56 protein-coding genes and 1 tRNA gene (2 of these 57 cut by a window edge) are annotated in these 57,671 nt (G+C 48.5%); 24 read left to right on the top strand and 33 right to left on the bottom strand.

What is annotated here, in order from left to right; all coding sequences use genetic code 11:
- The 16 genes from H8792_RS04975 to H8792_RS04900 all read right to left on the bottom strand — a co-directional run.
- Nucleotides 1–202: part of a hypothetical protein coding region (locus H8792_RS04975; RefSeq protein WP_228766952.1), annotated on the bottom strand (this coding region is incomplete at its 3' end). The annotated region extends 15 nt beyond the left edge of the window; the window shows 202 of its 217 annotated nt.
- Between the two features lie 63 nt (nucleotides 203–265).
- Nucleotides 266–928, bottom strand: coding sequence for a hypothetical protein (locus H8792_RS04970; RefSeq protein WP_185977822.1), 663 nt, complete (start codon nucleotides 926–928; stop codon nucleotides 266–268).
- A gap of 78 nt (nucleotides 929–1,006) precedes the next feature.
- A complete protein-coding gene (gene hypE, locus H8792_RS04965; protein WP_185977821.1) occupies nucleotides 1,007–2,062 on the bottom strand; it encodes a hydrogenase expression/formation protein HypE in 1,056 nt (351 codons plus the stop codon).
- Nucleotides 2,059–3,198 (bottom strand): hydrogenase formation protein HypD, encoded by a 1,140-nt coding sequence (gene hypD, locus H8792_RS04960; protein WP_185977820.1) that lies wholly within the window; start codon nucleotides 3,196–3,198, stop codon nucleotides 2,059–2,061. Before hypD ends, hypE begins: the two co-directional genes overlap by 4 nt.
- A gap of 1 nt (nucleotide 3,199) precedes the next feature.
- Nucleotides 3,200–3,931, bottom strand: a complete 732-nt coding sequence (locus H8792_RS04955; protein ID WP_228766951.1) for a D-sedoheptulose-7-phosphate isomerase — start codon at nucleotides 3,929–3,931, stop codon at nucleotides 3,200–3,202.
- The gene (locus H8792_RS04950) at nucleotides 3,921–4,241 is read right to left on the bottom strand and encodes a HypC/HybG/HupF family hydrogenase formation chaperone (RefSeq protein ID WP_185977819.1); all 321 of its coding nucleotides are present in this window, start codon (nucleotides 4,239–4,241) and stop codon (nucleotides 3,921–3,923) included. Before H8792_RS04950 ends, H8792_RS04955 begins: the two co-directional genes overlap by 11 nt.
- 75 nt (nucleotides 4,242–4,316) lie before the next feature.
- Nucleotides 4,317–5,798: a sigma-54-dependent transcriptional regulator gene (locus H8792_RS04945; RefSeq protein WP_185977818.1), complete on the bottom strand. Its 1,482-nt coding sequence runs from the start codon at nucleotides 5,796–5,798 to the stop codon at nucleotides 4,317–4,319.
- Nucleotides 5,795–6,697: a hydrogenase nickel incorporation protein HypB gene (gene hypB, locus H8792_RS04940; protein ID WP_185977817.1), complete on the bottom strand. Its 903-nt coding sequence runs from the start codon at nucleotides 6,695–6,697 to the stop codon at nucleotides 5,795–5,797. The genes H8792_RS04945 and hypB overlap by 4 nt, the downstream gene beginning before the upstream one ends.
- Nucleotides 6,698–6,699: 2 nt before the next feature.
- On the bottom strand, nucleotides 6,700–7,032 hold the full coding sequence (hypA, locus tag H8792_RS04935; protein WP_185977835.1) for a hydrogenase maturation nickel metallochaperone HypA: 333 nt from the start codon (nucleotides 7,030–7,032) through the stop codon (nucleotides 6,700–6,702).
- 42 nt (nucleotides 7,033–7,074) lie between these two features.
- Complete coding sequence (locus tag H8792_RS04930) at nucleotides 7,075–8,124, bottom strand: hypothetical protein (RefSeq protein WP_185977816.1); 1,050 nt, start codon at nucleotides 8,122–8,124, stop codon at nucleotides 7,075–7,077.
- Nucleotides 8,124–8,762, bottom strand: a complete 639-nt coding sequence (gene hybE, locus H8792_RS04925) for a [NiFe]-hydrogenase assembly chaperone HybE (protein ID WP_185977815.1) — start codon at nucleotides 8,760–8,762, stop codon at nucleotides 8,124–8,126. Before hybE ends, H8792_RS04930 begins: the two co-directional genes overlap by 1 nt.
- Nucleotides 8,763–8,764: 2 nt before the next feature.
- The gene (locus tag H8792_RS04920; RefSeq protein WP_319558457.1) at nucleotides 8,765–9,004 is read right to left on the bottom strand and encodes a rubredoxin; all 240 of its coding nucleotides are present in this window, start codon (nucleotides 9,002–9,004) and stop codon (nucleotides 8,765–8,767) included.
- A complete protein-coding gene (locus H8792_RS04915; RefSeq protein ID WP_185977813.1) occupies nucleotides 8,991–9,860 on the bottom strand; it encodes a hydrogenase expression/formation protein in 870 nt (289 codons plus the stop codon). Before H8792_RS04915 ends, H8792_RS04920 begins: the two co-directional genes overlap by 14 nt.
- A 1-nt stretch (nucleotide 9,861) precedes the next feature.
- Complete coding sequence (locus H8792_RS04910; RefSeq protein WP_185977812.1) at nucleotides 9,862–10,272, bottom strand: thioredoxin domain-containing protein; 411 nt, start codon at nucleotides 10,270–10,272, stop codon at nucleotides 9,862–9,864.
- Nucleotides 10,253–10,585, bottom strand: coding sequence for a HypC/HybG/HupF family hydrogenase formation chaperone (locus tag H8792_RS04905; protein ID WP_185977811.1), 333 nt, complete (start codon nucleotides 10,583–10,585; stop codon nucleotides 10,253–10,255). Before H8792_RS04905 ends, H8792_RS04910 begins: the two co-directional genes overlap by 20 nt.
- Nucleotides 10,585–11,277: a HyaD/HybD family hydrogenase maturation endopeptidase gene (locus H8792_RS04900; RefSeq protein WP_185977810.1), complete on the bottom strand. Its 693-nt coding sequence runs from the start codon at nucleotides 11,275–11,277 to the stop codon at nucleotides 10,585–10,587. The genes H8792_RS04905 and H8792_RS04900 overlap by 1 nt, the downstream gene beginning before the upstream one ends.
- Before the next feature lie 360 nt (nucleotides 11,278–11,637).
- Here H8792_RS04900 and H8792_RS04895 point away from each other — a divergent pair, with 360 nt between their 5' ends.
- The 4 genes from H8792_RS04895 to H8792_RS04880 all read left to right on the top strand — a co-directional run bounded on the left by H8792_RS04895 (nucleotide 11,638) and on the right by H8792_RS04880 (nucleotide 16,252).
- A complete protein-coding gene (locus H8792_RS04895; protein ID WP_185977809.1) occupies nucleotides 11,638–12,723 on the top strand; it encodes a hydrogenase small subunit in 1,086 nt (361 codons plus the stop codon).
- Between the two features lie 2 nt (nucleotides 12,724–12,725).
- Nucleotides 12,726–14,561, top strand: coding sequence for a nickel-dependent hydrogenase large subunit (locus tag H8792_RS04890; protein ID WP_185977808.1), 1,836 nt, complete (start codon nucleotides 12,726–12,728; stop codon nucleotides 14,559–14,561).
- A 69-nt stretch (nucleotides 14,562–14,630) separates the two neighbouring features.
- The gene (cybH, locus tag H8792_RS04885) at nucleotides 14,631–15,317 is read left to right on the top strand and encodes a Ni/Fe-hydrogenase, b-type cytochrome subunit (protein WP_185977807.1); all 687 of its coding nucleotides are present in this window, start codon (nucleotides 14,631–14,633) and stop codon (nucleotides 15,315–15,317) included.
- A 170-nt stretch (nucleotides 15,318–15,487) separates the two neighbouring features.
- On the top strand, nucleotides 15,488–16,252 hold the full coding sequence (locus H8792_RS04880) for an elongation factor-1 alpha (RefSeq protein ID WP_185977806.1): 765 nt from the start codon (nucleotides 15,488–15,490) through the stop codon (nucleotides 16,250–16,252).
- A gap of 287 nt (nucleotides 16,253–16,539) precedes the next feature.
- Here the strand turns inward: H8792_RS04880 and H8792_RS04875 are convergent, their stop codons facing one another.
- Complete coding sequence (locus H8792_RS04875) at nucleotides 16,540–17,751, bottom strand: YeeE/YedE thiosulfate transporter family protein (protein ID WP_185977805.1); 1,212 nt, start codon at nucleotides 17,749–17,751, stop codon at nucleotides 16,540–16,542.
- Between the two features lie 99 nt (nucleotides 17,752–17,850).
- On the opposite strand from H8792_RS04875, the gene H8792_RS04870 reads away from it, so the two are divergent.
- On the top strand, nucleotides 17,851–18,738 hold the full coding sequence (locus H8792_RS04870; protein WP_185977804.1) for a LysR substrate-binding domain-containing protein: 888 nt from the start codon (nucleotides 17,851–17,853) through the stop codon (nucleotides 18,736–18,738).
- A 179-nt stretch (nucleotides 18,739–18,917) separates the two neighbouring features.
- Here H8792_RS04870 and H8792_RS04865 read toward each other — a convergent pair.
- The 4 genes from H8792_RS04865 to H8792_RS04850 form a co-directional block, all read right to left on the bottom strand.
- Nucleotides 18,918–18,994, bottom strand: a tRNA-Arg gene (locus H8792_RS04865).
- A 333-nt stretch (nucleotides 18,995–19,327) separates the two neighbouring features.
- Nucleotides 19,328–20,476 (bottom strand): osmoprotectant NAGGN system M42 family peptidase, encoded by a 1,149-nt coding sequence (locus H8792_RS04860; RefSeq protein ID WP_185977803.1) that lies wholly within the window; start codon nucleotides 20,474–20,476, stop codon nucleotides 19,328–19,330.
- 23 nt (nucleotides 20,477–20,499) lie between these two features.
- Complete coding sequence (gene ngg, locus H8792_RS04855) at nucleotides 20,500–22,227, bottom strand: N-acetylglutaminylglutamine synthetase (RefSeq protein WP_185977802.1); 1,728 nt, start codon at nucleotides 22,225–22,227, stop codon at nucleotides 20,500–20,502.
- Between the two features lie 12 nt (nucleotides 22,228–22,239).
- Nucleotides 22,240–23,985 carry an N-acetylglutaminylglutamine amidotransferase gene (locus H8792_RS04850; RefSeq protein WP_185977801.1) on the bottom strand — a complete coding sequence of 582 codons (1,746 nt, stop codon included), beginning with the start codon at nucleotides 23,983–23,985 and terminating at the stop codon, nucleotides 22,240–22,242.
- 394 nt (nucleotides 23,986–24,379) lie between these two features.
- Between H8792_RS04850 and H8792_RS04845 the strand changes: the two genes are divergently transcribed.
- The gene (locus tag H8792_RS04845; RefSeq protein ID WP_185977800.1) at nucleotides 24,380–25,762 is read left to right on the top strand and encodes an ethanolamine ammonia-lyase subunit EutB; all 1,383 of its coding nucleotides are present in this window, start codon (nucleotides 24,380–24,382) and stop codon (nucleotides 25,760–25,762) included.
- A gap of 12 nt (nucleotides 25,763–25,774) precedes the next feature.
- On the top strand, nucleotides 25,775–26,548 hold the full coding sequence (gene eutC / locus H8792_RS04840) for an ethanolamine ammonia-lyase subunit EutC (protein ID WP_185977799.1): 774 nt from the start codon (nucleotides 25,775–25,777) through the stop codon (nucleotides 26,546–26,548).
- 80 nt (nucleotides 26,549–26,628) lie between these two features.
- Here eutC and H8792_RS04835 read toward each other — a convergent pair whose 3' ends face one another.
- On the bottom strand, nucleotides 26,629–27,057 hold the full coding sequence (locus H8792_RS04835; protein WP_185977837.1) for a hypothetical protein: 429 nt from the start codon (nucleotides 27,055–27,057) through the stop codon (nucleotides 26,629–26,631).
- A gap of 210 nt (nucleotides 27,058–27,267) precedes the next feature.
- Here H8792_RS04835 and hemH point away from each other — a divergent pair, with 210 nt between their 5' ends.
- A complete protein-coding gene (hemH, locus tag H8792_RS04830) occupies nucleotides 27,268–28,371 on the top strand; it encodes a ferrochelatase (RefSeq protein ID WP_185977798.1) in 1,104 nt (367 codons plus the stop codon).
- Nucleotides 28,372–28,432: 61 nt separating this feature from the next.
- Here the strand turns inward: hemH and H8792_RS04825 are convergent, their stop codons facing one another.
- Nucleotides 28,433–29,413: a YbgA family protein gene (locus H8792_RS04825; RefSeq protein WP_324187595.1), complete on the bottom strand. Its 981-nt coding sequence runs from the start codon at nucleotides 29,411–29,413 to the stop codon at nucleotides 28,433–28,435.
- A gap of 26 nt (nucleotides 29,414–29,439) precedes the next feature.
- Nucleotides 29,440–30,156, bottom strand: a complete 717-nt coding sequence (folM, locus tag H8792_RS04820) for a dihydromonapterin reductase (protein WP_185977797.1) — start codon at nucleotides 30,154–30,156, stop codon at nucleotides 29,440–29,442.
- Between the two features lie 96 nt (nucleotides 30,157–30,252).
- Here folM and H8792_RS04815 point away from each other — a divergent pair, with 96 nt between their 5' ends.
- Nucleotides 30,253–31,296, top strand: coding sequence for a YeeE/YedE family protein (locus tag H8792_RS04815; RefSeq protein ID WP_185977796.1), 1,044 nt, complete (start codon nucleotides 30,253–30,255; stop codon nucleotides 31,294–31,296).
- Nucleotides 31,297–31,300: 4 nt separating this feature from the next.
- Here the strand turns inward: H8792_RS04815 and arsJ are convergent, their stop codons facing one another.
- From arsJ to H8792_RS04790, 4 genes are all read right to left on the bottom strand, one after another.
- Complete coding sequence (gene arsJ, locus H8792_RS04810) at nucleotides 31,301–32,485, bottom strand: organoarsenical effux MFS transporter ArsJ (protein ID WP_185977795.1); 1,185 nt, start codon at nucleotides 32,483–32,485, stop codon at nucleotides 31,301–31,303.
- Between the two features lie 27 nt (nucleotides 32,486–32,512).
- Nucleotides 32,513–33,529, bottom strand: a complete 1,017-nt coding sequence (locus tag H8792_RS04805) for an ArsJ-associated glyceraldehyde-3-phosphate dehydrogenase (protein WP_185977833.1) — start codon at nucleotides 33,527–33,529, stop codon at nucleotides 32,513–32,515.
- 118 nt (nucleotides 33,530–33,647) lie between these two features.
- Nucleotides 33,648–34,367, bottom strand: a complete 720-nt coding sequence (locus H8792_RS12570) for an MTH895/ArsE family thioredoxin-like protein (protein WP_228766950.1) — start codon at nucleotides 34,365–34,367, stop codon at nucleotides 33,648–33,650.
- Nucleotides 34,368–34,403: 36 nt separating this feature from the next.
- The gene (locus H8792_RS04790) at nucleotides 34,404–35,363 is read right to left on the bottom strand and encodes a permease (protein WP_185977794.1); all 960 of its coding nucleotides are present in this window, start codon (nucleotides 35,361–35,363) and stop codon (nucleotides 34,404–34,406) included.
- 229 nt (nucleotides 35,364–35,592) lie between these two features.
- Between H8792_RS04790 and H8792_RS04785 the strand changes: the two genes are divergently transcribed.
- The 5 genes from H8792_RS04785 to H8792_RS04765 all read left to right on the top strand — a co-directional run bounded on the left by H8792_RS04785 (nucleotide 35,593) and on the right by H8792_RS04765 (nucleotide 40,233).
- Complete coding sequence (locus tag H8792_RS04785) at nucleotides 35,593–35,961, top strand: ArsR/SmtB family transcription factor (RefSeq protein ID WP_185977793.1); 369 nt, start codon at nucleotides 35,593–35,595, stop codon at nucleotides 35,959–35,961.
- A gap of 114 nt (nucleotides 35,962–36,075) precedes the next feature.
- On the top strand, nucleotides 36,076–37,422 hold the full coding sequence (locus H8792_RS04780) for an FAD-dependent oxidoreductase (protein WP_185977792.1): 1,347 nt from the start codon (nucleotides 36,076–36,078) through the stop codon (nucleotides 37,420–37,422).
- A gap of 9 nt (nucleotides 37,423–37,431) precedes the next feature.
- Nucleotides 37,432–38,472: a CobW family GTP-binding protein gene (locus H8792_RS04775; protein ID WP_185977791.1), complete on the top strand. Its 1,041-nt coding sequence runs from the start codon at nucleotides 37,432–37,434 to the stop codon at nucleotides 38,470–38,472.
- Nucleotides 38,473–38,638: 166 nt separating this feature from the next.
- Nucleotides 38,639–39,592: a GTP cyclohydrolase FolE2 gene (folE2, locus tag H8792_RS04770; protein ID WP_185977790.1), complete on the top strand. Its 954-nt coding sequence runs from the start codon at nucleotides 38,639–38,641 to the stop codon at nucleotides 39,590–39,592.
- 176 nt (nucleotides 39,593–39,768) lie between these two features.
- Nucleotides 39,769–40,233: a hypothetical protein gene (locus H8792_RS04765; protein WP_185977789.1), complete on the top strand. Its 465-nt coding sequence runs from the start codon at nucleotides 39,769–39,771 to the stop codon at nucleotides 40,231–40,233.
- Nucleotides 40,234–40,594: 361 nt separating this feature from the next.
- Here the strand turns inward: H8792_RS04765 and H8792_RS04760 are convergent, their stop codons facing one another.
- Together H8792_RS04760 and H8792_RS04755 are read right to left on the bottom strand one after the other, a co-directional pair.
- Complete coding sequence (locus H8792_RS04760; RefSeq protein WP_185977788.1) at nucleotides 40,595–41,692, bottom strand: MBL fold metallo-hydrolase; 1,098 nt, start codon at nucleotides 41,690–41,692, stop codon at nucleotides 40,595–40,597.
- 111 nt (nucleotides 41,693–41,803) lie between these two features.
- Nucleotides 41,804–42,907, bottom strand: coding sequence for an AI-2E family transporter (locus H8792_RS04755; RefSeq protein WP_185977787.1), 1,104 nt, complete (start codon nucleotides 42,905–42,907; stop codon nucleotides 41,804–41,806).
- A 239-nt stretch (nucleotides 42,908–43,146) separates the two neighbouring features.
- On the opposite strand from H8792_RS04755, the gene ppnN reads away from it, so the two are divergent.
- The 7 genes from ppnN to H8792_RS04720 all read left to right on the top strand — a co-directional run bounded on the left by ppnN (nucleotide 43,147) and on the right by H8792_RS04720 (nucleotide 50,563).
- Nucleotides 43,147–44,529 carry a nucleotide 5'-monophosphate nucleosidase PpnN gene (gene ppnN / locus H8792_RS04750; RefSeq protein WP_185977786.1) on the top strand — a complete coding sequence of 461 codons (1,383 nt, stop codon included), beginning with the start codon at nucleotides 43,147–43,149 and terminating at the stop codon, nucleotides 44,527–44,529.
- A gap of 27 nt (nucleotides 44,530–44,556) precedes the next feature.
- A complete protein-coding gene (locus H8792_RS04745; RefSeq protein ID WP_185977785.1) occupies nucleotides 44,557–45,795 on the top strand; it encodes a DEAD/DEAH box helicase in 1,239 nt (412 codons plus the stop codon).
- 125 nt (nucleotides 45,796–45,920) lie between these two features.
- The gene (locus H8792_RS04740) at nucleotides 45,921–46,400 is read left to right on the top strand and encodes an NUDIX domain-containing protein (protein ID WP_185977784.1); all 480 of its coding nucleotides are present in this window, start codon (nucleotides 45,921–45,923) and stop codon (nucleotides 46,398–46,400) included.
- 193 nt (nucleotides 46,401–46,593) lie between these two features.
- Nucleotides 46,594–47,226 carry a response regulator transcription factor gene (locus H8792_RS04735; RefSeq protein WP_185977783.1) on the top strand — a complete coding sequence of 211 codons (633 nt, stop codon included), beginning with the start codon at nucleotides 46,594–46,596 and terminating at the stop codon, nucleotides 47,224–47,226.
- Between the two features lie 11 nt (nucleotides 47,227–47,237).
- Nucleotides 47,238–49,352 carry a sensor histidine kinase gene (locus H8792_RS04730; RefSeq protein ID WP_185977782.1) on the top strand — a complete coding sequence of 705 codons (2,115 nt, stop codon included), beginning with the start codon at nucleotides 47,238–47,240 and terminating at the stop codon, nucleotides 49,350–49,352.
- Between the two features lie 244 nt (nucleotides 49,353–49,596).
- On the top strand, nucleotides 49,597–49,908 hold the full coding sequence (locus H8792_RS04725) for a hypothetical protein (RefSeq protein WP_185977781.1): 312 nt from the start codon (nucleotides 49,597–49,599) through the stop codon (nucleotides 49,906–49,908).
- A 31-nt stretch (nucleotides 49,909–49,939) separates the two neighbouring features.
- A complete protein-coding gene (locus H8792_RS04720; RefSeq protein WP_185977780.1) occupies nucleotides 49,940–50,563 on the top strand; it encodes a pyroglutamyl-peptidase I family protein in 624 nt (207 codons plus the stop codon).
- Between the two features lie 29 nt (nucleotides 50,564–50,592).
- Here the strand turns inward: H8792_RS04720 and H8792_RS04715 are convergent, their stop codons facing one another.
- The 3 genes from H8792_RS04715 to H8792_RS04705 form a co-directional block, all read right to left on the bottom strand.
- The gene (locus H8792_RS04715; protein ID WP_185977779.1) at nucleotides 50,593–51,357 is read right to left on the bottom strand and encodes an EI24 domain-containing protein; all 765 of its coding nucleotides are present in this window, start codon (nucleotides 51,355–51,357) and stop codon (nucleotides 50,593–50,595) included.
- A 10-nt stretch (nucleotides 51,358–51,367) separates the two neighbouring features.
- Nucleotides 51,368–52,738 (bottom strand): NAD-dependent succinate-semialdehyde dehydrogenase, encoded by a 1,371-nt coding sequence (locus tag H8792_RS04710; RefSeq protein ID WP_185977778.1) that lies wholly within the window; start codon nucleotides 52,736–52,738, stop codon nucleotides 51,368–51,370.
- 70 nt (nucleotides 52,739–52,808) lie between these two features.
- A complete protein-coding gene (locus H8792_RS04705; protein ID WP_185977777.1) occupies nucleotides 52,809–54,149 on the bottom strand; it encodes a dihydroorotase in 1,341 nt (446 codons plus the stop codon).
- Nucleotides 54,150–54,309: 160 nt separating this feature from the next.
- Here H8792_RS04705 and yidD point away from each other — a divergent pair, with 160 nt between their 5' ends.
- The 3 genes from yidD to ppx form a co-directional block, all read left to right on the top strand.
- Nucleotides 54,310–54,591 carry a membrane protein insertion efficiency factor YidD gene (yidD, locus tag H8792_RS04700; protein ID WP_185977776.1) on the top strand — a complete coding sequence of 94 codons (282 nt, stop codon included), beginning with the start codon at nucleotides 54,310–54,312 and terminating at the stop codon, nucleotides 54,589–54,591.
- 98 nt (nucleotides 54,592–54,689) lie between these two features.
- A complete protein-coding gene (gene ppk1 / locus H8792_RS04695) occupies nucleotides 54,690–56,831 on the top strand; it encodes a polyphosphate kinase 1 (RefSeq protein WP_185977775.1) in 2,142 nt (713 codons plus the stop codon).
- Between the two features lie 138 nt (nucleotides 56,832–56,969).
- A protein-coding gene (gene ppx, locus H8792_RS04690; protein WP_185977774.1) for an exopolyphosphatase crosses the window boundary here: on the top strand, nucleotides 56,970–57,671 show its beginning. Its footprint extends 822 nt past the window's final position; the window shows 702 of its 1,524 coding nt (coding positions 1–702); it begins with the start codon at nucleotides 56,970–56,972; its stop codon lies off the right edge, out of view.

Raw genomic sequence — 57,671 nt, 5'->3', positions numbered from 1 at the left:
CTCGCAACAGCGGACGCTTTTTGATTTCACCATCACCGATCACCCCTTCCGAGGTCGAAAGCGACTCGCCGATATAGGATTGATAGTGACCGTCAACCTCGACCGCTTCCAGCTCCAGAGGTTTCGGCTCTTTTATTTCGTGCGCAGAAACCTGAGCCGAGATTGCCAAGCAGGCAATCGGCACATAATTCAAGCTTTTCATAAAGTATCCTTAAGGTATTTTTATTTATGTAGACGTTTTGAAAGAATCGTGAATTGCTCCCGCCTAAAAGAACAACGAATTGCTGCCTATCAGAATCGAACCGACCCCGGCAATAGAGAAAGCGGTACAGACATTGCGTCTGGTCGTTAGCAGGTTTTCATTCACAAATGCAATCAAAAGCCCGAAGACCAGAAAGACCAGCAACACACCCAACGAAAAACTGGCGACCATGAGCAAAGAAACCGACTGGCCAGAGATGGCAGCCAAAGTGATCAGCATCCCCCGAATGCCGCCGATTCCCATCAGAGTACCAAGTGAGATTGCCGAGGCCAGACGCGTTTTCTGTTCGATACTCTGTTCCGGCATCTCGTGCGAATGAGAACGACCGAACCAGATATGGGTGTGAGTGACGCCTTCGTGCTGGTGCTGATGCAACTGAATGCGGTTGGTCACGACCAGAAACAGTAGATACACCCCGATGCCGATAATCACTGCCGATGCAATCACATCACCATAAGCCAGAATCTCCTCCGGAATGTCCATCTGCTGCAGAATTTTCGCAAACAGGAACAGGGTCAGGCCATGCGCAACTGCAAAACCCACCGTATACATCAAGGTTTTTCTGCGATTCTGCCCAATCGAAAAATCGGCGATCGCCATCAGATGATCCGGCCCGAATGCGTGCAGAATGCCATAATAAAAAATAATCAGTAAACCGAATTCCATGCTCAGTTTCTCTTTTTTTAAACAGATTTTTCAATCTGAAGGGTAATCGAACCGGCCTTGTCCAGACCGGAGTTGGCTTTAACAGATTCTCGGCAGCTGCTCTCCGACCAGCATATCGACCACACGCTTGCCACCGAAATCAGACTGCATAACCACCCGACCTCTGTGGTCATCTACCACTTCGGCCACCATCGCCGCATTGATGCCCGATGGATGGCTGCGCATCAATTGCAACGCCTGCTCGGCAAAATCCGCCGGAACAACCAGCGCAACCTTGCCCTCGTTAGCAAGATACAAAGGATCCAGACCCAGCACTTCGCAAACGCCGCGGACTTCCTGTTTGATCGGAATCTGCCCTTCGTCGATCAGAATGCCGACCCCGGCTCCCTGAGCATACTCGTTCAGCACCGTTGCCAGACCGCCGCGGGTTACATCACGCATCGCATGTACGGGAATGCCTTCTGCAAGCAGCAACTGAATCAAGGTCGTCAGGGCGGCACAGTCGGATTCGATCGTCGTTTCCAGAGCCAGTTCGCCACGCGCGGCCAGAATGGCGACGCCGTGATCACCGATATCACCGTTAATCAACACCTTATCCCCGGTTTGAATGTGCGTAATACCTGAATCCATTCCAACCGCCAGCACACCAACGCCGGCAGTATTGATAAACAGCTTGTCGCAACTGCCGCGATCCACCACCTTAGTATCGCCGGTCACAATTTGTACATCAGCTGCTTGCGCCGCAACGGCCATGTCCGCCAAAATCTCAATCAGCTCCGCAAACGCCAGCCCTTCCTCGATGATCAGACCGCAGCTCAAATACAGCGGCTGCGCACCGGATACGGCAAGATCGTTTACCGTTCCATTGATGGCCAGATGCCCGATACTGCTGCCGGGAAAGCGAATCGGCGTCACTACATACGAATCCGTCGTCATACAGAGACGACCGCTTTGCGGAAGCGGCAGTCTTGCCTGATCTTCCAGCGGCGAATCCGATGGCTTGCCGAAAAACGGCAGAATCACCTCATCGATTAACTGCTGCATGGCTTTGCCGCCGCTACCGTGGGCCAGCGTGATGACCTGATCGCCAAAACGCCCGATCAGTGTCTGTTTCAAATTTTCTATTGATTTCATCGACTTACAACCTGGGAAAGAGGAATCTCAATTTGTCCGTAGTGGTAGTGAGCGGCGCAGGCGCCTTCGGTCGAAACCATTAAGGCACCAATCGGGGTTTGCGGCGTACAGGATTTACCGAACAATTTGCACTGTTCAGGCTTGATCACTCCGGTAACCACTTCACCGCACTGCGCCGCATCCGGATCGGCGATTTTCAGTCTCGGCATGGAGAATTTACGTTCAGCATCGAAATCGGCATATTTTTCACGAATTCGCACTCCGGAATGATCGATCGAGCCCATGCCGCGCCACTCGAAAAATTCGCGGAGTTCGAACACATCCCCAATCGATCTCAAAGCCACTTCATTTCCCATCTGCGGAACAATGCGTTCATACTGATTCTCGATTTCACAACGGCCATCGACCAACTGCTTGACCAGCATGTAAACCGACTGAAGGATGTCCAGCGGTTCGAAACCGGCAATGACCAATGGGCGGTGGTAATCTCTGGAAATAAACTCATACGGCTGAGAACCGATGACCATACTGACGTGCCCCGGCCCCAAAAAACCATCCAGACGCATATCCGGCGAATCCAGCATCGCTTTGATTGTGGGAATAATGGTGATGTGGTTGCAAAACAGGGAGAAATTTTTTACCTGCTCTTTTGCCGCCTGCTGAAGGGTCAAAGCCGTACTTGGCATGGTGGTTTCAAACCCCAAACCGAAAAAGACCACTTCACGCTGCGGATTCTGCTTGGCAATCTGCAGAGCATCCAACGGCGAATACACCATCCTGACATCGTGCCCTTCGGCCTTTGCCTGCAATAGACTTTTTTTCGAACCGGGAACTCGCATGGCGTCTCCGAAGGTCGTGAAAATCACACCCGGTTGCTCGGCAATCGAAATACAATCATCAACCACGCCCATCGGCAACACACACACCGGGCAACCCGGCCCGTGAACAAACTCGATTTCTTCCGGTAAAAATTGTGCCAGACCATAACGAAAGATCGAATGGGTATGGCCTCCGCACACTTCCATAAACTGCAACGGACGCTGCTTGGAAACCTGCAATGTCTTAACCAGTTCGGCGATTCTTTTCGCGATGGCCTGCGCCTGTTTTCCATTACGGAATTCGTCGACATATTTCATCTTATTTCCCAACCTGTTTTTTGCGGTCATCCGCCAAAAGCGAATGAACCAGATCCCATAAAATGTGGTACGTCGTCAAATGACTTTCCTGAATGCGGTGAATGCTCATACTGTCGACGACCAGACAAATATCCACATCGGGACTTTTTGCCATAACCCCTCCGTCCATCCCGGCAAAACCGATGGTATGCATTTTCAGCTCTTTGGCTTTGGAAAATGCCTGCATCAGATTTTCGGAACAGCCGCTGGTAGAAAAACCGACTAAAACATCACCACTTCTTGCCTGAGCTATCAACTGTCTGACAAAAGCGTTGTTAAAGCCCAGATCATTACTTGCAGCAGTAATCATGGTGGAATCCGCCCCAAGATTGATTGCTGGAAGCGCCGGCCGGCCGGCTGTGATCGGATGCAGAAATTCCACGGCAAGATGCGAGGCATCGCAACTGGAACCGCCATTCCCCATTGAGAACATTTTGCTGTCACCACGGTAAACATCAGCAATGCATTTAGCTGCCATCAGCAATTTAGCTTCCTGTGATTTAAAGTAGGCAAGCTTGACTTGAACACTCTCTTCGACTTTCTGCTGCATTGCAGCGGCAAGTGTTTCGTCGGAGAGCCCAAAAGACGCTGTGCCCATTTCGGCAGAAGTCTCTGTCGGCACTGCCGCAGCGGCTTTGTCCCCGGCAAAGGGATAAAATCCGCTGAGAATGCTGTCGGTTGATTTATCCTGCATGGCGTTCCCCCTCCGGAGGCGTCTGACGAAGAGACTGCTCGCTCTCCTTCATGGCATCCAATTCTTCGTCGACTTCGCCGAGCTCTTTTAGAATCGCCAGCGTTTTGGCCGCCTCTTCCTCGTCGATCCGGCTCATGGCAAACCCGACATGAACCAGAACCCAGTATCCGATACAACTGTCTACCGGTGCGCCGGGTTCGACCACACAAGCAACATTCACTTCTCGCCTGACGCCGGAAACTTCAACCATCGCCAACTGACGTTCCTCATCGGTTATTTCAACCACTTGCCCAGGAATTCCTAAACACATCTCAACTCCTCCCCCTTCTTCTGTTTTCTATTTACGGGTTCTGACTGTCCGATCGAATGACATCACCATCGATGTTTATCCGACCTTTTCACTGACCGCTTCGCCACCATGATTTTCGGTGATACCGAAGCGTTCCATTTTTTGACGCAATCCAACGCGGGACAAACCAAGTTCTTCGGCCACTTTGGTTTTGTTCCAACGTAAGCGGATTAATGCCTCGCGAATGATCTGCTCTTCGATCTGCGCCACTTTTTCTTTCAGAGATCCGTTGACGCCGGACACCCACTCCAATTCCATTTCCATGTCTTCCGGAGCGGCGCGCAAAACACGCGGCGAACAGAACTCGGCACGCAAAGGTTCACCCTGCGGCGTCATCATAAAACTGCGTCCTATCTCGTTCTGCAATTCACGAATGTTACCCGGCCAGCGGTAATCCATCAGGCACTGCATCATTTCATCGGTAAAACCACCGAACGGGCGGGCATATTGCTCGCAAAGATGCTTCAAGAAGGCATTTGCCAACAACGGGATATCTTCCTTCCGTTCATGCAGAGAAGGCAGTTGAACCACATAACCGACCAGACGATAAAACAGATCTTCACGGAAACGACCGGCTTTAACCTCTTCTTCCAGATTGCGATTCGTCGCCGCAACGATGCGAACATCGACTTTTCTCGGTTTGGAGTGACCCAGCGGGCGAATTTCACCCTCCTGCAAAACTCTCAGCAGCTTGACCTGAAACGACTGGGAAATTTCACCAACCTCGTCCAGAAACAGCGTACCGCCACTGGCCTGCTCGAACAGACCGACATGATCCATATAGGCTCCAGTGAAAGCGCCTTTTTTATAACCGAACAATTCGCTCTCTAATAGCTGATCCGGTAAAGCCCCGCAGTTTTCAGCTAGGAAAGGACCATCTGCTCTAGGTGAGTTATAGTGAATCGCTCTGGCAAATAACTCTTTTCCCGTCCCGGATTCACCGGTAATCAGAACCGGAAAATCGAACGAAGAAATCTGACAAACCCGTTGAATCACTTTGTCCAGCAGGCCATTCTCGGTGCGCACGATTTCGTCGCAACCATAGGTTTTCTTTAACTGCTCTTTCTTCTGCTTGACTTCTTTTTCAAGCGCACTCGGCGCAACTTTCAATTCCACCGATAACAGACGGTTCTCGCGTTGCAGCTCAAACAGCTCCACTGCGTTCTTTAAGGTATGGATCAGCTGCTCCGGCTGCCACGGTTTTTCGATATATTGATAAATCCCGGCTTCGTTCACACCACGAATTGTGTCTTCCAGACTGGAATAACCGGACAGCAACACCCGAATGACATCCGGCCACTGTTCTTTAACACGAATTAAAAACGACACCCCGGTTTCTTTCGGCATCCGGTGATCGCACACCAGAACCTGAATGTATTCGAAGCGCAAGATTTCTTCAGCCTCTTCGGCAGACAAGGCGGTATAGACCTTGAAATCCTTGCGTAGCGTCCGCTTCAGGGTAGCGACTGATTTTTCGTCGTCGTCAACGACCAGTACACTTGGTTGTTCTAGAATCATAGGCTGACATCCAATGCCGATTCGATTGCCTTGACCTGCGATTGCATGCGGGCGGCAAATTGACTCAACTTGTGGTTACGGTGCGAAATCAGCCAATTCAGCCATTCGTCCATACCTTCGCCGCTTTTCGCCGAAACCAGCAACACTTCAATGTTCGGGTTTACTTTTTGCGCATATTGGATACAGGCATCGACATCGAAATCCAGATAAGGCAACAAATCGACTTTGTTGAGTACCATCAGATCCGCCGCCGCAAACATATCCGGATATTTGATCGGTTTGTCTTCCCCTTCAGTCACCGAAAGAATCGCAACCTTATGGTCTTCTCCCAGATCAAAAGCCGACGGGCAGACCAGATTGCCGACATTCTCGATAAACAGCACCCCGTAATCTTCCACCCCAAGATGGGAAATCGCATGTCCGATCATGTGTGCATCCAGATGACAGCCTTTACCGGTGTTGACCTGAATTGCCGGCACGCCGGTTGCACGGATTCGGTCGGCATCATTAGCCGTTTGCTGATCGCCTTCAATCACCGCAACCGATAGCTTGTCTTTCAAGCGCTCGACAGTTTGCGTCAACAAAGTCGTTTTACCAGATCCCGGACTGGAAACCAGATTCAGAACAAACAAACCCTTGTGCCCGAAAGCATGGCGATTTTCGTGAGCGTATTCGTCGTTTTTCGACAGAATATTCTGTTCAATCTCGATCATTCGGCTCTGGCTCATCCCTGGAGCGTGCGCGTGTGCCGGCCCCTGCCCGTAATGCAGATCTCCATTTTCACCATGCTGATGATCATGGCTGTGAGCATGACTATGATCATGCGCATGATCGTGAGTATGAGCGTGAACGCCCTCAATGGAGACTTCGCCTTCTCCGCAGCCACAAACTGTACACATATTTACTCTACCTCTATCTCTTTAATACTCAGTGTTTCCCCGCCGGTAACTTGCAGTTGGTGACTACCGCAGGCAGGACAATCATCATAACGGTTTTCGATCTGTACGTGCTTGGAACATCCCATACACCAGGCTTGTCCCTGCTCTCCAATCACAATTAATTCGGCCCCTTCGGCGATCGAATTACGGGTTACCACATCCCAACCGAAGCGAAGTGCATCGATTTCGACACCGGAAAAGACTCCCACGGTCAGCCAGACTTTTTTTACCTTCTGAAAATGCTGTTTCTGCGCTTCGCTTTCCAAAGAAAGAACAACGCCTTCGCAAATAGACATCTCATGCACAATCGCCCCCCTATTTCTATACTCTTTTTATACTTACGCCACGAACCGAACCGGCACGCAGGGGTCTATCACTTGAGCGCACAAAGCCGCAAACTCTTCCCAGCGCTTGCTGTCTGAAACCTGCTTCGAAAGCTCGTTCAATAACTGTTTCGCCACCCCGTCCGGATGGAAGTTCCACTCGGTCGGCGCACAAATCGCATAATCCGTCACCTTGCCGGATTCGACATGCGCCAAGTGATAAAGACGCCCGCGGGCGGTTTCAACCCAACTCTGGCAGGTATCACCCGATCGGTTCACGCCGAAGACCGGCCGTTCATAATCATTTTTTCCGCAACCGAGCGATTGCCAGAAAACTGCAGCATCAAACCACTTAGCACGAACACGATCAACCAGAGGCAGACCGATTCTGAAGTCCATTAATTCAATTTGAGCCTCAATTCTGGAAAGGGCGCTGTTCTCGTACACGTCGCCCTTGCGAACCGGCGATTTTACCCAACCCGACCATTGACACCGTTCAATATCAATCAATCCGTTTCGCCCTTCTTCGCACAGTGAGCGGTGTAAACCGGACGGCAAATCCAATGAGCTAAAATGAAAAAACGACTCTTCCACTTCCAGCAAGCGCATCATCAACTGTTCAGCCCATGATCCGGGAAGAACGATCGCGCCGGAAAGGCTGCACAGCTCAATGCCATATTGCTTGTAGGCATCAGCGATCACATCAATTAACCGATTGTCATCATCCAACTTGTTCTGCCATTGACCGACTCCCTGTAACAAGCGGCCGGCTTCCGCCGCGTCACACAAACCCAGATAACGCAGCAATTGCACTAGCGTCAGATAATGCTCTTTCATAGCCTCGACAGTGACCGATTTCTGCATATTCGCCAACGATAACGAACCTAAAGGCGACAGCGCCAGTTGCGACGCAAATGTCTGCGCCCGACCGCATAGCTGGTAAGCCAATCCGACAAATTGAACCACTTGCTGCGGTTCGCGGTTTACACACATCGACTGCAAGCGGAAAGGTCTTTTCGACTCTACGCTCAAAGGCTCTCTCTGAATATAAACCTCACCTTGCATCAGATACTCTCACTAGTTTCACCGGCTAACGCATCCAGCCCGAACAGCTTTCTTCTGGAAATCACAGACTCTCTTTTCTCTTCAGGTTTTTCGACTTTATTTTTCTGCTTCATAGACCGCTCCTCATTCTGAGGTTTAAACAGATCTGGCTCTTTAGCCGCTGTGTCAAACACCAATCTCAAGCACTGATCCGCTAGTGAAACCGCGACTTCCTGATTTTCAAACACGTGGGTGTCCGAAACCAGAGAGCAAGTATAAAAGTAGCCAAGTTCCGCTTCGTGATTGACGATAAATTCATAATCGCCGGAAGGGAATTTGACCAGAACCGTTTCCCCCAAACCGGCTTTATACAGCTGATGATGACGATCAGTCCCCTCTTCATCAACGATTTTAAAAATCAAATTGACAAACCACGGCGACACCATCGCCCCCAAATAAATATTGGTGCAGATTTCTTTCAGGCTCGCAAAACCAACGGATAGTCTTGTATTGACAATCGGAAGCTCCTTCATACTTCCCTGATAAACTTTCTCGAAATAACTTTCTACTCGCTCTTTCCAACGGTTAACATCAAAGCTCTCCGTTGGTGAAAAGTGGATTGGTTGGGAATCAGGGGTTATCAGGTTTCGAGCATCCATAATCAAGTATCCTCTTCTGTCAGAACCATAAACTGGTCTTTTTCGCCGTCGCAGTCGGGACAGCGCCATTCGGGAGGCAATTGCGAAAACGGCGTTCCGGGCGGAACCTGCCAGAAATCGTCACCGATTGCCGGATCGTAAATATACCAACAGATTTTGCACTCCATTCTTGTGGCTTCATTGATCTGCGAGTCGTCTCCCAGATAAGAGCCTTCAAACCCTTTCGAATTATTGTGTAACACGGACGGACTCCAACATTTCAGCAATTCGTTCATGACTATCTTCGATATCTTCAAGCGACGCTTGCGTCACAATCGGCACATCAACGACTTCAATCGTATTCAGAATCATTTTGTCTTCAGAGTTGAAATACTGAACCCACCAAACATTTTTTAAGCCCGTCGAGGTAACACGACAACTGCCATAACCTCGACTCAAGAAAACAGCCGGTCCTTCGCCAAGAGAGTCACCCAACAGCTGTAAATCTTCGGGAGACTGGGGCAAAAGAGTCAAATTGACGATGTGTGCAGCATCTCCATAAGAGTATTCTTTCGATTTTTCGTCCAACTCAGTTAATAACGAAGGCGCATTAATAATTCCTTCCGGCAAAACGTCTGGGAGAGTCACCGAGTTTTTAGCATCCTCGAATGTATGCTTGGAAACGATATCCGGGATCAAACCGATTTCAATCGCTTGAAATGGCCTGCCAGCATGGCGACCTGCGATTCGCCAGACTCCCGCCAGAACCGTTTCTTGAATTCGGTATTCACTATCCCTCTGATTAAAGATTAGCGATACCTCTCCCTCTCCAAAAAAGCGATTAATAAAGTCAAGGTCATCTCCAGGCAAGGATCCCAAATCCAATAGCACAGATTCTCCTGTTTCTTGAACCTGCTGCAGAGATGTCTTGACTTGTTCAATCACACCTTCAGCCTGAGGATAATGATGCAAGCTATCATCCATAATTACCGGAGCATGGAATACACTCATATCATTCGGCATCGGCATATAATCCAAAACCATTCCATCCTCGCTGTCTGGCTGAGAGCCTGGACCTACCACTGAAACAGGAATACTTAATTCTCTATACTGTGACATCTCATTTCACCTCTATGCCGATACCGATGGAAGGTGCAAAAGTCGGCACCTTATCTAAAATTTTTGGGATTTCATTCATATATTCAGACCAATCCTGAATTCGAGCAATCATGTCAACATACCTTCCGTTTTTCAGAAAAACCAATGCCGGCCACATAGTAATTCCATACTTTTGCGCCAGAGTACGTTCGCTTTCTTCGTCAACGACCCCAACAGAAAATACTCCAGGAAAAGCCTTGATCAACTCTGGCACAACGACAATCAAGTCATTTGCTTCCTGGTAACGCTTTGGATCACCAATAAAAACAATCATACTGACCGGCTTGGAGTCGACAAAATCCTGATAAATTTCTTCAGTCAAGCGTGTCAAAGCCTGATCTTCAATAATTTTATTAATTAAGCTTCTTGGCACTGTTCTCTCTCTTCTCTTCTTTTAGAAAGTTTGGTAATTCGGGCTCTCTATCAATCAAGTCGGCAAAAAAGGCATCTACATCCCCGCCCTCCAGAGCAACTGCCATTGCTTTTCTCGCGCTCAAAACCTGATCCAAAACATCCATTTCTATCACCTCTCTAGCAACCCCCAAAAATACCAACACCCACGTACCGGCCGGTTGCTCTCCAAGCAATGACATATCCACTTCCTGCTCACGTCTTTCCTCCTCATTACAGCAATGCGCGACAAGACCTTCGCAAGATAAAATTTCCATCGGAACACCAATACACATCACTCCGATCCTTCAAATAGCTTTCTTCCATCAACGGGGATAGGTTTCACATTGCTAATCCCTTCATAAAGAGGCATTTCTCTCAATCGATAATTTTCGCTCACCAGAACTCTCTCATCACCGATTCGGCTTGCCATCCATTCGGGGGGCCGCTCGGATTCATACTTGGTTTTATTCAATTCTTTGGTTACCAAATCTGTTTCTAAACTCTCTTTGCGCATGTACTCCACCCCCCATTTCTCAAGAAAGCGCATAGCGATCTCAACACAAGGACCAATCTGCTCATTAACCTCAGAAGTCAGCGACCCACCAAAATCTTCCAGCAGTTTAGGCTGCACACCAATCAAGGCAAGTTTCTTTGGATAACCCCCCATCAACTTCGCAGTAGATAAAACCTCCTGAAAACCAGTCTGATGCAAACTCATTTTTTTGCATCCCATGAAGTTCGGAACCGCATCATTCACAACGACACGAATTTCTCCCGGATACATCCCATAATCGACTGCATCAAAAATAATCAGGTTATCGGCCTCTTGGACATGATGAACCAGATAGATCCCCTGAGTCCCACCATCCATAAGTTCGACAGAACCATCAAAAGCATAGATTGCATCCATATGCTCAACGCAACGAATACCAAAGCCTTCATCTGCCCAAAGCAAATTGCCTATTCCTAAAATTAAAGTTTTCATTTACTTTCCAAATCGGTAATTTAATTTTCACTTTTTTAAAATCATAGCTTTTTTCATCCAAACTAAAAATCAAAAAAACTTATGCTTTCTTTATTACCTCTTATAGAAGAAAACAATTAACTCTCCAAAATTGATAACTTTATTTTCAAAAAAATCATAATTCGGAATCAAAGCTTCCAGAAAAACTTCTTTAAATCCTAAGCAAAATACAAGTTAGTCATTGAAATATATACGATTTTCATAAACTGGCATCAGCACAGCTATCTTCGAACAACCAACATATGTACAGAAAACATTTGTTTCTGGCTTATGTCCGCTAGATCTAATCAATTTCAATGTAAAAAATAATGAGGATCTCTAATGTCATCACAAGTTGAAACATTCTACGAAGTCATGCGACGCCAGGGAATTACGCGCCGCAGCTTTCTGAAATACTGCAGCCTCACGGCTGCAGCACTGGGATTTGGGCCTGCCTACGCAAACAAAATCGCTCATGCGATGGAAACCAAACCACGTACACCGGTTATCTGGTTGCACGGTTTGGAATGTACCTGCTGCTCGGAATCATTTATCCGCTCTGCACATCCATTGGCAAAAGACGTTGTGTTATCAATGATCTCTCTGGATTATGACGACACAATCATGGCCTCCGCAGGTCATCAAGCAGAGGCTATCCTCGAAGAGATCAAAGAAAAGTACAAAGGGAACTACATTCTTGCAGTTGAAGGAAACCCTCCTCTGAATCAAGATGGTATGTCCTGCATTATCGGTGGACGCCCTTTCTCTGAACAATTGAAATGGATGGCGGAAGACGCTAAAGCAATTATCTCTTGGGGATCCTGCGCATCCTGGGGATGCGTACAGGCCGCAAAGCCGAACCCGACGCAAGCCACTCCAGTACACAAATTCCTTGGCGGCGGTTACGACAAGCCAATTATCAAAGTACCTGGATGCCCTCCAATTGCCGAGGTCATGACCGGTGTTATTACCTACATGCTAACATTCGACCGAATTCCAGAATTGGATCGTCAGGGCCGTCCGAAAATGTTCTACTCACAGCGTATTCACGACAAATGCTATCGCCGCCCACACTTCGATGCTGGCCAATTCGTAGAAGAGTGGGACGACGAAGGCGCCCGCAAAGGTTACTGCCTATACAAAGTCGGCTGTAAAGGACCAACAACCTATAACGCCTGTTCAACAGTCCGCTGGAATGAAGGAACCTCCTTCCCTATTCAAGCTGGTCACGGCTGTATTGGTTGCTCAGAAGACGGCTTCTGGGACAAAGGATCTTTCTATTCACGTGATACGGATATGAATGCGTTTGGTATCGAAGCGACCGCAGATGATATTGGTAAAACCGCCGTCGGCATTGTCGGTGCAGCCGCTGTCGCCCATGCAGCAATGAGCGCCGTAAAAGCCGCTCAAAAGAAAGGAGATAAATAACAATGAGCGTATTAAATACACCAAACAACTACAAGATGGATAACTCCGGGCGACGCGTGGTCATTGATCCTGTTACGCGTATCGAAGGCCACATGCGTTGTGAAATCAACGTCGACGAAAATAACGTCATCCAAAACGCCGTTTCAACAGGAACTATGTGGCGTGGTCTGGAAGTAATTTTACGAGGACGAGACCCTCGAGATGCATGGGCCTTTGTAGAGCGTATCTGCGGGGTCTGCACCGGTTGTCACGCTTTGGCATCGGTACGTGCGGTTGAAGATGCTCTGGACATCAAAATCCCGCACAACGCCTCTCTGATTCGCGAGATCATGGCCAAAACACTTCAGGTTCATGACCACGTTGTACACTTCTATCACCTACATGCTTTGGACTGGGTCAATCCGGTCAATGCTCTGAAAGCAGACCCGAAGGCAACTTCTGAGCTACAGAAGCTAGTATCACCTCACCACCCTCTGTCAAGTCCGGGCTATTTTAAAGACATTCAAACAAGAGTTCAGAAATTCGTCGACTCGGGCCAACTTGGAATCTTTAAAAATGGTTACTGGGATAACCCTGCTTACAAACTCTCTCCTGAAGCAGATCTTATGGCAGTTACCCACTATCTGGAAGCACTGGATTTCCAGAAAGAAGTCGTCAAAATCCATACCATTTTCGGTGGTAAAAACCCTCATCCAAACTACATGGTCGGCGGAGTTCCTTGTGCAATCAATATGGATGGTGATATGTCAGCCGGCGCTCCGATCAACATGGAGCGCTTGAATTTTGTAAAAGCTCGCATTGAAGAAGCCCGAACTTTTAACACGAATGTTTATGTTCCTGACGTTATTGCCATCGCAGCCTTCTACCGTAATTGGCTATTCGGAGGAGGCTTGTCAGCAACCGACGTAATGGATTATGGCGCCTATCCGAAAGTTCCTTACGATAAATCGACTGATCAACTTCCTGGTGGCGCAATTATCAACGGTGACTGGTCAAAGATTCACGCAGTTGACCCGAGAGATCCAGATCAAGTTCAGGAGTTTGTTACTCACTCTTGGTACACATACCCTGATGAAACCAAAGGACTTCACCCTTGGGACGGGATTACCGAACCAAACTATGAACTAGGTTCAAAAACCAAAGGAACAAGAACCAACATTGTCGAAATCGATGAATCAGCGAAGTACTCGTGGATTAAATCTCCTCGCTGGAGAGGTCACGCGGTTGAAGTTGGACCTCTTGCACGTTACATCCTGGCTTATGTTCACGGAGTGAAGTACGTTCAAAATCAGGTCGACACCAGCTTGGCACGATTTAACGCCGTTTGCCGCCTACTTGATCCTGGACATCAGGACATTACAGACCTGAAAGCTTTCCTAGGATCAACCATAGGCCGAACACTAGCCCGTGCTCTGGAATCCGAATATTGTGGTGACATGATGCTGGATGACTTCAATCAATTGATCAGCAACATTAAAAATGGCGACACCAGCACAGCCAATACCGAAAAATGGGAACCTTCCAGCTGGCCTGATCATGCTAAAGGTGTCGGAACTGTGGCAGCACCTCGTGGCGCCCTAGCACACTGGATTGTTATAGAGAAAGGCAAAATTAAAAACTACCAGTGTATCGTACCGACAACCTGGAACGGTTCCCCTCGTGATGTCAAAGGCAATATTGGAGCTTTTGAAGCGTCTCTTATGGGAACCCCTATGGAACGTCCGGATGAACCTGTCGAAGTACTTCGAACGCTTCATAGCTTTGACCCATGCTTGGCTTGTTCAACACACGTCATGAGTGAGGAAGGCGAAGAAATGGCAGTGGTCAAAGTTCGCTAACGACATCACAAAGCATGCATCCGGAAGTTAACGCTGGATGCATGTGACTAACGAAACAGGAGAACTCTAATGAGTGACACAAACTTAACAGGTGTAGAAAAAGTTTATGTGTACGAAGCTCCAGTACGACTATGGCATTGGATCAATATGCTGGCCATTATTGTACTAGGCGTAACCGGCTATTTCATTGGCAATCCTTTGCCTACGATGAGCGGAGAAGCTTCCGATCACTACCTAATGGGAACCATTCGCTTTTTGCACTTCAGCGCTGCCTACATTTTTGCGATCGGCTTTGCCGGACGCATCTATTGGGCATTTTTCGGAAACCATCACGCGCGTGAATTGTTTTATGTTCCCATTTGGCGAGCTTCATGGTGGCAAGGCTTTATTGATGAACTGAAATGGTATCTGTTCCTGAAAAGCGAACCAGCAAAACATGAAGGTCATAACCCAATGGCACAGCTTGCGATGTTCTTTATGTTCGTCCTCGGCTCGATCCTGATGATCTTTACCGGTTTCGCACTTTACGGTGAAGGCACAGGACCAGGGAGTTGGGCAAACAGCCTGTTTGGATGGGTCATCCCAGTCTTTGGACAAAGCCAGGATGTACATTCATGGCACAGGCTCGGACTATGGATCATTACCGTCTTTGTTATTGCGCATGTCTATGTCGCAATCCGCGAAGACATCATGTCCCGCCAGTCGATGGTGAGCACAATGATCAGTGGTTGGCGCTATTTTAAAGACAAAAGATAAAAGCGCTTCCATCATAAGCAAATAAGCATCTCAAAAACAACTTCCTCGTTTTATCTGGTCTACCTCCTCGGCGACCCCTTGAACATTCATAGCTTAACCACCCGATTAAGCTTTGGATGTTCTTTTTTATGTAAAACGTTCAGAAAAGAGACAAAGGAACTCCAACTCAAATGAAAAAAGAACTTTCCTGGTTCAATCTTCCCAGCCTATCCATTCCCGTTAAGGCGCTGTTCACCGGCTATATTTTGGTTGTCGGGCTTGGACTCCTCATGGCAGGGCTGCAAATCATGCTCACCCACGGCATGGCCGATGGAAAATGGGGCATCTCGGTGGACGATATCGTCTATAGCTATTACGGCAACCCGAACGGCTCAAAAATTGAAAGCAAATTAAACGGTTCAATGAAAGACAAAGCTCCACCGGAAGAACGACTTGTCATCATTAAATGGGCACGTGAAGGCGCAAATAAAACCGAATGGCAAGCCAATGTAAAACCTATTGTCGAAAAACGCTGTGCCATGTGCCACGCCCATATGCCGACCCTACCCAATATAAGCCAATTTGAAACCATTTCCGAACTGGCGCAAGCTGACAAAGGTGCTTCAGTAGAAAACCTTACCCGAGTCTCTCACATACATCTTTTCGGGATTTCATTCATTTTCTTTTTTGTCGGCTTTATATTTTCCTTAGCGGTCGGATTTAATAAATGGCTCAAGGCTGGACTAATTATCTTCCCATTCTTATTTCTGATTATGGACATCAGCGCATGGTGGCTGACCAAAATCAACCCTAACTTCGCCTGGTTTGTAATCATCGGCGGATTTGGTTACAGCGTTGCGTCCTCAGTCATGCTATTTACTTCTTTGTACCAAATGTGGATTTATCCGATGAAGAAAAAGTCAGCTGTCCAGAACACATGGTACGACGAAAACTGAACGAGAAACTCCGTCTAGACTCTGAACAAAATGTTCGAAAAGCTTGAGCATTTGGCATTCAAAACCTGGAGCCCTCTCCTGTCGGTTGCGATTTGCAATCGTATTTCCCTTTCGGCCCGACTCTCCCTTTGAGTGCTCTTCATTTCACACGGGCCTTTTTTCCCAAAACGCTGGGGGCAGTCTTTTAAAATAATTAAAATTTCACCCAATCACCCAATAAAAAATCGGCTGAAGAAGCAAACTTCTTCAGCCGATAAGCAAATACTTTAAACTAAAATTTAATCTTACTATGCTGGTGCTTTGGTACTTCGAAATTGTCGCCCCACAAACAGTGTAAGAGTCATTCCCAACAAGGCCGAAAACATCCACAACCAGCCATGAAGACTACCGGAAATAATCCCACTGAAAAAACCACCGACATTACAACCAAATGCAATGACAGCACCATAGCCCATTAAAGCACCAGTAATAGCCGTTAACGCCAATGACTTAATTTGCTCACAACCACCGCAAAATGATTTTGACTCACTAATTTCTGACTTCTCTTTTCCATATAGAAAAACCTGCCCCCAAAATGCAAGAGAAACACCAATAACCATTCCTAAACTGGTCAACATAATCGAATCATCCAAAACACCCTTAGATAGAGCAACTTCATTTTGCCCTACAAACTCCCAGAACTCCCAATCAATCGGCAGAGATAACGCCTGAATTCCCAGAATACCCAGCTTGGGAAAAATCCAGCTGATTGCCCAAGGGTATTGACTGACTAGTAGAATAAGGTAATTCAAAATTGCCAGAAGAAGCGCCGCCAGCACTAAAGGAGACAAAAATAAGCGGTTTTCTTTATTACACAAAGGCTCAACCGAATCGAATTCAGACCGCTCCCATTGTAACAATAGATAATACAATCCCAGAATAACCGCTAAATGCATAAGCAACCCAAAATACCAAGGAATATCGATCGCTGCTGAAAAAGTCCCTAGAGTCGGAAGTTCAAGCCAGAAATCCATCTGTGCAGCGGCTACAGTTCCTCCGATAATCATCCACAAAAAGACATAATAAAATCGCCAGTTCAACGCCCCCATCTGCCGTAATGTTCCAGAAGAACAACTACCGACTAATGTCATTCCTACGCCGAAAACAAAAGCTCCAATTAAGACATTCAGCCCTAAAGGCCGGATCGCTCCCGACACCTCGAATCCCAAATTTGGCAAAAGAGCCAGAGAAGGAAAAAATAGAACAGCACCTATCGCGAGCAAGAGCAGATGCGAACGCATTCCTATCGTTTTTCTTTCCAGAATAGCCTGCCGCCAAAAACCGGCAAAACCAAAACTAAAATAGTGAAACACGACACCAAGTGCGATACCCAAGATCAACAAGCCTATATTTCCAACCGATTTTGCCAACCAAATCAAGCCGAACAAAACAAACAAAGCCGCAACAAATTCTTTGCCCCTACGGCTTCGAACTCCACTGTGATAAATGGTAAAAAACATACAAACCTCCAATGATTATGAAGGCCATTTTATCGATTGCAATATATTTAATTAAATGATATTAATAGAACAAAACATCTGATTTAGAGATATGTAAAAATGAATCTTACACAAATAAAACTGTTAATTGAATTAAATAAAACTAATTTGAATCTGTCGCTAGCCTCGCAAAACCTCCATATCGTCCAATCAGCTGGTAGCCGACAGTTAAAACTATTGGAAGATGAACTGGGTTTTCCGCTGTTCGTGCGTCACTCCAAAAAACTGATTTCTTTTACACTAGCAGGAGAACAAGTGCTAGAACAGGCTAAAGTCATCTGCCTGGCCCAGAAAAACATCCGAACCATCAGCGATGCCATTAAAGAACCGGATAAAGGCTGTATTCGACTTGGCACTACCCATACTCAAGCGCGCTATATCCTGCCACATGTATTGTCGATCTTTAAGCGCAATCACCCGAAAACGAAATTCCATATTGAGGAGAGCTTCCCAGAAAACCTGTTCACCATGCTCCGAAAAGATATTATTGACATCGCAATCTGCTCCGAAGTCCTAGCCAGTAAAGAAGAACTCGAAGCCATTAGCGGTTATCAATGGTCTCACCTGCTGGTAGCTCCCCCCACCCATCCCGTCTGGAACACTGACCTTAGCTTAAAAAGCCTTCTAGACTTTCCCATACTTTCATACAGGAAAGGCTTTAGTCATAGTGACAAAGTCTCACATGCATTAAAACAAATTGACCCTGAATTTGAGTTCGAAATCGTTGCCTCTGATGCCGATGTTATAAAAACCTATGTCCGCCAAGGCTTTGGAATAGGAATTATTGCTCAGATGGCTTTGGAGGAAAGCGACAAACCATACTTAAAATCACACCACCTAACGGAAGAACTTGGCCATTCAACAACCTATTGCGCTTACCTAAAAAAAAGGATTCTTGCCCCCTACCAACAGACTTTTGTAGACTCGTTTTTAAGCGTCAAAATATAACCCGTACATGCCGTTACTCCACATTATTCCATTACTAGCAATATCGAAAATAAAGAGAAATTAAGATTTGTAATAACAAAAAAGATACAGTCTCTTTTTTGATTTTTATGTCACCAAATTGACGCAAGACTGTCACCAGGGTAAATAATTAAGACTGAGGGCTAGGCGCAAAAAGCAGATGGCGCGCCCGAGAAGATTTGAACTCCCGGCCTTCCCCTCCGGAGGGGGACGCTCTATCCAGCTGAGCTACGGGCGCGACTTGAAAAGGACGCCCGTATTATAAGGGTTTGAGCCTCGTCGTAAAATTTTTTTTAGTTTTTAGTCAAAATAGGTGATAAATTTGTGCCAACTTTTTTGTCACCAATATTTAAAAATGCGACTGTTAACCCAAATTTGTCACCGTGACTGTTGCCCTAAAATCCGACTTTAGCTTTTGGGGTGAATTTAACATTGGCGTAGTACTCCGGAGGGGAAGGCCGGGAGTTCAAATCTTCTCGGGCGCGCCATCTATATCCCCATATCAATTTTGACCTCCGCTTGCAAAGCTTCCGTTAATTGCAACGGCAGCGTGCCAATCACTTTATATTCTTTATTTGACCTTTACCTTGTCGATTTGCCGAATCACTTTCTGTTCCACCTGGCGAGGGAAGCCTTGCAGAGAATTGAAAGGTTTATCATCGTGTTGGATACCCACCGGGCTTTGCAAATAGAACATCAGCAGTTTGGCTACCGCCTCCAAAGAATCAATATGCGTACGTTCGTAACCGTGCGAAGAGTCGAGTGCGAAACAGATCAACGAGGTGCGAATATCGTGACCGGCAGCCGTGGCGGATGCCAGATCCGAACGGTAGAAACGGAACACATCACGTTGATGCAAAATGTCGTTTTCCTTACAGATGCGGATCAATTTGTGAGTTAAGTGATAATCGAACGGACCGGTCGAATCTTTCATAGCGATGGTAACTCCGCGTTCCGAGGAGTTCTGCCCCGGTGCTATCGTGGAGTTGTCCACCGCTACCATGGCGGCGACCTGTTCGGGAATAATCGCCGAGGCGCCGTTACCGACTTCTTCCAGAACGGTAAACAGCGGATAGCAATCCACCGGCAGAGTGATTCCTGCGTCTTTTATGGCTTTAAGCGCCGCCAATAAACTGGCGACGCCGGCTTTATTATCCAAATGACGGGAGTTAATGTAACCGGAATCGGTGATTTCAGGATAAGGATCGATGGCGATAAAATCGCCGACTCTTATTCCTTTCTGCAACACATCTTCCTTCGAGTCGACGATTTCGTCGATTCTAAGTTCCAAATTATCCCAACTGACCACCTGAGTATCGATCTCTTCATTGTAGGTATGACCGGACGCCTTTAAGGGCAAAATCGTGCCGCGATAGGTAGTGGTGTCAGTAAAGATCGTTACGCGGGTTCCCTCGGCAAATCGTGCCGACCAGTGTCCAATCATGGTAACCCCAAGACGGGTATTTTCCTTAATTGAAGTCACCATTGCCCCAAGAGTATCCAGATGCGCGGCGATTGCTCGTCCGGGTGAGGTTTTCTTTCCTTTGATAAAGGCGCGAATCGCTCCCTTGCGGGTGATTTCAAACGGAATATCCAAACGTTCAAGCTCTTCCCCCACGTAGTGGACAATCTGATCCGTATAGCCGCTTGGACTCGGAATGTTCAACAGATCGATAAGAATAGTTTGTAAATAATTCAGGTCGATTTTTAAATCTTTCATAAGGCTAATTCAGTCTTTTTAAGTTAATCTTCTTTTTGAGTCGTTTTGGTATTCGGGAACAACATATCGACGAAACGTTGTGCCGTCGGCTGCGGTTCGTGATTCGCCAGGCCGGGGCGCTCATTGGCTTCGATAAAATAATAGTGTTTTTTAGCCGGCGACTTCACCATGAAATCGACACCTACCACCGGAATATTGATGGCTTTGGCGATGCGAATGGCGGCTTCGGCTAAAGCCGGATGCAGCTTTTCGGTGACATCATGAATGGTGCCACCGGTATGAAGATTGGCGGTTTTTCGAACCTGCAGCTTTTTCTGCGACTCCAAAATATCATCAAAGGTATAGCCTGAATTGAAAAGCGTCCGTTTGGTTTCGTCATCCATAGGAATACTGCTTTCGCCATGAGTCGCCAATTCGCGGCGTCGGCTCTGTTTCTTGATCAGATCGCGTATGGTATGAATCCCGTCTCCCAGAATCTCCGCCGGTTGGCGGATGGCGGCGGCAACGACCTCGAAGTTAATTACCAGAATTCGCAAATCATCCCCTTCGACAAATTCCTCCAGAACCACCTTCGCAGAAAACTGTTTCGCTTTGCGAATTGCCAACTCCAGTTCGGAATTGGAACGAACCAGAAGACTGATGCCCAGTCCCTGTTCGCCGTCCGCAGGTTTAACGGCAATCTGTTTATACTTTTGCAGAAATTTGTAATCATCATCGCTGCCGTCGACAATCCGTTGTGCAGGCAGGGAAATATCCAGCGGTTGCAATAGATTGTGGGTAACCGACTTATCGGCACAGCGGCTCATGGCGACGGCGGAGGTCAACTCGCTGAGCGACTCACGACAGATAATGCTGCGTCCGCCGTGGGTGAGTTTGAAGTAATTATTCACGCCGTCGAGAACTTCAACCCCGATGCCTCGCAACTTGGCTTCGTTGATAATAATCATCGAGTACGGGTTTAATTTATCGTACTGACTGATTTGCGGTGTATAGAGTTTTTCGTTAATGGCGTTTTTACGTTTGATAGTAAAAGCCGGAACACGACTGAACCCCATGCCTTCATAGAGCCCGACCGCTTCCGAATTACTCATCACCGACAGATCTAAAAATTTGCGGCCTTTGTCCCGAAAATAATCGATCACATGCTGTATCAGCAGTTTACCGATCCCCGGATAACGGGCTTTCGCATCGACTGACAAAGCCCACAGACTCGAACCTTGCTCGGTATCGTTAAAGGATTTCACATGGTCTGCTCCCATCACCACGCCGACCACTTCATGGGTTTCTTTATCCTTGCCGACAAAGTAGGTAATTTGCCCGGTTTTATCCAGGTTTTCGAGATCCAGCGGCACCATATTGTTGACCTGATAAATGCCGTTGATCTGCTCCAGATCCTTATCGAAATCGGCTAATTCAATGTAGAAGTTAATCGGTGAACGTTGATTTTCGTCTTTTTCACGGGTCAGGTCGTATCGGTAAGTAAAAGAGGGGTCGATGAAAAATTCGTGCGGCGCCAGCGAAACCAATAACTGCGGATCATGGGCATAAAACGCCAGATCTCTTTTGCGGTTGCGCTCATTGAACATTAATTCGGCAATTTTTTTATAGTCTTTGAAGGTGTGTGCAAAAATCAGGCGACCCCAACCGCATTCGATAAACGCATCATGCTTAACGGTTTCAAAATGATTTTCTACCGGAGTGTCCCCCCAGTGTTTTAAAGAGGGAGAATGTTTTGGATCAATTGAACTCATAGCCGTCGTCTCTTAAAGTTGATGTTCCTGTAACCAGATTTCAAGCACCGCCAATTGCCACAAATAGTTGGTGCGCAGATTGGTCAGAGCGGAATCGGGATCTCTTAACATTCGATCGATCGCTTTACGGTTAAACAGGCCACGCTCGCGAGCCACCTGTGCATCCAGCGTATCGCGGATATATTCCAAAAATTCTCCCTTGATGTATTTCAACGCCGGCATCGGGAAATAGCCTTTCTTACGATCAATGACTTCGGCCGGAAGATACTTGCGGGCCAAATCCTTAATCACCCCTTTACCGTTATGGCGGATTTTATAGTCGCCGTCGACCGAAAAGGCCAACTCAACCAGTTCATGATCCAAAAACGGCACCCGTGCTTCCAGCGACCAGGCCATGGTCATGTTATCCACTCGCTTGAGCGGATCATCGACCAGGAAAACATTGGTATCGATATGCAGGGAACCTTGCAGGTTGTCAGCAAACTGATACTGACTGAAATAGTCTTTAATGAAGTCGCCGCTGAAATCATTGCTTAAAAACGGCTCGGCGACATATTGCGAGAGGTCTTTGTGATGTTGATCGAAAAAGGTTTGACGGTAAGCCTCTTCCAACGACCAGTTCTGATCATTCCCTGCGATCTTCTGATGCCAATGATAGCCGGCAAAGACTTCATCCGCGCCCTGTCCGCTCTGCACCACCTTAACCTGACGGGAAACCTCCTGGGACAGAAGATAGAAGGCCACGGCATCATGACTGATCATCGGCTCGCTCATCATGCCGATCGCTTTCGGCAGCGCCCTTAACACGCGGCTCTTGTCGATATGAATCTGATGATGTTCGGTATCGAGAAAGTCGGCAACCATATCGGAGTAGTAGAACTCGTCACCGGCCTCTTCGTCCGTGCTTTCAAAACCGATACTAAAGGTTTTGATATCCGGTTTGTACTGTTTGCCCAAAGCGGCAATCAATGAGGAATCAATCCCTCCGGAAAGGAGTACGCCGACCTCGGTGTCGGCAACCAGACGGCGTTTCACCGATTCGTGTAACTTGGCATCGATCGCTTCGCAAGCCTCTTCATAACTCATGCTCTGCACGGTGGTACCCAATGTCCAGTAACGCCGGATGTCCAAGGTTTTTGTAGCTATGTCGTAGTAGGCATAGTGCGCGGCAGGAAATTTTTTAATGCCGTTCAGAATGGTATTCGGTGCAGGCACGACGGAATGGAAAGTCAAATAATGGTGCAACGCCTGCAGATTCAGAGAAGTGTCCACACCGAAATCCAACAGCGCCTGCAGTGTTGAAGCAAAGGCAAATCCCTGATCTTCGGTGTAATACAGCGGCTTTATCCCGAGACGATCCCGTGCCATAAACAGACGGCGGCGCTGCTTGTCGAAAATAACGATACTGAACATACCGTTAAACTTCTCAAGACAGGCTTCCTGCCAGCAATCGAACGCTTTCAGGATAACTTCCGAATCTCCCACATCGGAATAAAACTCGTACCCTTTCTGAATCAGTTCCTGCTTTATTTCGGAATAGTTATAAACCGCACCGTTAAAGACCATCACATAATTTTTGTACTGCATCGGCTGGGCTGAATCCGGACTCTGATCCATAATGCTCAACCGCGCGTGCGCTAACATCACCTCATCTAACGCATAAAACCCTTCACTATTGATGCCTCGATGACGCACCTTTGCCAAAATATCTCTACCCGGACGATTCTGAAAACCTACTGACCCTACATATCCACACATACTACAACCCTAATTCACGACGACTACTTACAACTATGACAACTAACTAATACTAACGACTACTTACACATTCACGACTTACTACACACGACCTAAATTCAAAAACCGATTGCCGAGTCCTTTTTTGTTGTAACGAACATTGAGTTTGATTTCAAGTTACGAAACCGCTTAATTCATGACACTTTTGTTTTCTTATGGTGCATAAACCGCCGATAATCGGGCGAAAAACCAATTAAAAGCACGTCAAAAAATCCCTATCTATATGATTTAATAGCAATAACCTTCCAAGGGTTACCGATTGCTTTTATATATGGATGCAATCATCTCTATTATTTTGAAGACGGCCTGCAGTCAGGGCAGCCGATTTCTCCAACGTACATTCTCAAATAAAGCCATGGCAAATTATCAGCACACCCTAGGACAATCGGTTTATCGTTTTAACGATTTAAAAGATTTGATGGCCAAAGCCACCCCCTTGCGATCCGGCGACGTTCTCGCGCAGGTAGCGGCCAAAACCGAAGAGGAGCGTATGGCGGCACGCTTTGCTCTGGCTGAGTTGCCTCTGAAGACTTTTTTAAACGAAGCCGTCGTTCCATACGAATCGGACGAGGTGACGCGACTGATTTTCGATGATTGGGACGAAGTCGCTTTTCAACCGATTTCCCATCTGACCGTCGGCGAATTCCGTGACTGGCTGCTCGATTACCGCACCGACTCGGCGATGCTGGATCGAGTGGAATCGGGCTTAACGCCGGAAATGGTCGCGGCAGTTTCCAAGCTGATGCGCAATCAGGATTTAATTCTCGCTGCGAGCAAAAAAGAGGTCATCACCCGCTTTCGCAATACCATCGGCTTGAAAGGCGGTTTGTCGACCCGCCTGCAGCCGAATCATCCGACCGATAACACCCAGGGTATTATCGCTTCGACGCTGGACGGACTGCTCAACGGTTCCGGCGATGCCGTGATCGGCATTAATCCGGCCACCGACAATGTCCAGGCCGCGACCGCCTTAATTCGGCTGCTGGACGACATTCGTCTGAAATACGAGATTCCGATGCAGTCCTGCGTACTGACTCACGTCACCAACAGCATGATCATGATGGAACGCGGTGAACCGGTCGATTTGGTCTTCCAGTCCATCGCCGGTACAGAAGGCGCCAACAAATCCTTCGGCGTCGATCTCAATATCTTGGCTGAAGCGCACGAAGCAGCACTTTCATTGCAACGCGGCACCGTCGGCGACAATGTGATGTATTTTGAAACCGGACAAGGCAGTGCCTTATCATCCGGTTATTTCCATAATGTCGACCAGCAAACCCTGGAAACACGCGCCTACGCGGTTGCCCGAAAATTCCGTCCGCTGCTGGTCAATACCGTGGTCGGTTTTATCGGTCCGGAATACTTGTTTGACGGTAAACAGATTATGCGTGCCGGCCTGGAAGACCACTTCTGCGGCAAACTGCTTGGCGTGCCGATGGGCTGCGACATCTGTTACACCAACCACGCCGAAGCCGATCAGAACGATATGGATAACCTTTTGACCTTGTTAGGTGTGGCCGGCGTCAACTTCATTATGGGCATTCCCGGTGCCGACGACATTATGCTCAACTACCAGACCACTTCGTTTCATGATGCCAACTTTCTACGCCAGGTGCTCGGCAAAAAACCAGCCCCTGAATTCGCCGCCTGGCTACAGAAAATCGGCATTCAAGACAGTCAGGGACATCTGCTGGACGCAAACCAGCCGGCGCCCTTATTGGCCGACATGCGTTTTTAAACGGAGAGCGATATGCCACAGTCCGCCAAACATCCGAAAATTCTCCAGGATCTTGCCAATTTAAAACACATCACCGAGGCACGTATCGGTCTGCAACGTGCCGGTTCCAGTCTGGCTTCGAAGGAAATACTTAAATTCGATCTCGACCATGCGCGCGCTCGCGACGCCGTCCACTTACCGTTTCAGATCGAACAACTAGCGGAAAAAATTCATGCTCTTGGGGAAAGCACTGTGGAAATTTGCTCGGCGGCCGACGATCGTTTGACCTATTTGCAACGCCCAGATCTCGGACGTAAACTCAGTTTGCAGTCGCGCGAATTACTGCAGCAACAGACCGAAGAGGCGGATATTTGCATTGTCGTCGGTGATGGTTTGTCATCCACCGCCATTCAACAGAATGCCCTGCCGTTTTTACAGCTGTTACTGCCGATGTGCCGAGACAGAGGCTGGACACTGGCTCCGATTCACCTCGCCAATCAGGCCCGCGTCGCTCTGGCTGACGAAGTCGGCGAACACTATCACGCTAAAATTGCGATCATTCTGATCGGAGAAAGGCCGGGATTGAGTGCCGCCAACAGCATGGGAATCTATATGACTTATGAACCGAGAGTCGGACGTTCGGATGCCGAACGCAACTGTATTTCCAATATCCGCCCCGGCGGGCAAAGCTATCAGGATGCGGCAGAATTATTGGCTCGACTTATGGAAGGGTCGCTGAAAATGCGTCTGTCCGGCGTGCAGCTCAAAGACGATAATCAGGAAAGCCCGGCTATCGACATTAAGTGAAGAACTCCGCGCGACTCATAAAATAAAAAACCTCCATCCGGAGGTTTTTTGTTATCCATTTGTTATCGAATCAAATCGATTTAGTTTTCGATAATATCGAGAATTCGCCGAGTCTTATCCATCATTCGAATAATTGTATTATCTACTTTTATGGAAATGGAACCGTCTTTTCCAAGTGGAACCACCACTTGCCCGCGATGATAAATATCATCACCCAACGTATCGCCTTTACGCAGCTTTTTCTGCCAGCCCGGAGGTAAAGGTTTGCCTCGTTCGGCATTTTTCTGCAATCCCGGAGGAAGCGATTTTCCGGATGAACCTACTGCCGGCGACGAATGGTGCTCGTCGCGATACTCTTTCTGTTTGGTGTACTTTTGTTGCTTGCTATATTCATATTCTTTTTTAGACGATTTAGGATGATCATCAGCATGCTCCGACTTCGCCCAAACCAATGATGAAGCACTTGCCATAGCAACCGCCATCAAGGTGCCAACAACTCTTCTTTTCATAATCGAACCCTGCATTAGAAAATAACTGCCTGGATAACTCCAAGCCTTGGATACAGAGTAATTCCGCCTGAATGGAAAATCAATTCACTCCAGCATAAATCCATAGTTTCTTATAGGTTTTAACTTATTTAACAATAGAGACAATTGTTTTCTCTTATCAGGCTTTTCCTCTACAATAGCCTGTCGGACTTAATCGATTGGAGAAGCATTTTGGAATATCGCGGAATTTCCGGCTATCAACATGGCTCTGACAGCGCCACCGGCGTTTTGATCACCAACCTGGGAACACCTGACGCTCCTACCAAAGAAGCACTCAAGCCCTACCTGAGAGAATTTTTGATGGACCCGCGCGTGGTGGAACCGCCGCCATCCCGCTGGGTTTGGCGTTTGATTCTGGAAGGAATCATTTTGAACACTCGTCCGGCCAAATCCGCAGAAGCCTATGCCACTGTCTGGGACAGCGAAGGGCCCGGTTCACCACTGCTGAATATATCCAATCGCCAGCTTGGCGCCATTGCCGAACGTCTGACTCCTCATTTCGCAGGACGAGTTGAATTCGCTCTGGGCATGCGCTACGGTAATCCATCGATTGCCAGCGCTTTGCAAACGCTGCAGGATAAAGGCTGCCAGCGCATTATCGTCCTGCCGCTTTATCCTCAGTATGCGGCTGCCACCAGTGCTTCAACTATGGATGCCGTCAGTGCCGAATTGCAAACCTGGCGCTGGGTGCCCGACCTGCGATTCGTCAGTCACTATCACCGCCATCCTGGCTATATCAAAGCCTTGGCCAACAGTGTCCTCGATCACCAGGAAATTCACGGCAAACCACAAAAACTGGTGATGTCTTATCACGGTGTGCCGCAACGTTACCACGACAACGGCGACCCTTACTATTGCGAATGCCACACTACTTCTCGCCTGCTGGCCCGCGAACTGGGTCTGAACGACGACGAATACATGGTCACTTTCCAATCGCTGTTCGGTAAAGAGGAGTGGATCAAGCCCTATACCGACGCCACCATGAAATCCTTGCCGTCGGATGGCATCAAAAACGTACAGGTTATCTGCCCCGGCTTCTCGGCAGATTGTCTGGAAACCATTGAAGAGATCGGCGAAGAAAACCGCGAGTATTTCGAAGACGCCGGCGGAGAGAAATTCAGCTTTATTCGCTGCCTGAACGATCGGGCCGACCACGCGGATGCGCTTACAGATGTACTGCTGCAAAACCTTCAAGGTTGGCTAGATGCCGGAGAGGACGAAGCGGAACGCTTATTGGTTAAAACGCAGGCAAAAACCAAAGGCTGCCCGTTTTAATCTGCAAGCGCATCAAATGCAAAACGGGGTTGAACCCCGTTTTTTGTTTTCTGCCCGCAACTTACGATTTATAGGCCTGCAGATGCGACCTCAACGCCAGTTCCGGCGGATAGGGATCGAGAATGACCTGCCCCTGAAGATACTCGCTACCGTAGCGATGGATAAACTGCTGTAGCAGTTTCATCACGCTGATCAAGGGAACAATGCCCTCTTTGAATTCCTGCAAGGTGCTGCGAAACAGTTCTTTTTCCGCTTCACCAACCTGTTTCTTAAAGTAACCGTACATGTGCTCAAGGGTATTCAGCATTTTGCCCTTATTGCTTTTGGTCGCCAGCAATCGATGCAGCAGTCCTTCATAGGCTTGCAGGCTATCCTGCAACGTGTCTTTACGGGCTTCGGCCACAATCGGCCCCATCTGCCGATACAGCGACTCGTTTTTAGACAGCAACAAATACTTATGATCGCGATGAAACGCCTGTAAATCGGCCACGCCCGTTTGCTTCTGCAGAAAATTCCGCCAACGCGCCAAAGTAAAAACGTGTAGCATAAAGTTTTCTCTTAGCCATGGATCTTGCAGCCGTCCCTCTTCTTCAATTGCAATCCACGGCAATGCCTCTTGCAACCGTTTGGTAAACACCCCCTGATCCATCGGGTCTTGCGAACCGAACCACTCTCCGCTCGGACGATACACTTTAATTCTCTCAAGACCGCAACTTGGAGAACGCGACTTGACCACCGCACCGTCCAAAGATTGCTTCTGCAGAAAAGCCAGTTTTTTCTCGGTATAGTCCAATAAACCGTCGGTTACGTCCCGGCCGCTTTTGGTTCCGACGACGCGAATCGAATCATTGCCTTGCACCAGACGGATCGGTTCGCGCGGCGTGCCCAATACCGGCGCCTCAGGACAAAATTTGAAAAAATCGGCATAAGCTGCCAATTGATGGATAACAAATTCATCCTGAGCATGGCCACCGTTATAACGGCATTCGCACCCGCTGAGACAATCAGATAAGGCTACATTCAATCGAGGAAACTCACTCACGATACACTCCTTGTCAATTTACTCGTTTAAAGATGTCTTCCGCCATCTACCGGTAAGCTTAAACCGGTACTGTAGGGACTGTTCATTAAATAATGCACCGCCTGCCAGACCACATCCGGTCCAGGTTCGATGCCGATGGCCGACTGCCTGAGGCGTTCCCGGCGATAATCTTCCGGATCACCTTCATGAAACATGATCAACCCCGGAGCGATATCATTGACCTTGATCTCCGGTGCCAACCGCTTGGCGAACTGCTTACTCATATTTTGCATTGCCGCCTTGCTGGCAAGATAAGCGATGGTCTGCTCATTGGTTCCCTGAACGCTGCTGTCGGAAATGGAAATGATATCCCTCATCCCCTCGCATTGGTGAAATAGAGGCTCGCAGGCCTGGTTCAGCCGATAGGGAACTTCGACATGAACGCGAAACGTCTCTTCATAGAGACTAGGATCAGGCTGCATCTCTGCATCTTTGCACCACAGCGAAGCATTATGAATCAATCCGCGTAAACTGCCGACGGTCGCCTTGAGAGTCTCGACAAAAGCGTCTATTGCAGCGCTATCGCTGAAATCCGCATGGATTGCTCTGGCTCCGGCCTGACGCAAAGCAGCAACCTCGTCACTTTCTCGCCGATAGGTAAATACCACCGGATACTCTCCCTGCAGTAAAAACTGTCTGACCAGATGAGCTCCAATTCTCTGACCGCCTCCGGTGATCACAACCGCACGTTGTAACTTTTCCAAACCAAACCCTCTTCAATCCAGATATAAAATATATCGATCATTACCAATAAACGTAATTGATAACATATTGTTTCTCTCTTAGCCGGACATCCTATCATGTTAGACACCCCCTATAGCTATCTACTGATCGGCGCGATGCTCGGCGCAGTACTAAACTATTTTCACTTCGGCTTCAGCAGCGGCTTTCGCCTATTGATCGTCGAACGACGCACTCTTGCCGCACGCGCTTTACTCTGGATGCTCGGCATCTCGATACTCGGCTTTGCCTTTATCTTAAACGCAGACTTTGGCAATGAATACTCCTTTCACGGTTTTATTCGTCCGCTCTCGCTGGCGATTCCGCTTGGGGCATTTTTATTCGGTTTGGGAATGCAGGTCGGCCCGGGAGGCTGTACTTCCGGCACTCTTAACCGTGTCGGGCAGATACAATCTTTCTCTTTTGTTACCCTGCTGTTTATGATTATCGGCGGTACCCTGGCTGCGGCTTTAGCGCCCTACTGGCAGAGTCTGCCTGAGACGGAACCGATCGCCTTTCAACATCTGTTCGGGGTCTGGGAAGGTTTAATTGTGCAATTCCTGATACTGTTTACTTTGTATCGATATTTGCTAAAGGTAGAGCAGCAGCGTCATGTCGGCACAGAAGCTCTGATCCAGACAAATAAACAGCCTCACTCCTGGTGGAAGGCCGCCGTTCTACTAGCATTGCTTAACAGTCTGCTGCTGTTGCTAACCGGCTCGCCATGGTCGATAGCGACCGTCTTTCCGTTTTGGGGGATTCAACTGATCGAACTTTTCCAATGGCCGGTGGACTGGGCTTTCTGGGACTATGTAATGGAACATCAGAGCCTGACGCTCGGCTGGTGGCAGTATCCGGTTGCGCAAACCGCCATGGGCTTGATCGTCGGATCGCTGATAGTAACTATCGTGCACCCGCGCCCGAAACAGAGCTTTCACTGGAATCAGTATTTTTCATCCGTAATTGGCGGGCTGCTAATGGGCAGCGGTGCAGTAATGGCTTCCGGTTGCAATATCGGCGCCCTTTTCAGTGGCATCGCTTCCGGTAGCTTGCACGGTTGGCTATGGCTGGCGTTCGGACTACTCGGAAGCTGGGTCGGTTTGCGCCTGAAGCAGAGTCGCTAGAACGCTACGCCTTCGCAGCAGGAGAAATACGCCCAGCCAGAAGACCGGCCAGCAGAATAAACCCGGCAGAGAATAAAAGACAGGCTTCCATTCCGGCGACCTGATAGACATAACCGGACAAAACGGTACCGGCCAGACGCCCGCCGGCATTCGCCATATAGTAGAAACCGACGTCTTTTGAAGTACCGTCGGCATCGGCAAAACTGACGATCAGGTAAGAATGCACCGCCGAATTCAAAGCAAAAGCCACCGCAAACAGAGCCAAACCAATCAATATCACCGCCTGCGGCTGTAAAGAAAGTGCCAGCGCCATGAATAACGGCACACCACTCAGAGCCAGAGCGAGAATCTTGGCGGTATTCGGCGTCGGATTACCATGTCGCTTGGTCCATTTCGGCGCCGAAGCCTGGATAATCCCGTAGCCAACGACCCAGGCCGCCAAAAAGCCACCAACCTCTAAATGATCCCAATCGAGTACCGAAACCAGATAGACCGGCAAAGCCACCACAAACCAGACATCACGCGCACCGAACAGGAAGAAACGTGCCGCCGACAAACGGTTGATCGCCGGGCTCTTGGAAAACATTTCGGCGAACTTGGATTTATTACTCGCCTTGCCGATATCTCGATCCAGAAGAAGAACCGAAAACAACCAGGCAATCCCAAGCATCGCTGCCATTAATTGCAAGGCGGCTTCAAAACCGACCCACTGCAAAAGACCGGCTCCGAGGAAGAAACCAACCCCTTTCAGCGCATTTTTGGAACCGGTAAGGATCGCCACCCAGCGGTACAGGGCGCCATCCGATTCGGACGCCAGAGACTTGATGCTGCTTTTGGCGCTCATTTTATTGAGATCCTTAGCAATCCCCGACAAGGCCTGAGCGAACATCACATAGGCGACCGTCAGCCAGCTGGGATCGACCGTTAACATCAACAAGGCTACGATCTGCAAAAACAAACCGAGGTTCATCGTGACTTTTAAACCGAGGTTGGCGCCGAGCCAGCCACCGAAGAGATTGGTCACTATTCCGAAAAATTCATAGAACAGAAACAGCATGGCGATCTCCAGCGGCGAATAGCCGAGATCGTGAAAGAACAACAAGACCAGCATGCGCAGGGCGCCGTCGGTCAAAGTAAAGGCCCAATAGTTGGCAGTTACGATTCCATACTGCTGTACGGCTCTATCCATTTTTGAGATCCCCGTCCTGGCTGACAATTAAAGAGCGCGGTTGGCACGACCGGCTTTTTCCGCCAGCTCCATCATGCGCGCAACATAACCGATTTCATTGTCGTACCAAGCAAGTACTTTCAACTGAGTACCATCGACGACCATTGTCGACAGTGCATCGATCACGCTGGAACAACGCTCGCCTTCATAGTCGACCGATACCAAAGGGCGCTCTTCATAGCCCAAAATGTCTTTTAAATCGCTTTCGGCGGCCTCTTTAAATAATCCGTTAACCTCATCAACGCTGGTTTCCCGATTCATTTCCAGAGTCAAATCGGTTAGAGAAGCGTTCATCAGGGGCACACGTACCGCCAAACCGTTTAGACGCCCGTTCAATTCTGGGAAAATGCTACCGATCGCTTTCGCCGAACCGGTACTGGTTGGAATCAACGATTCAAAACCGGCACGTGCTCGACGCAAATCCTTATGCCCGTGATCAACGACTTTCTGGGTATTGGTTCGATCGTGCATGGTCAAAATCGTGCCGTGTTTAACACCGATTTTCTCGTGCAATACTTTAATCACTGGCGCAATACAGTTGGTTGTACAGGAAGCAGCGGTAATAATACGATCTTCACCCGCCACAAAAATATCGTCATTAACGCCCATAACGATATTCTTGATGTCTTCTTTCATCGGTGCGGCAACGATCACCTGCTTAATCCCTTGATCAAGATACGCTTGCAGGGATTCGCGGGTACGAAAACGTCCGGTCGATTCAATGACCACATCCACACCCAGAGCAGCCCAATCGGTGTCTTCAATCTTGGCGTTCTGTGAATAGCTGATCGCATGCCCGTTAATGACAATCTGGTCGTGATCTTCCTCGGCCAAGTGGTGCCAGCGTCCGTGCGCGGAATCGAAGTTCAACAAGTGTGCGGAACCGTAGGCATCGGTGGCAATCTCGTTGATGTGCACGAATTCGATCTCCGGTGAGTCGAACGCGACTCTTAGCGCCAAACGCCCCATGCGACCGAAACCGTTAATTGCGACCTTAATTTTCATTTTTTTCATACCTTTTAATTTCCTATTTACGCGCGTATTAAAGCAATCCAATATGACAAACAGGTGACGTTTAATTAAGTTTTTTTACTTAATGCTTTATACATCAATTTATGCTCGTTTAAAGCTGCTTAAACCACTCTTCGATCATCGCTTCGGTTGGAACACTGCCGCTATGCACCACTTTTTCGTTAATGACTACACCCGGCGTGCTCATTACCCCGTAAGACGCAATTTCCGGCATCTCTTCAACCTTGCACAAACAGATTTTCAGCTGTAATTTCTCGGCAACTTTTTCAATCAACCTGGCAGTCTGATCGCAGTTTTTGCAGCCGCTGCCCAGTACTTTGATATTGACTGCATCACTGTCACAGCAGGTTGAACCGCAACAAGAGGCTTTTTTATCCGATGACGAACTGTCACTGCAGCAGTCTGAGGAAGAATCACAACAGGAAGACCCCTTTGCACTGCTGTCGCTACAGCAATCCGAAGACGAATCGCAGCAAGAGGAAGATTTCTTATCTACCGATGAAGTGTCGCTGCAGCAGTCCGACGAACCGCAACAATCCGATTTAGCGGCGGCTTTTGTCTGCTCTTCCGGGGCACAACAAGTGACACCGCAAGCGACACATTCACCACGGGCATTCTTAAACATCGGACAAAATCCGGTAAAAGAGGCCTGAATGGCATTTGCCGCCATCGCCAGGGCAATCCAGAAAATCCAGTTTTCCGTCAGATCGATCTGACCGAGAAAATGCGCAACCAAAATCAAAATCACCATAAAAGAGGCGAAAATTCTTAGCGGGCGATTGCCCTTTACCACTGATGCATTCGATTCCATAACCTTCTCCTTAATGCATATCCGCTACAAAAATTATTAATACAGATAGTTAAATAACCAGCCGACCAAAATAAATGCCAGACTCAATACCGATGCAAATACCGCCAGAGCCGGCCACTGCACCACCTTTCTTAAAATCAGAATTTCCGGCAGAGAAAGTGCGGCAATACTCATCATAAATGCCAGACTGGTTCCAACCGGTACCCCCTTGTTCAGCATCGCCTCGATCACCGGAATGACTCCGGTAGCATTCGAGTACAACGGCACCCCCAGCAAAACCGCTGCCGGAACACTCCACCAGCTGCCGTCTGCGAGGTAAGATTCGACCCAGGTGCTCGGAACAAAACCGTGAAACGCCGCCCCGATCGCCACACCGGCCAATACCCACCAGCCGATGCGACGCACAATCACTTCCACCTCACTGCGGGCAAAATCATGGCGGGCGCGCAGACTCAAAGACTGTTGCGCCTGCTGCTCTGCCTGTTGACGCGCCTTAATATCCCACACATAAGATTCAACCCAGCGTTCCGGTTTAAACCATTCAATCAGAATCGAACCGAAATAGGCCACGGCCCAACCGACCAGTAAATACCACAGGGCAAACTCCCAGCCGAGAATACTCATCAACAGCACCAAAGCAACTTCGTTAATCATCGGACTGGCAATTAAGAATGCAAAAGTAATTCCCAACGGAATACGCGCTTCGACAAATCCGATGAACAGCGGCACCGAAGAACAGGAACAGAAAGGGGTCGCCGAGCCGAGTAAAATCGCCAAAGAACGTCCGACCCATTTCGGCTTGCCCTGGACGATTTCGCGAATCCGCTCACTGGAGACATAGGCTCTCAACCAGGCCATCAGGTAGATAACAATGATCAGCAGTGCAAATATCTTGCTCACGTCCATGACGAAAAACTGCACTGCACTGCCAAGCTGGCTCTGTTCGGTCAGGCCAAACAGACTAAACGCTACCCAATTTCCCAAAGCTTCAAACACCGGACTACCCCGTTTTTATCGTTAAAGTGGCCGACGACCTTTTCTTTATCTCAACGAACCACTAAAATAAAACTTAACCAAACATGGATAAAAGTATATCCGTATAAGCAGATATGTAAAGAAAATATTTCTGCTATTTGGTTATTTTTTATCATTTACATCCGTAAAACAGGCTGAAAAAGCCGATAAAACAGCCCAATAACCAGCAACAAGAGATAGAATCGAACCAATGCCTGAGAATATTCCATCACTCGATGACTACAGTCAGATTTTTAAAGCGCTGAGCGAACCGATGCGCTTAAGAATTTTGAATCTGTTGATGCAACGTGAATCACTGTGCGTCTGCCAGCTGGTCGAACACCTGCAGGCAGGCCAGAGTCTGATTTCACGCCATCTTTCCTATTTGAAAAATACCGGCTGGGTCGACTCCTACCGTCAAGGCGCATGGATGCATTATCAGATCAACGAGGAACGGCTGGATACCATCAACTCGACTCTTTTTAAATCTCTGCTGAGCCAGTTCGATGAGAGTCGCGAAGATCTGCAAAGACTGCAAAGCGAAAATCAGGCAATACCAACTTGCCAAATCAGTCGCTGACCGAAAGGCCCGAAGAGTCGAAACCATTTACCGGAGCCGACTCCCGAGATTGCTTCGCGTTGGCGTGTCTTTTATAATGATTTGTTTTTCTTCATCTTTAAGGTAATTCTCCCGATGCAAAATCGTGAATTTGATGTGGTCATTGTCGGCGGAGGCGTATCCGGATGTGCGCTGGCCTATATGCTATCGCGCTACTCCAAGGTTCAATCCATCGCCATTCTGGAAAAATACGGCTCCTTAGCGCCGCTGAATTCCAACGCCCGTGCCAACAGTCAAACCCTGCATTGCGGAGATATCGAAACCAACTACACCCTGGAAAAAGCCAAGGTCGTTAAACAACAGGCCAATATGATCGTTCACTATGCCGATCAGGTCGAAAAAAACGATTTCCTGTTCAAATTTCCGAAAATGATCCTCGCCGTCGGTGACGACGAGTGCGAACGTTTGGAAAAACGTCATGAACAGTTTGCCGAAGCCTTCCCTTATATGGAGTTGTGGGATGCACAACGTATTGCCGAAGTCGAGCCGGGCGTTGCCCTGAAAGACGGCAAACCGCGCCCGGAAAAAATTATGGCTTCCGGCTGTACCGACGAATATTCCGCCGTTAATTTCGGTAATCTGTCCAAGTCTTTGATTCAAAGCGCCCGCCAGGGTAATGCTGATATCCATGTTGCGCTCGGCGCCAAAGCGGAAAAAATCCGCAAGTTTGACGATCACTACGAAATCAACACGCCGCAAGGCAGCTTCTTTGCCAAATTTGTCGTCGTTTCAGCGGGCGCACATAGCCTGCTGCTAGCCAATCAGCTGGGACACGGTTTGGATATGTCGATTTTGCCTATGGCGGGCAGCTTCTACTATGTCCCGAAAACCCTGAACGGCAAGGTGTACACCATGCAGAACGACAAACTGCCGTTTGCCGCGCTGCACGGTGACCCGGACCTGGTGGAAATGGGCAAAACCCGTCTAGGGCCGACGGCATTGGTTCTGCCGAAGCTGGAACGTTATACCGGCGGAACCTATTGGGATTTCTGGAAAAGCTTGAAACTGGATTTAAAAGTAATCCGAGTCTTCTGGGACCTGATGAAAGACAGTACCATCCGCAACTATATCTTTCGCAATTTCGCCTTTGAAATTCCGTGGTTGCGCCAGCGACTGTTTGCCAAGGATGTTCAGAAAATCCTTCCTGACGTAAAGGCCAAGGATCTGGAGTACGCATCCGGCATCGGCGGTTTGAGACCGCAGGTAATCGACAAAACAGCCATGCAGCTGAAATTGGGTGAGGCGAGCATCGTTCCGGAACACGACAATCTGATCTTCAATATGACACCGTCCCCGGGAGCGACCACCTGCCTGGGGAATGCCTACCGCGATACCAAAATCGTCTGCGAACGCTTGGGCATTGAACTGGATCGCCAGCGCCTGATCGACGAACTGCTTGGCGGCAGTGACCTGCCGAACTAATTTCGCAAGATGAACTCCGAGCAAACCACAACACTACCGGTACATCTAGTCACCGGTTTGCTCGGCAGCGGCAAAACCACCGCCCTGCTCAATTTCCTTAAACAGAAGCCGGCCGGTGAAAACTGGGGCTTGCTGATCAATGAATTCGGCGCACTGGACATTGATGCGCTAAGCCTGCAAAGTCACACCGACGATCAAGTCATTTCAATTGCCGGCGGCTGCATCTGTTGCAGCGCCCAAGCCAACCTGCATCAAGGCATCAACCGACTGCTTGACCCGCAAAACCAAGCTATTGACCGCTTATGGATCGAACCAACCGGTCTCGGGCATCCGGCAAAAATTATCGATCTGGTCAAACAGGCAAGCTTCCGCAGACCGCTTGATCTGCAAAGCGTCATCTGCATCGCCACACCAAAGCAGCTGACCACAGAGCGCTGGAAAAAATCCGCCGTAATGCGTGATCTTGTTACTCTGGCTGACCAGGTCATTCTCAACAAGATCGATCAGGCGTCTGCAAAAGAAGTCAAACAGAGCCAGACGCTTCTGGCTTCGCTCTATCCTCCCAAACAAGCGGTTGTGACGACCGAGTACTCGCACATTTCGCTATCGGACGTCATGCAACCGAGGCCGCCACGGCCGCTAAGCCTGCTGCAATCTAACCAGCACGAACTACCGCAACTGGTAAATGAGGAACAAAAGAGCGACAACGACGCGCTCCTCAGTCGTCATTTGCAGTACAGTGATCGGGATCGTCTGTATGCGATCGGCTGGCAATTCCCGGCCAAGCGTATTTTTTCGCGCAGTGATCTGAAGAAATGGTTTGCCGAGAACGGCAGATTTTTCCAACGCGGCAAAGGCGTTCTTCGCTGCGGTCTGGAATGGCAAAGAGTGAACTGGAGCGATCAGCATGTGGATTTTAATGACATCGCATGGCGCGGGGATAGCCGCCTTGAGCTGATTATCGCGGATTCGCAAACATTTTCAGCCGACGATGAACGAATTCATTCTCTGGAACAACAACTGATAGAAACCAGTCGCTTTCGCGAATAATTTTTATTTAACCCCCTCTGTGGAGAATTATTTGATAGAATCATTCCCCACTTTTCACAAAATTTTAACAAACTGAGGGTGCAACACCCTTTTAGGGCATAGGTTTAGAGACCTTGAAAAAACCTCTAAAAGGCAAGTACTTATCAATAAAGTCGAAGGAAATTGCATGACCAAGCACATGCCCGATATCGCCTGTCAGCCGCACCAAGGCCCGAAAGGAACATTGAACTGGGTCGGAATGAGCGGCATTGAACTGCCTATTCTTGTCCAACAGGGTGAAGATGCGAACCAGACCGTTCGTCTGTCTTCATTGACTCAGGCCTACGTCAATCTGGAAGATCCGCAAAGTAAAGGGATTCACATGTCTCGCCTTTACCTGTTGCTGGATCAGATGGCAACTCAGGAAGCACTGACGCCGAAACGCGTTCAAGATATCCTGAAAGCGTTTATCGAGTCACACAGCACGCTAAGTAAAAACGCGTTCGTTGAATTCAAATTCGATTATTACGAGCGCCGTTCCTCGCTATTGAGTGACAACAGCGGTTGGAAACACTATCCGGCAACCGTTCGCGGCGAAATTCGTGACGGCAACTTCGAGTGCGAAATCTCTATCGAAGTCCCTTATTCGTCGACCTGTCCTTGCTCTGCTGCTCTGTCTCGTCAGCTGATTCAAGAAGCTTTCGAAAACCAGTTCAAGGGGCAAAACCCGGATTACGAAACCGTTATGGCATGGCTAGGTACGCCTGAAGGTATCTGTGCGACGCCACACAGCCAGCGCTCTTACGCCCAGGTTAAAGTTAAAGTCGAAGCTCTGGACAGTCTGAATCTTTCTCAGTTGATTAACGAGATCGAAGACGCGCTGAAAACGCCGGTTCAAGCTGCGGTAAAACGTGAGGACGAGCAGGAGTTCGCACGCCTGAATGCCTCCAACCTGATGTTCTGCGAAGACGCCAGCCGTCGTTTGCAAGACGCTTTCCTGAATTCTCCGCACTATCTGGATTTCTGGGTTCGCGTCAACCACTTGGAAAGTTTGCATCCGCACGATGCAGTTGCCATCGTGACCAAAGGTATCGAAGGCGGTTATACCGACGAGCCGAACTATATGGATCGTATGAAGTAACTTTTTAAATTATGCGATCTCATTAAAAGCCCGCTTGAATTTCAACGCGGGCTTTTTTGTTATTTCACGTCCAAGTTCGGTATGATGTCCGAAATTACAACCAATAAAAAAACCGCAAAACCAATCGATCGACTCTCGTTCCCTACTCTTTATTCTCAAGCTTAAAGGTATTTTGCATGAATATTCTTGATCCGATCATGATCGCCGCCCACTCTTTGGGCGCCGTTGTTTGGGTAGGCGGCATGTTTCTCGCCTATCGCGTACTGCGCCCTGCCGCAATGGAAATTGATCCACCGCACCGTCTGGTTCTGTGGCACGGTGTGTTCAGCCGCTTTTTTAAATGGGTCTGGCTCGCGATTGCGTTAATTATTGTTTCCGGCTACTGGGACTGGTCGGCACGTTTTAGCGGTGATGTGCCAACACTGTATATCCAAATCATGCAATGGATCGGCTGGCTGATGGTCGCTTTTTTTACCTTTCTGTACTTCAAACCCTTCCAGACGTTTAAGAAAGCCGTCGAAGCCAAAAATTTCCCCGAAGCCGGCGGTATTATGCAAAAACAGATACGCCCGATTATTGCTATCAACCTAACCCTCGGCACTCTGGAAATTATTATTGGCGCCACCGGACTTTACTGGTAACACCAACCCTCAAAAACGCAAAAGCCCGCACATTTTTATGCGGGCTTTTTTATTATCAGTTCAAGAAAGAGAGACATAAAGTTTAATCTCCTTCCTAATTTGCGTAATTATTTGAGCTGAATTCGCGGAGGTGAACAGCGAAGTTTAGTAGAGCTAAATGAGTTTTCGGCCAACACAAAACTCCGATTCGGATTTTCATTTTCTGGGGTTTCAATGCCGTCCAAGGCGGAGAGGAATGAAGTCTAATCTCCTTCCTAATTTGCGTAATTATTTGAGATGAATTCGCGGAGGTGAACAGCGAAGTTTAGTAGAGCTAAATGAGCTGTTCACCAACAAAGAAGTCGCTCAAATAAGACCCAAATCAGAAATCGCCCCCGGTTAATTCGCGATACACATGTCTCGCATTCGGCTTCGCAGCCTGCTCGAAAACCGGACGATCCTTATACATGGATTGATCGATTTGCTCGACCTCTTCGGCATTCCCGCCGTCATCGACCACCTTTTGTACTTGCTGATGCAGATACACCAGATAATCGTAGGTCTGATGTTTAATGGTCTGCATATCCGAAGGCGTTCCATGCCCTGGAACCACTTTGGTATCTGCCGGAATCTGTTTCAGCATATTGGCATACGAATCCTGCCAAGCATAAGAATCTGTATATTGAAAGAACACCGGCATACGTTCATTAAATCCTAAATCCCCCGTAAACAGCAGTTTACGCGAAGGAACATAAGCGCTGGTCGATGCCGGAGTATGTCCCGGGCCGAAATCTTTCAGCAAAACATATTCACCGCCGCCGACATCGATTTTCATCTCACCGTTGAAAGTCTTGAATTTGTCGGAGACATCACGCACCGATCGGGTAATTGCCCGACCAACACGCATCGACCACTCTTCTTTGATATAAGGGAAAGCTTCGTGGAATTGATCGTTGGCCATTTCGCTGGAATAGAGGTTACGCACGCCAACGTCATACCAGTAGCTCGCTCCCAGATAAGCGTGCCCCTGGTTGTTTTCTACTGCAACCCACTTGACCGGTTTATCGGTAATTTTCTTGATCTGTTGATGCAGAGAATAGGCCAGTGCAGCATTGGCTCCGGCATTAAAAACGAATACACCGTCTTTAAAGACAACGAAAGAGAGATTGTTGTTCAAGCCGAAGTTGGCTGGATTATGCCAGATCATACTGCCGACAACCGTATAAACGCCATCCGTCACCTTGACTGCCTGCGGTATCGGCAACACATCCCCGATATAACCGGCCTGTTTTTCGACCTTGGCGACATCCCCGGCATAGCTATGCAACGCCTCGGTCAGAACATCGCTGTAACTTCTGACTTCATTCGCATAGGCTTCAAAGCCCTCTATATATGGGTCTCCGCCCTTTTCTGCAGCCGATACCGAACCCAATTGGCAGGCTAAGATACCGGCCAATACCGCTCTTTTCGTGATTTTCATTGCTAGAACTCCGCGCTTCTTCTGATTTTGATATTTTGAATGGGTTCTTATGAACCTCTAGATTCCCACCTCATCCAGAATCATATCACCAAAAAATGCGCCTTCTAATCACTAACTTCTATCCAGCAAATCAGAATTTTTATGTTCGTAAACATCGAGAACGGTAATCGCCATCGCCGCTATGACCGGCCCAAAAAACAGTCCTATAACACCGAAATGCATTAGACCGGCAAAGGTCGACAACACCGTCAACAGAGTATGATTGGCAACAGCCAGCCCTTCTCCGGCCGCTCCCAGGGTTCGCGTTAAACGGTTGATCAAGATCGGCCGGACAATATTATCGATCACAAACCCGGTCACCACGATGCCCCAAAGCGCCGTCGCGCCGGCAACCCAATAATCGCCTTGCAACGCCGTATAAATCACTACCGGCACCCACACCAGCGCAGCACCGACAATCGGGATAAACGAAGTTACGGCTACCGCCATTCCGATGAATAAACCTGGTAATCCTACCAGCCAAGCGAATAGAGCGAAACTGATCCCTTGAATTGCCGCAATCCCGATAACACTCAGCGTCAGCACCGTGGAAAGATTGGAAAAACGATCCATAATCATCTGGTCGTAGCGATTTTCCAGAGGAGAGAGTATTTTCAAATGATTTGAGATAGCGTGCCCGTCGCGATAGAAGAAGAACAGCGCGAACACAGACAGACCGATAAAAGTCACAAACGAACTGGTCGTACCAACCAGTCCTTCCAGCAGAAATACCGCCGCTTTTTGCGCAAAACTCAGAAAACTCGCCGAGTGGTTCTTTAGTTGCGCCAGCAAACCGGCCTGCGCTTCTTCGCTCAATGGAAGATAGTCCAAAATATCCTTATTCAATTGCTGAAGGCTGGCGGCATCCTGCTGATTAAGCCAGTTTTGCGCCTGAGCATAAATCTCGCCGAACTGCAGACTGACCTCCACCAGCAGATAGGTTACCGGGGCGATAACCCCGGCAAACACCGCAAAACTCATAATGGAAGCGGCTTTGGTCGGCGAGTAACGGCACTTGGGCAACAGCCTCAAATAATAGCGGTAGCTGGCGGTCGACAAAATCATTGCAAAGAACAGAGCTTCCAGAAAAGGCTGGAACAGCCACAGCAGGCCAAACACGGCCAAAAGCAATAAAATGATTAAAAATCCTTCCTCATAGGGACGCTTGTCGCGCATAATAACTCCTAAACGAGTGCAAAAATATTAGGAAACTCGCTAAAAACCGCTGTTTGCGGCGCAAGCGCTCAGCGTCTTGAAAGACTTTTCCAAGACATATCAATTGGATAGAAGACAAATAATTAAAGGCGCATCAGGCGATTGAATCGCATATCGGGTTTTACGAAATTCTCATAGATGAATCATAAACCCAGTCGCGGCGAAAGCCAACGCTGAATCCAAGCCGAGTAAGATCAAGCATGCAACATATAGAAACTGAAGAAGTCGTTATCCGCCCGCAAGGTTCACTACAAATCCTCTCTTACCAAGAAGCCCGTCAACTCTGTGACGTTTCCGAACGAGGCCTGAACGACCTGTTACGCCAATGTACCCTAGCGGTACTTAATACCGGAGCCAACGAAGACAACGGGCTGGATCTATTGAACAAATACGCCCGCTTTGAAATCAAGGTCAATGTCAAAGGCCGCGGTGTGCAAGTCACCATTGTGAATGCACCTCATCACGCTTTTGTCGATGGGGAGTTGATTGTCGGCCTGAGAGAGCACGTCTTTGCAGTTATCCGCGACCTGCTATACGCCCGCAACGACGTACTGCACAGCGGCCAGTTCGATGTGGAATCTTCTCACGGAATTACCAATGCGATTTTCCATATCGCGCGTAACGCTCAGCTAATGATTCCAAATACCATTCCTGATATCGTCGTCTGTTGGGGCGGCCACTCGATTCCAAACGAAGAATACAAATACAGTAAACAGATCGGTTATGAATTAGGCTTGCGTGACCTGAACATCTGCACCGGCTGTGGACCTGGAGTTATGAAAGGCCCAATGAAAGGTGCAGTTCTGGCGCAAGGCAAACAACGCAACCACAGCGGCCGCTTTATCGGCTTGTCCGAACCGGGCATTATCGCTGCCGAAGCACCTAACGCTTTCGTTACCGAACTGTGTATTATGCCGGACATCGAAAAACGTCTGGAAGCTTTTGTTCGTCTCGGCCACGGGATTGTCATCTTCCCAGGCGGTCCGGGCACCATGGAAGAACTACTGTATCTTCTCAGCATCCTGCTCCACCCAAATAACAAAGACGTTGCCCTTCCATTGATTCTGACCGGTAATCACAACAGCCAGGCCTACTTCGACCAGATCATACATTTCATCGAACTGACACTGGGTGAAGACGCGACTCAACTGCTGGAAGTCATTATCGATCACCCACGTCTGGTTGCCCAAAAAATGCATACCGCCATGTCGGAAGTCCGCAGAGATCGTCGCGACAGCAGCGACGCCTACTACTTCAACTGGCGACTGCATATCGAGCTGGATCTGCAAAAACCGTTCGTGCCGACCCATGACAATATGGCGAAATTGAACCTGTATAAAAACCAGCCGGCGCATGAGCTAGCCAGCCAGCTGCGTAAGGCTTTCTCGGGTATCGTTGCCGGTAACGTTAAAGCTGACGGTATTCGTCAGATCAACGCCAAAGGGCCGTTTGAGCTGCACGGCGATCCAGCCATTATGCGTGCGATGGACGATCTACTGCAAACCTTTGTCGATCAGAAGCGTATGAAGCTGGATGCCAGCACCTACAACCCGTGTTACAAAATTAACTGCGGCGACCACTAAGCCGCCTTTAAGCGTTTAATAACAACTATGACCTTTGAAGAATTTGATTTAGACCCGGCTTTGCTGGAAGCGATCCACAAGCAGGGATTTAACAAACCGACACCGATCCAGCAGGAAGCCATTCCAGTTCTACTGGAACGTCAGGATATTCTCGCCGGGGCTGCCACCGGGACCGGGAAGACGGCTGCTTTTGTGCTGCCGGTTTTACAATATTTATTGGAAGAACCGCAACCTGCGAGCCATCCGCGGGTTTTACTGCTGGCACCAACACGTGAACTCGCCTTCCAGATTCACAAGGTAGTCAAGCAGCTCAGCGAGCTCTGTTCCTTTAAAACCCTGATCGTTACCGGTGGTTTCAAACAAAGCCAGCAGCTGGAACGCCTCGACGAACCGTGCGACATTCTGGTCGCCACCCCGGGGCGTCTGGCGAAAATCATGGAAGAAGACGGCGTTGATCTGTCTTTTATCGAGTGGGTTATTCTTGATGAAGCCGACCGCATGCTGGATATGGGGCAAGGACCGACCGTTCGTGCGCTGCTGGAAGCCATTCCGGGCGATTTTCACGCCGGACTTTTCTCGGCGACCCTGAGTGGTGCCGGTGTGCGCAAATTCGCCGAAGAGATTCTCGACGAGCCGGAAATGGTGCAGATCGATGCGCCGAATCAGCAGTCGCAACAAGTGCAACAGCTGGTTTATCTCGCCAACGACAAAGAACACAAACAGGCACTGCTCAGCAATGTACTGCAAGACGCCAGCTGCCTGAGCGCGATTGTTTTCTGCAATAAGAAAGAACGTGCAATCGAAGTCAGCGAATATCTGCAATCGCAGAATATTTCCGCTCAAGTACTGCATGGCGACTTTATTCAAGCCGTGCGTCTGGAAAAAATGCAGAAATTCACCAGCGGCAAGATCAAGGTTCTGGTTGCAACCGATGTGGCCGCACGCGGTCTGGATATGCGCCATATTACCCACGTGATCAACTACGATATTCCATTCCGCGGCGACATCTATATTCACCGCATCGGACGTACAGGTCGCGCGCAACAGGCCGGGATTGCCATCAACCTGGTTGAACGCCACGACATCGTGAATCTGCAACGCATCGAGTACCATCTGGGACAACGCCTGCCTGCCAGCAAAATCGCTGGATTGGAAGCCAACTTCACCATTCAGGAAGTGCTGAAAAAAGCCTCCAAAACCAAGAAAGCGAGTAAAAGCAAAAAAAGCAAAACCGCTGCTAAAAAGAAAACAGCCAAGAAAAAGTAAGGCCTTCTCCCCTGCTTTTACTCCTAAACAAGGATAAGCGACCAACTTAATCGCTTATCCTCTTTCCTATCTCAAAAATCGCCAAACCGACTGGCCGCAATCCAAAACGCAACGGGAACCCTCAGATGACCGACTTTGATCAGACCTATTTAGGCAAACTTCTCAAACACATGGGCAACGAAGACTTTATATTGCCTGCTGCCAGAGCCGTCATTCTCAATCAACAGCAAGAAGTCCTGCTAATCCAACGCAGCGACAACCAAAGATGGGGCTTACCGGCCGGTAGTATCGAGATCGGCGAATCCATTCTGGATTGTGTAATCCGCGAGGTACAAGAAGAAACCGGACTTACAGTCCTCTCTGCCACTCCTTACGCTCTGTATACCGAATCCAGATTTTCATTCATTAACGCTTTCGGCAGAAAGCACCACACCTTTTCCTTGTCATTCTTAATCACCGACTGGTCCGGCGAACTTGTCAAACAAACCGACGAAACTCTGGATGCAAAGTTCTTTAAAACCACCGAACTACCCGAATTAGTCTTTCACTACGACGAAGTCATTCAAGACGCCCTATCATTCGACGGGCAGTTTATTCTGAAATAGCGTCGATTTCCTTTCCGAACAAGTTCACGAAAGAATCAATGAATTAACTAAAAAACTACCTAAAAAATCTTAAAAATCAAAAACCACCTCTAAATCAAAAAATCTCTAAGAAAAACATCAGATTCCGGCTTTTTTACTCTAATATAGATATCGAGATTTTTTGTTTTCTTGACTTCAACAGAGTGTATTATCGATGAATAACGCTTTGATTTTAGAAGATAACCCGGAAGCTATGCTCTGGATGAGACAGCGCTTTCAGCAGGTATTTCCGAACATGTCGGTTGAAGAGGTCATTTCCGTCGCGCAGGCAAAACACGCATTATCGCAATCGACATTTGAATTAGCCTTAATTGATCTGCATCTTCCGGATGGCAGCGGTATTGAGATCTTAAGAGAAATCAGTCGATTTCATTCCAACACCCTCAGTATTGTCGTAAGCATTTACGATGACGATGCACATCTATTTCCAGCGTTGCAGTCGGGAGCGAAAGGCTATTTATTAAAAGATATGCCGAGCGAGCAGTTTGAAGAACGCCTGAAAATGATTACTTATGGGGAACCTGCACTTTCACCGGCGATCGCAAGAAAAATTCTCAAATATTTCGGTCAGACGCCCCTTGTTCCCAGCCATGATTTGACGCAAAGAGAACTGGAAGTGCTTACCTTGATTGCAAAAGGGCTGACCGCTCAGGAAGCCGCAGACATGCTGAAGATCAGCTCGCACACGGCCAAAGATTACATCAAAACTATCTATCGGAAACTGGATATATCTACCCGCTCCGAAGCCTCATTAGAAGCGGTTCGGTTAGGACTGGTGCAACCTTAAGGAGTCTGTCAGTGAAAGCAACCCCTCAACAACTGCTATTCACAGTCTCACTGATCGCCTTTCTGGCGGTTTTTAATTCGGTCTATTTTGCCCTGCAGGCTCCCGTTCTTGGCATCTCGTTCGAGCCGCATGAAAAGGGTCTTAAAGTGCTGGATATCGAAGCGGACTCCCCCAATCAAAACCGCTTGCACGCCGGACAAATATTAACCGAAATGAACGGCATTCCGATCACTCCGGATTTATGGATTGAAGAACCTGATCAATTAAACCAGTGGACGAATTACAATGCCTTCTTTCACAAAATGACGCAGTTAAAAAGCGCGGCCGATTCTCACTCTCTTCAAGTCCTCACTGAACAAGGACAAACGATCCCGCTTGAAGTGCGGGCAAGACATCTTTCCGATCTGCCGCCGCTGTTCTGGTTTCAGGCATTTGTCGGAGTGTGCGGTTTTTTGATAGCGGCCAGCGTGTTTGCCTTCAGACAACACGATGACGGCGCCCGGTATTTCGCGCTGGCCGGTTTAGGCATGCTGATCTTCTCTCTGGCAGCATCGGTATACAGTACCCGTGAACTCATTATCGATGGGCAAACCGCTCGCCTATTTTCATACACCAACCAGATGGGAGCGATTTTCTTCACTGCGGCCCTGGTAGCATTACTGGCGGTTTACCCAAAACGCCTGCGTTACTCCATGGCAATTATCCTCAGCGCCTTTGTTTCCTGGCTGGCGATCTGGGGCGGATTCGTGTCGGAAAGCTTCCCTGATATTTCGATGGTCTATCTGCTCACTTTAATCCTGTTTGCCGCCAGTTTTGTATTGGCGTTTATTCAGTGGCGCCAAACAAAACATTTACCGGTTGAACGCGCCGCTTTGAAATGGTATCTGTTATCAATCTACCTCGGCACGGGCCTGTTTGCCGCACTGATACTGATTCCGGTTACCTTGGAAATAGAACCACCGGCCAGCCAAGGACTGATGTTCATGGTATTTCTGTTTATGTTTATCGGTATCGCTATGGGTATTACGCGCTATCGCCTGTTTGATTTGGACCGCTGGTGGGTTGCCGCCTGGAGCTGGTTCCTGGGCGGGCTATTGGTCATCGCCGCAGATTTAGTTTTGCTGTCGTACGTCGGCTTGGGCGAGGCCACTTCTCTGGCACTGTCTTTGGCATTGATCGGATGGCTGTACTTCCCTTCGCGCCAATGGCTACTGGAGAGGATACAAAAGAAAAAACGCAGTCGTTACGGGCAGACGAGCCGACTTATCGAAAGCTTGTTTTCGGCAGAGGAACCCGAACAGCTTGCTCTCTCTTGGCGCCAGTATGTACAGGATGAATGGCAACCGCTGTCAATCGAATTGAAAACGGGCCAAATCCAGTCTCCGCTTATCGAACAACATGCTCAGTGCATGAGAATCCCCTATCTAGACGATCAACACCATCTGGAATTAAACTATCCAGACAGCGGAAGCCGATTGTTTAACCGCGAAGATCATGAATCCGTCATCTTCCTGTATGAACTGGCACAACAGGCGTTAAAAGGCTTAAAAATGCGTTTGCAGGCACTCGAAGAGAAACACCGCATTCTCGGCGATCTGCACGACGATGTCGGATCGAAACTCTTATCGCTATTGCACCGCTCCGAAGACCCAGTCAACAATGAACTGGCGCGCAATGCTCTGCGCGATTTAAGAGAAGTCGTATCACAACCGGATCAGGACAATTGGCTGCTATCAGATAAGCTGTCGGACTGGCGTATCGAAGCGGCCGAACGTTTGAAAGATGCCGGCATGACTTTGAACTGGCAACAGGACGAATGCGGTTTGCAGGAAATTTCTTACTTTACCGCCAGCCATCTGGGTAGAGTGCTGCGTGAATCTTTGAATAATATTCTCAAACACTCACTCGCTTCAAAAGTCGATGTAACGATTCGGATCAATGACGGGCAATTAATTCTTCAGGTACAGGATGACGGCCAAGGAGAGTCGCCGGAAAACTGGCAAACCGGACGAGGCGTCAGCAATATTCGCCACCGGGTCAAAAAGCTGCATGGTGAAGTTGATTGGTTGCAGAGCGAAGACACCGGTATTCTCTTAAAAGTCGTCGTTCCTATAGAAACTGCTTGAAGATCCCTGTAAAACAATTAGAGGAAAAATTAAAAATTACTCTGACAATTACCATCATGCATTGGCTTATTAAAGGCATTGGGGGGCTATTTGAAAATAAAAAAACGACTAACCGTTTTTCTCTTATTCGGTAGCTGGAGTTCTGAACTATGACCTACACCAATTCACACTGCCCGCCATATTCAGTTTCGACCGACACGAAACATTTTGCCTCGGAATTTAATATTCCAACGAGTGTAACGAAGTGGCTGCTCGCCACTTTTTTATTTGCATGGTCAGGGCTGGCCTGTGCAGCTTAAATGAACTTAGAGCTCTTTCAGATCAAAAGAAATACATTCCAATGGAGATTGCTAAAACCGAAACCAAAAAAATGTCATTTTCCACCTGCAAAACGACGGCAGACAAACTTATGTCTAAACACGGTAAAGGCTATCCGTTAAGCGTGCTGCATAATTCAGATGAATGGTACAGGTTGCGATTATTGCTAAAAAATGGGGCGATTGAAACATCTTGTATTGATGGCAAGCTCATACTTAGACAATGGTCGTACAAGTAACGTTCTTCGCTTTTTAAATAGAGAATCCTCCATGATTTTAGTAACCGGCTTTTGGCCCTACAAGGAAGTATTCAACGCTTCAGGCGAGCTGATTGAGTCGCTAAAAAGCGATCTGCCGCAAGAGCTTGAAAGCATCAAAGATGAACTGGTTTTCGAGGTGCTGAGTTGTGATATTACTTCACGAGAAACCGAGCACCAAACTCTGGAAGCAAAACTGCTTGAACTTCTGGAACTTTATCAACCTGAGATGTGTATTTTTACCGGACAGGCACCGGCCTATAACAGAGTAACGATTGAAAAAATCGGCATTAACTCTTTCATGAGCGAGAAAATCGATCCACAGCGACCAGCCGCTTTCTGGTCGAATTTACATGGATTAGACGAATTGCAAACTGAACTGGAAAAACAGGAGATTCCCGCGGACTACTCCTATAACGCCGGACAATCTCTGTGCAATCATATTCTCTATTCCAGCCTGTATTTTGCCGAAGCCATGAATCTATCGCATAACTCGGTGTTTATTCATATTCCTGTTCTGCCCAAACAGATTATCAGCACCCATCCGAAAAGCGCCTGCATGCCTCTGGATATGACGCGTAAAGCCTTAACAATTATTATCACGCATGCTATGAAGCAGCGCGTGAAACTTGAATAAAGCGGTCCGCGCTGCACGAGAGAAGAAAGTTATTCTGCCGGTTGCGGCATGGTAGATAGATAGTCGAAATAGTAATGGGCAAGTGCAATAACGGCAAAGACCGGAACGAAAAGTCCAACCAGCGGTAAAGCACTCAACATGAACAATCCGCCGATCGCCAAGGTCGGCGTCCAATTGCCTAACGGCTTAACTTCATCAAACAGCTTCTCGGGAAGAATGACCTGGCCAACATCCTGCACGACAGAGAAGCGGAAGAACAGAAAACCGAGCAACCAGAACCAGACTGCGTTGACCAGAGGAATAAACAGCATCGGGATGGTCACGATAAACAGCAATAACATCAGGAAGCCGAACCATAACAGCTTGCCGATCATGCCCCACATGCTGCCGTGGCCGCTGTAACTGACATTCGGATAGTGCTTGTCGTGTACGGCTTTGACCAGACTGTCGGTCATAAAACCGGTAATAATCATCGCAAACAGCAGAATCAGATAACTTCCGAGCAGCACGCCGAGCACTCCGGCGATCACCGCCATGACAATCCCAAGAAACCACAAGATGATCGTGCCGATAAACGGAATCGCACCGATCGTCTGTTCAGCTTGTTCGCTCCAGGTATTGAACTCCTCAACCATCGGGTTTTGAGTTACGAAATCACTGACCATAAACACGCCGAAGATTCCGTACCCCATCAGTGAAACCAGAATAATCGCCGCCACAAAAGGAATAAAAAGACGCCATAGAATTGCCGGCTCTTTTAAATCCGACAGAGTTTTTAACCATAGATCGACCATACGAACGTCCCTACTTGATCCAAATAGATTTTACGTTGGTAAACTCACGGATACCTTGCACCGACAACTCACGTCCGTAACCGGAGTTTTTCACCCCGCCAAACGGCATACGCGGATCGGAAAAGCTGATGCTGTTGACGAAAGTGGCTCCGGATTCCATTCCGCGCGCCATGGTTTCGGCGGTCGCCATATCCGATGTCCAGATCGAACCGCTCAAACCGAAGTCCACCGAGTTAGCGATGCCCAGCGCATGCGCCGGTTCGGATGCTTTCAATACAATCGCCACCGGCCCGAAGAACTCTTCGTTATAAGCCGGCATATTGCTGGTCACATCGGTCAAAATGGTCGGTGCATAGTAGCATCCTTCTCGATCCAGCTGATAACCGCCGGTAACGATTTTCGCCCCCAGTTCCACCGAACGCATTACCTGATCGTGCAACTCGTCCAGCAAATCCTGACGCGCCATCGGTGCCAGTGTAGTTCGCGGGTCCATCGGATCGCCGGCAACGAATTTAGCTTCGACCGCTTCTTTGAATTTTTCGATAAATTCATTGGCCTGGAACTGATCGACGATAAAACGTTTCGAAGCAATACAACTCTGACCCATATTCATAAAACGCCCGGCCACCGCGCCTTCGACCGCCAGCGTCATATTGGCATCATCCAGTACGATAAATGGATCGGAACCGCCAAGCTCCAGAACCGCTTTTTTCAGTTCTTCTCCGGCAATTGACGCAACCTTACGCCCCGCCGCTTCACTACCGGTCAGGCTGACCGCTTTGACCGCCGGGTGACGGATCACGCTTTCAACCTGAGACGAACCGATCATCAGTGTAGAAAAGGTTCCTTCCGGAAGACCGGCTTTGCGGAAAACTTCTTCAATCGCCAAGGCACACTGCGGTACGTTCGATGCATGTTTTAACAAAGCGACATTACCGGCAATCAACGCCGGAGCGGCAAAACGGAAAACCTGCCAGAACGGGAAGTTCCACGGCATAACCGCCAAAACGACTCCCAACGGTAAATAGGCAACATAGCTTTTTGACGCGCCGGTTTCAATCACTTCATCGGCCAGAAATGCCGGACCGTGTTCAGCGTAGAACTCACACACCCAAGCACACTTTTCTACTTCCGCACGTGCTTCGTTAATGCTCTTTCCCATCTCTAAGGTAATTAATTCCGCCAACAGATCCAGATCGTCGCGCAGCACATCCGCCACGCGTCCGATCAAAGTACAACGATCTTCAATCGGCGTCAGCTTGGCCCAATCTTCGTACATATAACCGGCCTGAGTGATGACATAATCCAGTGTTTCCTGATCCCAGGTTTCAAATTCCGCCAGCAGTTCTCCACTGGCCGGGTTAATCGATTGCATTACCATCTTGTTATTCCTTATTCAGTAATCGGAAGGCTGTTACCTTGCAATATAACCACCATTTTGCAGCCGACGATTAACGGTCAAACATTAAACGACAGCCCGGCGTGAATTCAGCAAATTCACCTTGATAATATTTCAGTTCACCGGAAACAAACGTTCCGATAACAGACGATTTGAATTCGTGCCCTTCCCAAGGCGACCAGCCGCACTTGTATAGGTTATGTGCTTTGTCGTCGACATGCGGACGGTTCATATCGACCAACACCAGGTCGGCCCAAAAACCTTCGCGGATGAAACCGCGCTTATCGATCTCGAACAATCGCGCCACATTATGCGAAGTACGATCGACAATCGTCTCAATATCGAAAACCCCGTCATGCACCATATCCAACAAAGCGGAAAGCGACTGTTGAACCTGAGGCAAACCGGCCGGCGCCGAAAAATAAGTATTGCTTTTCTCTTCTTCCAAGTGCGGAGCATGGTCGGTGGCGATAACATCGATACGCCCTTCTTTTACCGCCTGACGAATCGCATCGCGATCGGAGGCTTTTTTCACCGCCGGGTTACATTTAATCTTGTGACCGTATTCGGCGTAATCTTCCTCACTGAACCACAAATGGTGAACACAGGCTTCGGCAGTAATTTTCTTACCTTCGACCGGGCCTGGTTCGAACAGTTCCAACTCGTCGGCGGTGGTGATATGCAGAATATGCAAACGTGCACCGGTTTCTTTTGCCAGTTCGACACCCATCGAAGAGGATTTATAACAGGCTTCACGGCAACGGATATTCGGGTGTTCTGCAGCCGGAATATCCTCACCGAAGCGCTCTTTATATTCCACTTCGTTCGCTTTGATCATCGGAGTGTCTTCACAGTGGGTGGCAATCAGCATCGGGCTATTGGTAAAGATGGCTCTTAGCGCCGCTTGCTGATCAACCAGCATGTTTCCTGTCGAGGAACCCATAAAAACTTTTACACCACAGACACTCTTCGGGTCCAACTTCGGAAGCAATTCGGCATTGTCATTGGTACCGCCGAAATAGAACGAGTAGTTCGCCCATGATTTCTGCGCACCAAGTTCATATTTCGCTTCCAGCGCTTCCAGAGTTGTAGTGGTTGGGTTGACATTCGGCATATCCATATAGGACGTGGTTCCTCCGGCAACGGCGGCTTTGGACTCGGTCGCGATTTCCGCTTTGCTGGTCAAACCCGGCTCGCGAAAGTGAACCTGATCGTCGATCATTCCCGGCAACAAATATAAACCTTGCGCATCAATCACCCGATCCACTCCATCAACATCGATTTTATCGGCAATCTTCTCGATCATACCGTCGGCAATCAGAAGATCAGCGACCTGCTGCTTGCCTTCATTCACGATAGTGGCTTGGGAAATTAAAATGCGTTGTCGGCTCATGAGTGTCCCTTTTGAATTTCAATTATTTACTTAATCTGATTATTCTATCCTGAAAGTTAAAGCATTTGAGGTGATTTCCTCTATCAAACCGGTCGGATAATGGTTATTTAATCAATACAGCGCTAGAATAAATTCTTTGAGTCCAATTTCCGGAGTTAAGGTGAAATCCTGGAATCCATTTGCCTGGTTACTGATCGCGCTAGTCCGATTTTATCAGCTGTTTATCAGCCCTATAATCGGTCCACGCTGCCGTTTTTATCCGACCTGTTCGCACTACACAATCGAGGCGATCAAACGCCATGGCGTGATCTGCGGAAGCTGGCTGGCGATCAAACGAATCAGCCGCTGCCATCCCGGCAATCCAGGGGGAATTGACGAGGTTCCAAGCTGCGGTTGCGGTAAGGAATGCAAAACGCCGAAACCACCGGAATCTGACACATAAATTTCATATAAAAAAACATAGAACCGCTAGAATAAGGAACATTTTCGAATGGACCGCTCCGGTTACACTCACATTTACTTCTGACCCCGAGGAAAAGCATGACTGCTGCATCAACTGACGTTTCACAAGCCCTTGAAAATGACGAAGCGCAACTACCGCTATACATTAACCGTGAACAAAGCCTGCTTGAGTTTAATCGACGGGTTCTGGCACAGGCGAAACGCACCGACATTCCGCTTCTGGAGCGTGTGAAATATCTATGCATTTCCTGCAGCAATATGGACGAATTTTTCGAAGTTCGTCTGGCTGGTCTTTATGAATTGACCCATGTCCCTGGTGCCCTGACCCAACCGGACGATATGGAGCCGGCCAAAGCGATCGAAACGCTTTCCGAATTGGCTCACGAAATTGTTGATGACCAGTACCATACACTGAACCATGTGCTGGTTCCGGAGCTGGAAAAAGAAAACATCCGCTTCCTGCGCCGCAACCACTGGAACGACCAGCATAAAGAATGGATCCGTAACTACTTTATCGAATCTTTGCAGCCGGTACTGAGTGCCGTCGGCCTGGACCCTTCGCACCCTTTCCCGAAAGTTTTGAACAAGAGTTTGAACTTTATCGTTTCTCTTGAAGGGAAAGATGCTTTCGGCCGCTCTAACGGCCTGGCGATTGTTCCGGTTCCGCGCTCGCTACCGCGTATTATCAAGCTACCTCCGGAAGCAACCGACGGTGAAAACGACTTCGTATTCCTGTCTTCGATGCTTCACGCCAATGTTTCATTGCTGTTCCCAGGTATGACGGTCACCGGTTGTTACCAGTTCCGCGTTACGCGTAACACCAACCTGTTCATCGACGAAGAAGAGGTAGAGGATATTATGAGCGCTTTGCGAGGCGAACTGTCCGGCCGTCAGTATGGCGGTGCGATTCGCCTGGAAGTTGCCGACAACTGTCCGCCTCACATGGTCGAATACCTGCTGGATCGTTTTAATCTCGATGAAAAAGCGCTGTATCAGGTTCACGGCCCGGTGAATTTACACCGTTTGAATGCCGTGCCGGATATGGCCAACCGTCCAGACCTGCAATTTCCTCCACATCAACCGAAACCGATGAGCACGAAATCGGCACCGAAAAAAGCGTTTCGTCTATTTACTCGACACAAACAGCCGGAAACCATGTTCGAGCGTATCGCCAACAAAGATATTTTGCTGCACCACCCGTATGATGCCTTTACTCCGGTTGTCGACTTCTTGAAACAAGCCTCGACCGACCCGGATGTACTGGCAATTCGCATGACACTGTATCGTACCGGCGATCGTTCGCCGATCATAGACGCTTTGGACAAGGCGGCGCAAAATGGCAAAGAAGTTACGGCTGTGGTCGAGCTGCGCGCCCGTTTCGACGAGGACAACAATATTCTGCAAGCGACTCGCCTGCAAGATGCCGGTGTACACGTTGTTTACGGTGTCGTCGGTTACAAAACGCACGCCAAGATGATTCTGGTCGTACGCCGCGAGCAAGGCAAGATTCGCTACTACACCCATATGGGAACCGGTAACTATCACCAGATCACTACACGTTTCTATTCCGATTTCGGCTTGCTGACCGCCAACCAGGCCATCGGCCGCGATGCTTCCAAAGTCTTCCAGCAACTGACCAGTCTTGGCGAAACCAAAGGCTTGGAAGTGCTGTTGCAATCACCGTTCACCCTGCACAGCGGAATGATCGAGCGCATCCAGCGCGAAGCTGAACATGCCCGTCAAGGCAAACCGGCACGCATCATTGCCAAAATGAATGGCTTGGAAGAGAAAGAAATCATCGACGCGCTTTACGAAGCTTCGCAGGCCGGAGTTCAGATCGACCTGATCGTGCGAGGTATCTGCAGTCTTCGCCCAGGCGTTCCGGGCTTATCGGAAAATATCCGCGTCACATCGATTATCGGTCGCTTCCTGGAACACCACCGCGTCTACTATTTCGAAAATGACGGCAAGCAACCTGAACTGTATTGCGCCAGTGCCGACTGGATGAAACGCAACCTGCTATCGCGTGTTGAAACCTGCTTCCCGGTCCTTGACCCGGCCTGTTTCCAGCAGGTTTATACCGAAGGTTTGGCGATCTATCTTCAGGACAATACCGGTGCATGGCTATTACAGCCGAACGGCTCCTATTTACACAAAGAGACTGGTGATCAAGAACCTTTTAACGCCCAGCAAAGCTTGATCGAAAAATATCAGTCGTAACTGCAAACCGAACGCGAGCAAACAGATAAGGTGCGCATACCTGCCAAAGAAGGTAAACTATGCGCATCTTTTTACAGTTTTCTAATGCGCCGCACTGGCGTATCGCGTTAAAAAATAAGACAAGCTTTTCCAAATTCTATGAACGATTCACAACAAAACCAGCCGGAAAATAACCAGTCCCTGTATGCTGCCATCGATCTGGGTTCCAACAGTTTTCACATGATTATCGCGCGTGAAGTCCACGGCCAGATGCAAGTTATCGACAAGCACAAAGAGATGGTTCGCTTACGTGCCGGACTCGATAAAAACGGTAAATTAAGTGAAAAAGCCTTTAGCGAAGGAATCGCATGTCTGGAGCGTTTCGGCGAACGCATTAAAGACATTCCGAAACTGAATGTCCGTGCCGTCGGCACCAACACTCTGCGCAATGCGCAAAACAGCCGGGAATTTCTTAATCAGGCCCGTGTAGCGCTCGGACACAATATTCAGATTATTGCCGGACGCGAAGAAGCGCGTTTAATCTATCTTGGTGTCGCCCACGGTCTACCGAATAACGACGAGCAACGCCTGGTGATGGATATCGGCGGCGGCAGCACTGAATACATTATCGGCAGCCAGTTTAACTACTCGCACCTGACCAGTACCGAAATGGGCTGTGTCAGCATCACGCAAAACTATTTTTCGAAAGGCAAAATTACCGCCGAACGCATGGACCAGGCGATCTCTCAATGCCGCCTGACTCTTCGTCCCCACCAAAACACCTTAAAGAAACTCGGCTGGGACAACGCCATCGGCGCGTCCGGAACGATTAAATCCATCGGGCAGATTCTCGAACTGAAT

Source organism: Thiomicrorhabdus heinhorstiae (assembly GCF_013391765.2).
GTDB classification, from domain to species: domain Bacteria; phylum Pseudomonadota; class Gammaproteobacteria; order Thiomicrospirales; family Thiomicrospiraceae; genus Thiomicrorhabdus; species Thiomicrorhabdus heinhorstiae.
This window is presented reverse-complemented; position numbering and strand designations above follow the sequence as displayed.

What these genes read in the sequence shown, in the direction of transcription:
- H8792_RS04845 (WP_185977800.1), top strand. Translation starts at nt 24,380, where the DNA reads ATGGCAAATTATCAGCACACCCTAGGACAATCGGTTTATCGTTTTAAC.
- hybE (WP_185977815.1), bottom strand. Translation starts at nt 8,762, where the DNA reads ATGGATGCTCGAAACCTGATAACCCCTGATTCCCAACCAATCCACTTT.
- folE2 (WP_185977790.1), top strand. Translation starts at nt 38,639, where the DNA reads ATGACCAAGCACATGCCCGATATCGCCTGTCAGCCGCACCAAGGCCCG.
- hypD (WP_185977820.1), bottom strand. Translation starts at nt 3,198, where the DNA reads ATGAAATATGTCGACGAATTCCGTAATGGAAAACAGGCGCAGGCCATC.
- H8792_RS04860 (WP_185977803.1), bottom strand. Translation starts at nt 20,476, where the DNA reads ATGAAAGATTTAAAAATCGACCTGAATTATTTACAAACTATTCTTATC.
- H8792_RS04745 (WP_185977785.1), top strand. Translation starts at nt 44,557, where the DNA reads ATGACCTTTGAAGAATTTGATTTAGACCCGGCTTTGCTGGAAGCGATC.
- H8792_RS04915 (WP_185977813.1), bottom strand. Translation starts at nt 9,860, where the DNA reads ATGTCACAGTATAGAGAATTAAGTATTCCTGTTTCAGTGGTAGGTCCA.
- H8792_RS04850 (WP_185977801.1), bottom strand. Translation starts at nt 23,985, where the DNA reads ATGTGTGGATATGTAGGGTCAGTAGGTTTTCAGAATCGTCCGGGTAGA.
- H8792_RS04895 (WP_185977809.1), top strand. Translation starts at nt 11,638, where the DNA reads ATGTCATCACAAGTTGAAACATTCTACGAAGTCATGCGACGCCAGGGA.
- H8792_RS04905 (WP_185977811.1), bottom strand. Translation starts at nt 10,585, where the DNA reads ATGTGTATTGGTGTTCCGATGGAAATTTTATCTTGCGAAGGTCTTGTC.
- ppnN (WP_185977786.1), top strand. Translation starts at nt 43,147, where the DNA reads ATGCAACATATAGAAACTGAAGAAGTCGTTATCCGCCCGCAAGGTTCA.
- H8792_RS04775 (WP_185977791.1), top strand. Translation starts at nt 37,432, where the DNA reads ATGAACTCCGAGCAAACCACAACACTACCGGTACATCTAGTCACCGGT.
- hypE (WP_185977821.1), bottom strand. Translation starts at nt 2,062, where the DNA reads ATGAAATCAATAGAAAATTTGAAACAGACACTGATCGGGCGTTTTGGC.
- H8792_RS04930 (WP_185977816.1), bottom strand. Translation starts at nt 8,124, where the DNA reads ATGCAAGGTGAGGTTTATATTCAGAGAGAGCCTTTGAGCGTAGAGTCG.
- H8792_RS04970 (WP_185977822.1), bottom strand. Translation starts at nt 928, where the DNA reads ATGGAATTCGGTTTACTGATTATTTTTTATTATGGCATTCTGCACGCA.
- H8792_RS04870 (WP_185977804.1), top strand. Translation starts at nt 17,851, where the DNA reads ATGAATCTTACACAAATAAAACTGTTAATTGAATTAAATAAAACTAAT.
- H8792_RS04765 (WP_185977789.1), top strand. Translation starts at nt 39,769, where the DNA reads ATGAATATTCTTGATCCGATCATGATCGCCGCCCACTCTTTGGGCGCC.
- H8792_RS04955 (WP_228766951.1), bottom strand. Translation starts at nt 3,931, where the DNA reads ATGCAGGATAAATCAACCGACAGCATTCTCAGCGGATTTTATCCCTTT.
- H8792_RS04710 (WP_185977778.1), bottom strand. Translation starts at nt 52,738, where the DNA reads ATGGTAATGCAATCGATTAACCCGGCCAGTGGAGAACTGCTGGCGGAA.
- H8792_RS04900 (WP_185977810.1), bottom strand. Translation starts at nt 11,277, where the DNA reads ATGAAAACTTTAATTTTAGGAATAGGCAATTTGCTTTGGGCAGATGAA.
- hypA (WP_185977835.1), bottom strand. Translation starts at nt 7,032, where the DNA reads ATGTCTATTTGCGAAGGCGTTGTTCTTTCTTTGGAAAGCGAAGCGCAG.
- cybH (WP_185977807.1), top strand. Translation starts at nt 14,631, where the DNA reads ATGAGTGACACAAACTTAACAGGTGTAGAAAAAGTTTATGTGTACGAA.
- H8792_RS04760 (WP_185977788.1), bottom strand. Translation starts at nt 41,692, where the DNA reads ATGAAAATCACGAAAAGAGCGGTATTGGCCGGTATCTTAGCCTGCCAA.
- H8792_RS04785 (WP_185977793.1), top strand. Translation starts at nt 35,593, where the DNA reads ATGCCTGAGAATATTCCATCACTCGATGACTACAGTCAGATTTTTAAA.
- H8792_RS04740 (WP_185977784.1), top strand. Translation starts at nt 45,921, where the DNA reads ATGACCGACTTTGATCAGACCTATTTAGGCAAACTTCTCAAACACATG.
- H8792_RS04755 (WP_185977787.1), bottom strand. Translation starts at nt 42,907, where the DNA reads ATGCGCGACAAGCGTCCCTATGAGGAAGGATTTTTAATCATTTTATTG.
- ngg (WP_185977802.1), bottom strand. Translation starts at nt 22,227, where the DNA reads ATGAGTTCAATTGATCCAAAACATTCTCCCTCTTTAAAACACTGGGGG.
- H8792_RS04945 (WP_185977818.1), bottom strand. Translation starts at nt 5,798, where the DNA reads ATGATTCTAGAACAACCAAGTGTACTGGTCGTTGACGACGACGAAAAA.
- H8792_RS04735 (WP_185977783.1), top strand. Translation starts at nt 46,594, where the DNA reads ATGAATAACGCTTTGATTTTAGAAGATAACCCGGAAGCTATGCTCTGG.
- H8792_RS04835 (WP_185977837.1), bottom strand. Translation starts at nt 27,057, where the DNA reads ATGAAAAGAAGAGTTGTTGGCACCTTGATGGCGGTTGCTATGGCAAGT.
- H8792_RS04715 (WP_185977779.1), bottom strand. Translation starts at nt 51,357, where the DNA reads ATGGTCGATCTATGGTTAAAAACTCTGTCGGATTTAAAAGAGCCGGCA.
- eutC (WP_185977799.1), top strand. Translation starts at nt 25,775, where the DNA reads ATGCCACAGTCCGCCAAACATCCGAAAATTCTCCAGGATCTTGCCAAT.
- H8792_RS04890 (WP_185977808.1), top strand. Translation starts at nt 12,726, where the DNA reads ATGAGCGTATTAAATACACCAAACAACTACAAGATGGATAACTCCGGG.
- H8792_RS12570 (WP_228766950.1), bottom strand. Translation starts at nt 34,367, where the DNA reads ATGGAATCGAATGCATCAGTGGTAAAGGGCAATCGCCCGCTAAGAATT.
- H8792_RS04805 (WP_185977833.1), bottom strand. Translation starts at nt 33,529, where the DNA reads ATGAAAATTAAGGTCGCAATTAACGGTTTCGGTCGCATGGGGCGTTTG.
- H8792_RS04875 (WP_185977805.1), bottom strand. Translation starts at nt 17,751, where the DNA reads ATGTTTTTTACCATTTATCACAGTGGAGTTCGAAGCCGTAGGGGCAAA.
- H8792_RS04950 (WP_185977819.1), bottom strand. Translation starts at nt 4,241, where the DNA reads ATGTGTTTAGGAATTCCTGGGCAAGTGGTTGAAATAACCGATGAGGAA.
- H8792_RS04780 (WP_185977792.1), top strand. Translation starts at nt 36,076, where the DNA reads ATGCAAAATCGTGAATTTGATGTGGTCATTGTCGGCGGAGGCGTATCC.
- H8792_RS04720 (WP_185977780.1), top strand. Translation starts at nt 49,940, where the DNA reads ATGATTTTAGTAACCGGCTTTTGGCCCTACAAGGAAGTATTCAACGCT.
- H8792_RS04705 (WP_185977777.1), bottom strand. Translation starts at nt 54,149, where the DNA reads ATGAGCCGACAACGCATTTTAATTTCCCAAGCCACTATCGTGAATGAA.
- ppk1 (WP_185977775.1), top strand. Translation starts at nt 54,690, where the DNA reads ATGACTGCTGCATCAACTGACGTTTCACAAGCCCTTGAAAATGACGAA.
- arsJ (WP_185977795.1), bottom strand. Translation starts at nt 32,485, where the DNA reads ATGGATAGAGCCGTACAGCAGTATGGAATCGTAACTGCCAACTATTGG.
- H8792_RS04815 (WP_185977796.1), top strand. Translation starts at nt 30,253, where the DNA reads ATGTTAGACACCCCCTATAGCTATCTACTGATCGGCGCGATGCTCGGC.
- hypB (WP_185977817.1), bottom strand. Translation starts at nt 6,697, where the DNA reads ATGTGTACAGTTTGTGGCTGCGGAGAAGGCGAAGTCTCCATTGAGGGC.
- H8792_RS04880 (WP_185977806.1), top strand. Translation starts at nt 15,488, where the DNA reads ATGAAAAAAGAACTTTCCTGGTTCAATCTTCCCAGCCTATCCATTCCC.